Origin of the sequence: Pseudoselenomonas ruminantium (genome assembly GCF_900104055.1) — a bacterium.
Taxonomy (GTDB): domain Bacteria; phylum Bacillota; class Negativicutes; order Selenomonadales; family Selenomonadaceae; genus Selenomonas_A; species Selenomonas_A ruminantium_C.
Map to the genome: position 1 here is coordinate 1 of NZ_FNJQ01000016.1, position 57,671 is coordinate 57,671.

The 57,671-nt window shown below is 51.5% G+C and carries 47 protein-coding genes, 1 riboswitch and 2 other annotated features (1 of these 50 running past the window's edge); of the genes, 43 read left to right on the forward strand and 4 right to left on the reverse strand.

Annotated features, from left to right (window positions below):
- The 16 genes from BLQ59_RS07870 to BLQ59_RS07945 form a co-directional block, all read left to right on the forward strand.
- Positions 1-264, forward strand: a 264-nt coding sequence (locus BLQ59_RS07870) for an IS3 family transposase (RefSeq protein WP_143005318.1), incomplete at its 5' end; no start/stop codon positions are given.
- 146 nt (positions 265-410) lie between these two features.
- Positions 411-1,892, forward strand: coding sequence for a TIGR02677 family protein (locus tag BLQ59_RS07875; protein WP_074572322.1), 1,482 nt, complete (start codon positions 411-413; stop codon positions 1,890-1,892).
- Between the two features lie 3 nt (positions 1,893-1,895).
- Entirely contained in the window at positions 1,896-3,110 is a 1,215-nt protein-coding gene (locus BLQ59_RS07880) for a TIGR02678 family protein (RefSeq protein WP_074572323.1), read from the forward strand.
- Positions 3,107-7,270, forward strand: coding sequence for a TIGR02680 family protein (locus BLQ59_RS07885; protein ID WP_074572324.1), 4,164 nt, complete (start codon positions 3,107-3,109; stop codon positions 7,268-7,270). Before BLQ59_RS07880 ends, BLQ59_RS07885 begins: the two co-directional genes overlap by 4 nt.
- Entirely contained in the window at positions 7,260-8,522 is a 1,263-nt protein-coding gene (locus BLQ59_RS07890; protein ID WP_074572325.1) for a TIGR02679 family protein, read from the forward strand. The genes BLQ59_RS07885 and BLQ59_RS07890 overlap by 11 nt, the downstream gene beginning before the upstream one ends.
- 764 nt (positions 8,523-9,286) lie before the next feature.
- Positions 9,287-10,150 (forward strand): YDG domain-containing protein, encoded by an 864-nt coding sequence (locus BLQ59_RS07895; RefSeq protein ID WP_218122882.1) that lies wholly within the window; start codon positions 9,287-9,289, stop codon positions 10,148-10,150.
- A 234-nt stretch (positions 10,151-10,384) separates the two neighbouring features.
- Positions 10,385-11,410 carry an extracellular solute-binding protein gene (locus BLQ59_RS07900; protein ID WP_074572327.1) on the forward strand — a complete coding sequence of 342 codons (1,026 nt, stop codon included), beginning with the start codon at positions 10,385-10,387 and terminating at the stop codon, positions 11,408-11,410.
- Between the two features lies 1 nt (position 11,411).
- Positions 11,412-12,944, forward strand: coding sequence for a sensor histidine kinase (locus BLQ59_RS07905; protein WP_074572328.1), 1,533 nt, complete (start codon positions 11,412-11,414; stop codon positions 12,942-12,944).
- A complete protein-coding gene (locus BLQ59_RS07910) occupies positions 12,945-13,688 on the forward strand; it encodes a response regulator transcription factor (RefSeq protein ID WP_074572329.1) in 744 nt (247 codons plus the stop codon). It abuts the gene before it with no gap.
- A gap of 68 nt (positions 13,689-13,756) precedes the next feature.
- Positions 13,757-13,949: a binding site (T-box leader), on the forward strand.
- A gap of 67 nt (positions 13,950-14,016) precedes the next feature.
- Complete coding sequence (pheS, locus tag BLQ59_RS07915) at positions 14,017-15,042, forward strand: phenylalanine--tRNA ligase subunit alpha (protein ID WP_074572330.1); 1,026 nt, start codon at positions 14,017-14,019, stop codon at positions 15,040-15,042.
- 16 nt (positions 15,043-15,058) lie between these two features.
- Positions 15,059-17,488 carry a phenylalanine--tRNA ligase subunit beta gene (gene pheT / locus BLQ59_RS07920; RefSeq protein WP_074572331.1) on the forward strand — a complete coding sequence of 810 codons (2,430 nt, stop codon included), beginning with the start codon at positions 15,059-15,061 and terminating at the stop codon, positions 17,486-17,488.
- Positions 17,489-17,500: 12 nt separating this feature from the next.
- Entirely contained in the window at positions 17,501-17,764 is a 264-nt protein-coding gene (locus tag BLQ59_RS07925; RefSeq protein WP_074572332.1) for a cell division protein ZapA, read from the forward strand.
- A gap of 106 nt (positions 17,765-17,870) precedes the next feature.
- A complete protein-coding gene (locus tag BLQ59_RS07930; RefSeq protein ID WP_074572333.1) occupies positions 17,871-19,592 on the forward strand; it encodes a methyl-accepting chemotaxis protein in 1,722 nt (573 codons plus the stop codon).
- 131 nt (positions 19,593-19,723) lie between these two features.
- Complete coding sequence (locus BLQ59_RS07935) at positions 19,724-20,404, forward strand: response regulator transcription factor (RefSeq protein ID WP_074572334.1); 681 nt, start codon at positions 19,724-19,726, stop codon at positions 20,402-20,404.
- On the forward strand, positions 20,401-21,720 hold the full coding sequence (locus tag BLQ59_RS07940; RefSeq protein ID WP_256324637.1) for a sensor histidine kinase: 1,320 nt from the start codon (positions 20,401-20,403) through the stop codon (positions 21,718-21,720). The genes BLQ59_RS07935 and BLQ59_RS07940 overlap by 4 nt, the downstream gene beginning before the upstream one ends.
- A gap of 71 nt (positions 21,721-21,791) precedes the next feature.
- The gene (locus tag BLQ59_RS07945; RefSeq protein ID WP_143005320.1) at positions 21,792-22,232 is read left to right on the forward strand and encodes a hypothetical protein; all 441 of its coding nucleotides are present in this window, start codon (positions 21,792-21,794) and stop codon (positions 22,230-22,232) included.
- Between the two features lie 40 nt (positions 22,233-22,272).
- Here the strand turns inward: BLQ59_RS07945 and BLQ59_RS07950 are convergent, their stop codons facing one another.
- Positions 22,273-23,433 (reverse strand): FprA family A-type flavoprotein, encoded by a 1,161-nt coding sequence (locus tag BLQ59_RS07950; protein WP_074572336.1) that lies wholly within the window; start codon positions 23,431-23,433, stop codon positions 22,273-22,275.
- Positions 23,434-23,617: 184 nt separating this feature from the next.
- On the opposite strand from BLQ59_RS07950, the gene BLQ59_RS07955 reads away from it, so the two are divergent.
- From BLQ59_RS07955 to BLQ59_RS08070, 25 genes are all read left to right on the forward strand, one after another.
- The gene (locus BLQ59_RS07955) at positions 23,618-24,832 is read left to right on the forward strand and encodes an efflux RND transporter periplasmic adaptor subunit (protein WP_256324638.1); all 1,215 of its coding nucleotides are present in this window, start codon (positions 23,618-23,620) and stop codon (positions 24,830-24,832) included.
- On the forward strand, positions 24,829-27,921 hold the full coding sequence (locus tag BLQ59_RS07960) for an efflux RND transporter permease subunit (RefSeq protein WP_074572338.1): 3,093 nt from the start codon (positions 24,829-24,831) through the stop codon (positions 27,919-27,921). Before BLQ59_RS07955 ends, BLQ59_RS07960 begins: the two co-directional genes overlap by 4 nt.
- A gap of 61 nt (positions 27,922-27,982) precedes the next feature.
- Positions 27,983-28,203, forward strand: a binding site (T-box leader).
- 38 nt (positions 28,204-28,241) lie between these two features.
- Positions 28,242-30,161 (forward strand): threonine--tRNA ligase, encoded by a 1,920-nt coding sequence (gene thrS, locus BLQ59_RS07965; RefSeq protein WP_074572339.1) that lies wholly within the window; start codon positions 28,242-28,244, stop codon positions 30,159-30,161.
- A 73-nt stretch (positions 30,162-30,234) separates the two neighbouring features.
- A complete protein-coding gene (locus BLQ59_RS07970) occupies positions 30,235-30,870 on the forward strand; it encodes a precorrin-8X methylmutase (RefSeq protein ID WP_074572340.1) in 636 nt (211 codons plus the stop codon).
- 3 nt (positions 30,871-30,873) lie between these two features.
- A complete protein-coding gene (gene cobU / locus BLQ59_RS07975) occupies positions 30,874-31,464 on the forward strand; it encodes a bifunctional adenosylcobinamide kinase/adenosylcobinamide-phosphate guanylyltransferase (RefSeq protein WP_074572341.1) in 591 nt (196 codons plus the stop codon).
- A 1-nt stretch (position 31,465) separates the two neighbouring features.
- Positions 31,466-33,004, forward strand: coding sequence for a cobyric acid synthase (locus tag BLQ59_RS07980; protein WP_074572342.1), 1,539 nt, complete (start codon positions 31,466-31,468; stop codon positions 33,002-33,004).
- On the forward strand, positions 33,001-33,942 hold the full coding sequence (cbiB, locus tag BLQ59_RS07985) for an adenosylcobinamide-phosphate synthase CbiB (protein ID WP_074572343.1): 942 nt from the start codon (positions 33,001-33,003) through the stop codon (positions 33,940-33,942). The genes BLQ59_RS07980 and cbiB overlap by 4 nt, the downstream gene beginning before the upstream one ends.
- 44 nt (positions 33,943-33,986) lie before the next feature.
- Complete coding sequence (gene cobS / locus BLQ59_RS07990) at positions 33,987-34,754, forward strand: adenosylcobinamide-GDP ribazoletransferase (protein ID WP_074572344.1); 768 nt, start codon at positions 33,987-33,989, stop codon at positions 34,752-34,754.
- 51 nt (positions 34,755-34,805) lie between these two features.
- Positions 34,806-34,984, forward strand: a riboswitch (cobalamin riboswitch).
- 142 nt (positions 34,985-35,126) lie between these two features.
- Positions 35,127-36,101 carry an ABC transporter substrate-binding protein gene (locus BLQ59_RS07995; RefSeq protein ID WP_143005323.1) on the forward strand — a complete coding sequence of 325 codons (975 nt, stop codon included), beginning with the start codon at positions 35,127-35,129 and terminating at the stop codon, positions 36,099-36,101.
- Positions 36,102-36,114: 13 nt separating this feature from the next.
- Positions 36,115-37,971, forward strand: a complete 1,857-nt coding sequence (locus BLQ59_RS08000; protein ID WP_074572346.1) for a TonB-dependent receptor plug domain-containing protein — start codon at positions 36,115-36,117, stop codon at positions 37,969-37,971.
- Positions 37,971-38,795: an ABC transporter ATP-binding protein gene (locus BLQ59_RS08005; protein ID WP_074572347.1), complete on the forward strand. Its 825-nt coding sequence runs from the start codon at positions 37,971-37,973 to the stop codon at positions 38,793-38,795. Before BLQ59_RS08000 ends, BLQ59_RS08005 begins: the two co-directional genes overlap by 1 nt.
- Positions 38,792-39,811, forward strand: a complete 1,020-nt coding sequence (locus BLQ59_RS08010) for a FecCD family ABC transporter permease (protein WP_074572348.1) — start codon at positions 38,792-38,794, stop codon at positions 39,809-39,811. Before BLQ59_RS08005 ends, BLQ59_RS08010 begins: the two co-directional genes overlap by 4 nt.
- Before the next feature lie 6 nt (positions 39,812-39,817).
- A complete protein-coding gene (locus BLQ59_RS08015) occupies positions 39,818-40,459 on the forward strand; it encodes a MotA/TolQ/ExbB proton channel family protein (RefSeq protein ID WP_074572349.1) in 642 nt (213 codons plus the stop codon).
- Positions 40,446-40,859 (forward strand): ExbD/TolR family protein, encoded by a 414-nt coding sequence (locus BLQ59_RS08020; RefSeq protein WP_074572350.1) that lies wholly within the window; start codon positions 40,446-40,448, stop codon positions 40,857-40,859. The genes BLQ59_RS08015 and BLQ59_RS08020 overlap by 14 nt, the downstream gene beginning before the upstream one ends.
- Position 40,860: 1 nt before the next feature.
- Positions 40,861-41,664, forward strand: coding sequence for a TonB family protein (locus BLQ59_RS08025; RefSeq protein ID WP_074572351.1), 804 nt, complete (start codon positions 40,861-40,863; stop codon positions 41,662-41,664).
- A gap of 55 nt (positions 41,665-41,719) precedes the next feature.
- Positions 41,720-43,705 (forward strand): TonB-dependent receptor plug domain-containing protein, encoded by a 1,986-nt coding sequence (locus tag BLQ59_RS08030; protein ID WP_371118275.1) that lies wholly within the window; start codon positions 41,720-41,722, stop codon positions 43,703-43,705.
- Positions 43,706-43,791: 86 nt separating this feature from the next.
- Positions 43,792-44,781, forward strand: coding sequence for a type I-F CRISPR-associated endonuclease Cas1f (cas1f, locus tag BLQ59_RS08035; protein WP_074572352.1), 990 nt, complete (start codon positions 43,792-43,794; stop codon positions 44,779-44,781).
- Positions 44,753-48,031, forward strand: coding sequence for a type I-F CRISPR-associated helicase Cas3f (gene cas3f / locus BLQ59_RS08040; protein WP_074572353.1), 3,279 nt, complete (start codon positions 44,753-44,755; stop codon positions 48,029-48,031). Before cas1f ends, cas3f begins: the two co-directional genes overlap by 29 nt.
- Positions 48,032-48,445: 414 nt before the next feature.
- On the forward strand, positions 48,446-48,562 hold the full coding sequence (locus BLQ59_RS15775; RefSeq protein WP_256324639.1) for an RtcB family protein: 117 nt from the start codon (positions 48,446-48,448) through the stop codon (positions 48,560-48,562).
- 88 nt (positions 48,563-48,650) lie between these two features.
- Complete coding sequence (locus BLQ59_RS08045; RefSeq protein ID WP_074572354.1) at positions 48,651-49,784, forward strand: HipA domain-containing protein; 1,134 nt, start codon at positions 48,651-48,653, stop codon at positions 49,782-49,784.
- A 196-nt stretch (positions 49,785-49,980) separates the two neighbouring features.
- Positions 49,981-51,135: a type I-F CRISPR-associated protein Csy1 gene (locus tag BLQ59_RS08050; protein ID WP_074572355.1), complete on the forward strand. Its 1,155-nt coding sequence runs from the start codon at positions 49,981-49,983 to the stop codon at positions 51,133-51,135.
- Between the two features lie 11 nt (positions 51,136-51,146).
- Positions 51,147-52,079 (forward strand): type I-F CRISPR-associated protein Csy2, encoded by a 933-nt coding sequence (csy2, locus tag BLQ59_RS08055; protein WP_074572356.1) that lies wholly within the window; start codon positions 51,147-51,149, stop codon positions 52,077-52,079.
- Positions 52,080-52,081: 2 nt separating this feature from the next.
- Positions 52,082-53,092, forward strand: a complete 1,011-nt coding sequence (csy3, locus tag BLQ59_RS08060) for a type I-F CRISPR-associated protein Csy3 (protein WP_074572357.1) — start codon at positions 52,082-52,084, stop codon at positions 53,090-53,092.
- 5 nt (positions 53,093-53,097) lie between these two features.
- Positions 53,098-53,676 carry a type I-F CRISPR-associated endoribonuclease Cas6/Csy4 gene (gene cas6f / locus BLQ59_RS08065; RefSeq protein ID WP_074572358.1) on the forward strand — a complete coding sequence of 193 codons (579 nt, stop codon included), beginning with the start codon at positions 53,098-53,100 and terminating at the stop codon, positions 53,674-53,676.
- A 478-nt stretch (positions 53,677-54,154) separates the two neighbouring features.
- Complete coding sequence (locus tag BLQ59_RS08070) at positions 54,155-54,391, forward strand: hypothetical protein (protein ID WP_081342507.1); 237 nt, start codon at positions 54,155-54,157, stop codon at positions 54,389-54,391.
- Between the two features lie 175 nt (positions 54,392-54,566).
- On the opposite strand, the gene BLQ59_RS08075 is transcribed toward BLQ59_RS08070, so the two are convergent.
- The 3 genes from BLQ59_RS08075 to BLQ59_RS16200 form a co-directional block, all read right to left on the reverse strand.
- Positions 54,567-55,139, reverse strand: coding sequence for a nitroreductase family protein (locus BLQ59_RS08075; RefSeq protein WP_074572360.1), 573 nt, complete (start codon positions 55,137-55,139; stop codon positions 54,567-54,569).
- A gap of 328 nt (positions 55,140-55,467) precedes the next feature.
- Positions 55,468-55,986 carry a hypothetical protein gene (locus tag BLQ59_RS08080; protein WP_074572361.1) on the reverse strand — a complete coding sequence of 173 codons (519 nt, stop codon included), beginning with the start codon at positions 55,984-55,986 and terminating at the stop codon, positions 55,468-55,470.
- Between the two features lie 87 nt (positions 55,987-56,073).
- Positions 56,074-56,214 (reverse strand): hypothetical protein, encoded by a 141-nt coding sequence (locus BLQ59_RS16200; protein ID WP_256324640.1) that lies wholly within the window; start codon positions 56,212-56,214, stop codon positions 56,074-56,076.
- 227 nt (positions 56,215-56,441) lie between these two features.
- Between BLQ59_RS16200 and BLQ59_RS16205 the strand changes: the two genes are divergently transcribed.
- Positions 56,442-57,206: a hypothetical protein gene (locus tag BLQ59_RS16205; protein WP_218122883.1), complete on the forward strand. Its 765-nt coding sequence runs from the start codon at positions 56,442-56,444 to the stop codon at positions 57,204-57,206.
- Positions 57,207-57,439: 233 nt separating this feature from the next.
- A protein-coding gene (locus BLQ59_RS08090; RefSeq protein ID WP_074572362.1) for a CYTH domain-containing protein crosses the window boundary here: on the forward strand, positions 57,440-57,671 show its start. The gene runs 245 nt beyond the window's last position; only the first 232 of its 477 coding nucleotides appear in the window; its start codon is at positions 57,440-57,442; the stop codon falls past the right edge of the window.

Sequence of the window (57,671 nt, forward strand, 5' to 3'; positions counted from 1 at the left end):
AAGTTGTTCCGCGCCAAAATTGAACAGGCCGGTATGACACAAAGCATGTCCCGTGTAGCACATTGCCTAGACAATGGCCCCATGGAAGGCTTCTGGGGTATCTTGAAGCGCGAGATGTACTACAGGCGCAGATTTACTTCCCGGCAAGAGTTGGTTGAGTCAATAGAGGAATATATAAGATATTACACTTATGACAGACCACAGCGTCATTTAGGCATACGAACCCCAAGTGAGTACCACGAAAAACTGGTTGGAGCTGCATGAAAAAAGCTGCTCGCATTAGTTGCGAGCAGCAATGAATATTTTTATTTTTTTACCTGTCCACTTGACGGGGAGCACACCATCTTGTGCTGGGTGGGGGCTTTTGCTATACTGTCTTATGGTGGCATTATGAAGAGAGGGGGCTGTTTATGGAGGAGCAGGATTTTCGCCGTATTGCGGAAGTCAGTTATTTGAATACGGACAATACCTGGCGCTATCGCTCTATTTTGCATTTTTGCTTTAAGCGTCATGAACATATGCAGACCTATGTTTATCCTGAGGATATTTTTCACGAGCTGAAAAAGGATTCTCATTTTCAGGCGTATACTTTCGAGCAGTTGGAGCAGGATCTTGCTACGCTGGTTGGCTGGAAAAACCTTATTCCCCATCAGGAAACAGGACGTTCCAAGAGCATTGCGGACTTTAAGAAGAAACGCTATCGCTATCAATGCACGCCTTATACGGTGGAGATTGAGCGCATGGTGGAGAAATTGCAATCCCTGGGCACGGAGTTTAACGGTTCACTGGAAACCACTCAGTTTGACCGCATTCTGCGCGCCTTACGGGATTTTTTAGTGTCCGGGCAGGAACTTACATCGAAGGAACTGAATCAGACCTGGGGGGATCTGGAGCATTATTTCCATACACTGGTGCAGAATTCTTCCGATTATCTGGCCCATCTGAAGAGCGCCAAGGTGGAAGAACGGATGCAGACCATAGCCTTTGTAGTGTATAAGGATCGTTTTACCAAATATCTGCAGACTTTTGTCATTGGCCTGCAGCGGTCGGCCAAGCGGATGGAAAATCTCTTTCAGGGCAGCACACCTGAGCAGGAGGCAGCCTTATTTTCCCGGCTGACGGATTATCAGCTGTCCATTCCCCGGCTGGGGGAGGAGAAGAGCCGGGAAACCTACATGGAAGATTATCAGGAGAGTTTTCTGGTTATGCGGGAATGGTTTATGGGCAACAGTTATCGGGAAAGCGAGCTGTCAGCCCTGTCCAAGGAAACGGTGGACACCATCCGCCGCATTACGAAATTTGCCCAGCGGTTGGCGGAACAGCATCAGACCTTCCGCAACCGCAAGGCTGAGTATATCCAATTAGCGCGTTGGTTCTCCCATCTCTCCAGCAAGGAGGAGGCGGATTGCCTCAGTGCCGTGGCCTTTGGCCCTGCCGGCGGGCGGCATTTCTATGGGGAAAGCCGGGAAATGGAGGATATGAACAGCCATATCCAGGATGAAGCGCCGACGAGGATTGAGCTGAAGCCACGGGTGAGCACCTATCGGGAACGCCAGCGGCAGGTACCCATCCGGCAGTATGCTGCGGCTAAGGAAGAAGCCCGTCAGCAGCATCTGGCCCAGCAGGAAAAGCTGGCAGCGGTGATGAATGGCCTGGCCGCTGATGGCGTAATCGATTTTGCCTCGCTGCCTGTTATCAGCCGCGAGGCGCGGCAGATGCTGCTGAGCTGGGTGGACCGTGCTTTGCAGCGCAATCCTGTGCGCACGGAACTGGGCAGCACGGTGGAACTTATCTATGACCGGCAGGTGAAAGGGCGCATTACCCTGTACTGCGAGGATGGTGAATTCTCACTGCCTCCCATGAAGTTTCGGCTGCAGAAAGGAAACGGATAACAGATGGCAATTACAGACGGACAGGATGAACTTCGGCAGGCCGCCCAGCTGCTTGTGGAAAACCGCTGGGTAACCCGCAAGGACATGCCCGATGAATACTTACTGGTACGCCGTAACGAAAAAGCGCTGCGGCAATTTTTCCGTGACAAATGCGGCTGGCCTCTGCTGGTAACGCCGCAGTTTTACAAATTGGAGAAAATCCCCGCCAATCCCCGGCCTTTTATGGGCATAGAGGCCATGCAGAGCGTGGAGGATTATGTGCTGCTGGCCTGCGTCATGGCCTTTTTGGAAGAATATGAGGCCGGCGGGCAGTTCCTGCTGGGGGATTTGGCTGAGGCATTGCTTTCCTATTATCCGGAGGATGCTTATACTCCTAAGTTGAATTGGGAATCCTACAACTGGCGCAAGTCCCTGATCCGGGTGCTGAAATATCTGGCCGATGAGGGAATCCTGCAGATTGTGGATGATGAAAGCGTGGCCTTTTTGAGTCAGGGCTATGGCAGCGATGGCAATATTGCCGGCGAGGCACTCTATGAGGTGACGACATTGGCCCGGTACTTCCTGCGGAATTTCCCCCAGGAATTGGGGGCCTATGACAGCCTGGCAGAACTGGGGGCGGCGGATTTCATGCCGGAGATTGATGAGGAGGCCACGGCTCTGCGGCAGCGGCGGCACAGGCTATATCGGGAAGTGCTCTTAAGTCCTGTGTACTATCGGGATACAGAGTCGGAAGGGGATTTCCTCTATCTGCGCAAGCGCCATGGCCGGCTGGAAGAGGCGATGCTGGAATGGTTCGGCCTCCATGTGGAACTTTATCAGGATGCCGTGATGGCGGTTTCCCATGAGCAGTCATCCTGGGTCAAGGACAGTTTCCCGGTCCGGTTCCGGGGGCTTCATGATGTGTTGCTGCATTTTGCCCATTATTGGCGGGAGCTTTCGCCACAGGTGACTTCCCTGAGCAAAACGGAATGGCAGGTGCATATGGAGAAATTGCAGGCGGCTGTGGGCCACGGCTGGACCAAGGAATACCGGGAGATGAGCGTCAAGCGGCTGGCGGAGAATGTGCTGGCGGAAATGACGGCCTGGGGCATGACCAAAGTGGCAGAGGATGGCCTGATTACATTATTGCCGGCCCTGCTGCGCTATGATGGCAACTATCCCACGGATTATCAGCCAGGCAAGAGTGCCAAGCGGGGCAAAACGGAGGACAAGGAATGAGCGACAATCGTTGGCAGGCCTATCGGGCAGGCATTTTGAATTATTGGTATTATGATGAGGCGGAGTTTTACTTTGCCGATGGCAGGCTGCTTTTGCGGGGCAGCAACGGTTCTGGCAAGTCCGTTACTATGCAGAGCCTGATTACGGTGCTGCTGGATGGCGTGAAGCGGGCGGATCGTCTGGACAGCTTTGGCTCCAAATCCCGTACCATGGATGATTATCTGTTGGGGGAAAAGGAAATCAGCGAATACGAGGAACGTACTGGCTATCTTTATCTGGAATACAAGCGGGCAAATAGTGAGCAGTACATCACCACAGGCATTGGCCTCCATGCCCGCCGAGGCAATTCCAAGGTGGACTTTTGGGGCTTTGTGCTGCAGAATGGCCGCCGTATCGGCGAGGATCTGTCTCTCTATCATTTGACGAAGAATCCGGAAACGGGAGAAGAACAGAAGATTCCTTTGACCCGCCGGGAATTGGAAAATGCCATCGGCCAGGACGGCCGGGTGACCACGGAGCAGCGGGAATACATGGCCATGGTGAATCAGTATGTCTTTGGCTATGAGGATATCCGCAAATACGAGGAATTGATGAAGCTGCTCATTCAGCTTCGCAGTCCGAAATTATCCCGGGATTTCAAGCCCAGTGTTATCTATGAGATTTTGAATGCCTCTCTGCCCACCCTTTCGGATGAGGATTTGCGGCCTTTGGCGGAGACGCTGGAAAATATGGAAAAGACCAGGCTGGCAATCGAACAGCTCAAGCGGGAGCGGGGGGCCTTTCAGAATATCTGCCGAGCGTATACCGCCTATAATACGGCGGTGCTGGCAGAGCGGGCTTTGGCTGAGGCCGATTGCCAGAAGGCCCTCAACCGTCTGAACAAGCAGGCGGGGGCCCAGCAGGAGGAACTGCTGGCGGCAGAAAAACAGGCGGCAGAGGCCAGTGAGCGGTTGCAGAGCCTGACGGTGGAAGAAGAAGCCCTGCGGCAGGAACAGGCCAGCCTGCAGGAGCATGAAGCCTATAAGGCTGCCGAAAGGAAAAAGGAAGCAGAATTGCAGCTGGCTAAAGAGCAGGCAGAGAAACAGCGTAAGGATGACAGCCTGCTGGAAAAACGCCGGCGGGAACTGTCCCTGCAGGAGCAGATGCGGCAGGAAGAGGCTGATCTGGCCCAATTGGAAAAACAGGTGGCTGATATTCTGGAGGATTTGACGGATCTGGCGGAGCAGGCGGACTTTGACAGCCACGCCGCTTTTCAGGAGGGCTTCCAGCTGTCCTCGCCGGATTGTGAGGAGCATTTCCGTCTCTGGCGCCGGGAACGGCAGAATCAGCTGCAGAGCCTGCAGAAACTTCATAAGCAGATGCTGCAGTACGAGCAGTCGTTGGAAAAGCTGCAGCAATGGGAGCAGGAACTGGGCGAGGAAAACCGCCGGCTGGATCAGTACCGCCATGAAGAAGAACGGCTGACAGAAATGCTGGCCCAGGAACGGGAACATCTGGTCAAGGCCTTCTATGAATGGAAAGACCGCTGGCAGGCCCTGCTGCCAATGGACAAAGACGCAGAAATCCGCCTAGCTGGCAGTTTGCGGGAACTTTTGGGCACAACCTCCTGGCTGGATATCCAGAATCAGCTGGGAACCATTGTCAGCGAGAAGCAGCGCAGCCTGAATGCAGCTATCGGCAAGGTGGAGCTGAATAAGCAGGAACTGACCGGTCAGCTGGCCGAAGCGCAGGCAGAACTGGCAAGCCTGCGTCAGACAAAGGCGGCTGAACCGGAACTGCAGGAAGCCTGGGCAGCTGCCCGTCAGGAACTGACAGCCCAGGGCATCGCCTATGTGCCCTTATACGAAGCCACGGAGTACAGAAGCACGGTTTCCCCGGCCATGCGGGAACGGCTGGAATCGGCATTGCTGGAAGCTGGCTTGCTGAACTCTCTGCTGCTGGCTTCCAATGAGGCGGCGCAAAAACTGCCGGACTCCATGCGGGGCACGGTGCTCTTCAGCGGCGAGCCAGTGATGCTGGCTGAATCCTTGCTGGATTATCTGGAACCTGTGCCCGGAGAGAGCGGTATCGCCAGGGAACGCATTGCTGACGTTTTGGGCAGCATTGCCATCAGCAGTGAAGTATACGGCAAGGGCAATGGCATTGCCCTGAATGTGGTGGATGGAGCTTATCGGCTCGGTACACTGGCAGGACGGGCAGCCCAGCGCCCGGCAGCGCTCTTTATCGGCAAGCAGGCCCGGGAAAATTACCGCCGTCAGCAGATTGCCGCTAAGGAAGCGGAAATTGCCGGCTTGCAGGCAGAGCTTGCCCATGTGCAGGAGCAGGAAAGCAGCCTGCTGGCTGAAAATGACTGCCTGCTGAAGGCTCGGGAGGATTTCCCGAATCAGCAGGAGGTACAGTCGGTTTATGATGAACTGCGCAGCCGGGAACGGGATATTGAACGACAGCAGCACAGGCTGGGTGAACTGGCGGACAGGCAGAAGAAGCTGACCTTGGAACTGCGGGACGAACGGGCCGGAATCATTGCTGAGCGTGGCGATACGGGGCTGGCGTTTTCCGCCGCTGCCTATGAGGAAGCTTTAGCCGCCCTCCACGATTATGGCGAAGTCTGGCACAAGCTCACCCTTATGCAGGCTAACTATGCCCATAGTGCGGAGCTGTTCCGGCAGCAGAGTCAGGAGGCAGAATATGTCCGGGAGGAAGTGGATGCCCTCAAGGGAGAACTGCTGGACAAGGATATGAATATCGCCCGGCTGGAGAAGAATATCGCTGCCCTGCAGGAGCAGCTGGCCCGGATGGATGCGGCGGCCATTGAAGCCCGCATTGCCGAAGTGGTGGAACGCCTCAGGCATATCCCCCAGGAAATCCGGCAGGTATCCCAGCTGCTGGGACAGAATGAAAGCAGCCGGCAGACATTGGCTAGTCAGCTGGAGCAAAGCTGGCGCCGGCAGCAGGTCTATGGAAAGCTGCTGGTTTTATGGCAGAAACTTCTGCAGGCTGAGCAGAAGCGGGGCTTTGTGGATTTGGACAAGAAGAATCTGCGGGAGCTTATGCAGGCCCGGCAAAAGAGCCGTGACAACAAGACACTGCATTCTCTGGCCCAGGATGTGGAAAGCCAGTATGCCAGACAGCGGGATGAAATTGCCGAGTATCGCTTTTCCCTGCGGGAAAATGTGGATGAACTGGGCGATTTACCGGAAATTTCCCCGGAAGATGAGGAGATTTTCCTGCCTCGTTTGGATACTCTGCGGGATCATGCCGTGCGGCAGCTGGCCCTGACTGAGGCCGGTGGCAAACCGCTGAGTCCCTATGAGCAGCTACAGCAGCTCAAAGACCATCTGCTCGAACAGGAAAGCCTGCTGTCTGAGCAGGATAAGCGAATCTATCAGGAAATTATTCTCAACAGCATCGGCCGCACTATCAGTGAAAAAATCTATGGTGCAGAGGATTGGATCAGAAAGATGAACAAGCTTATGGCCCGAAGCGAAACTTCCAGTGCGCTGCGGTTCCGGCTGGAGTGGAAGCCCCTTACCGGGGAGGGCGACAACGAGCTGGATACGGCCGAACTGGTGGAACTCTTGCACAGCGATCCGGAATTGATGAAGGAAGCGGATATGAAGCGCCTGGAGAAGCATTTTTCTTCCCGCATACGGCGGGCAAGGGAAGAGGCTCAATTGCAGGAGAAAGATGCGGAGGCATTTCAGGCTTCCGTGCGGGAACAGCTGGATTACCGGCAGTGGTTCTGTTTCCGTCTTTACTATGATAAGGGTGAGCAGATTCAGCGGAGGGAACTTACGGATAGGGCATTCTTCCGCTTCAGTGGCGGTGAAAAGGCTATGGCCATGTATGTACCGCTATTCTCGGCTGCCTACTCCCGCTATCTGGATGCTGGCAAGGACGCGCCGCGCCTGATTACGCTGGATGAGGCCTTTGCCGGGGTGGATGAGCAGAATATGCGGGATATGTTCCGCTTGGTGGAGCAGATGGGCTTCAACTACATCATGAACTCCCAGGCTATCTGGGGCGATTATGATGTGGTGCCCAGCCTTAATATCTATGAGCTGCTGCGCCCATTGAATGCCAACTATGTATCGGTGCTGGGCTATCACTGGAATGGTCAAAGCCGTGATGTGATGCTGGAGGAGAGCCGTGAAGGATAAGCTGTTAGCGGAAGCGGCGGCGTATTTCCGGGAGCATGCCATATTGCTGAAGCTGGCCGGGGAATTTTGCCGCAAGTATCGCAGCCTGGGACATTTTGGCGGGCGGGTGCTCCTGTCCGTGCTTACCGTGGAGGAACAACGGGATTTATCAGCCTTTCTGCGCCGCAAGCCGGGAAAAGCGGATTTTGTTTCTTATAAGGATTTTTCCGCTGCGTGGGAGAAAACCCGCTTCGGAAGCATTGCTTTGCCGGATTTTCTGCTTTCCCTGATGCCGGGAAATTTCATGACTAAGCGGGAAGAGCGGCAACAGGAACAGGTGAAGCGACGGGCAATCATGGACCGTCTGCGGGCTGAATATCCGGCTGAACCTGTAAGGCATTGGTTGCGGGCATTGGCTCAGGGAGATTTGCGCCTGTTTGCCAAAGATCTGTATCAGCAGGAAGATGTCCTGGCGACTGTGGCCTGCGCCTTGGCGAGCCTGCCGGAAAAATATGAGCGCCTGCCCCTGTTTGCCAATCGGGTGGCGAAAAATCCCCATGCACTGGATTTTGACCGTACAGAAGGCCGGCTTTTCCTGCAGGCGTTGGCCTTTTTGCAGGGGGGACATGTTCCGGCAGCTGCTGATGAGCGTACGGAATTGCTGTATAAATACCGTCTGATTCGGGATGATATCCTGAACTTTGCTACGGTTTATGGACTGAAGGCTTATGCGGAAAATGGACGGGAGATTGCCTATTGGCGTACGGCGGCCGAAGTATGCGCCCCGTTGAATGTGCCCCTGCGGGAAATCGCGGCAGCCAGGCAGATCCTGCCAGTGTCAGAGAAAGCGGATGCGGTCTATATCGTGGAAAATTCCGGTGTGTTTTCTACATTGCTGGACGGTTTGCAGGCAAGGCAAAAGACTGTACCGCTGGTGGCCCTGCATGGCCAGCTGAAAGCTGCTTCCTGGGCCTTGCTGGATAGACTGGCTGCAGGCGGTTTTCGCCTGCTCTATGCCGGCGACTTCGATCCGGAAGGCCTGAGTATTGCCAGCCATATCCTGAATCGCTACGAAGGAGCCGCCCTTTGGCATATGTCTGTGAACGAGTACGCCCAGGCCAATCTGCCCTTGCCGGAAAACCGGCTGAAAAAACTGCCCACAAGCAATCACCCGCAGCTGACGCCTTTGGTGGCAGCCATGCGGCACGAACAAAAGGTGCTGTATCAGGAAAGTTTGCTCCAGAAACTGCAGGCTGATTTGTGGAACAAGTAAGGCGGGCGAATGGAAAATATTGGTTGATACTATAGTATGTTTATGCTATAATGAGAGTAATAAGAGAGGTCCTGCTTTAGTGGACGATTCAAAATAAGAGAGGTCCTGCTTCAGTGGACGATTCAAAATAAAGGGATTATCGTATTGGCGGTAATCCCTTCTTAAATTGTACGGAGATGCTTGGAGAATGGATTTAGGGTTATGCTGTATTTATAAACAAACTTAGCAATATATGTTAAATATCTTTATAAATTTTGTTGCTCATTAACTGCTCTCGACAAGCCGAGTGTCGGATTAGTCCGAACCAAGCAAGCGGTCTACGCAGCAACTACCACAACTGGACGCAGCACTACGCCCTCTACCTCATAGGCTTATGCTATTTGAGGTTACTTGTTTTTGCTATTTTCATGTAGGCGGCTTTGCCGCTGAACGAGGTGTCTACGTCAACCTTGGACATTTTTACAAGCCGTAAGGGCGATGTCTCCTCGAATACGTAGAAACGAGGCTCTTTTCTCGGCTCAACCTTTCTAAAGTGCAGTTCCCGTAGGTTCGTTACGTACATTATAACAAAATATTTAATATTTGAGAATAGTTTGTTTATTTTTGTTTACTATACCGCTCCGGTGTCAGGCAGTATAACGGCAAGTATGGTGATAGGCATGAACCAAGGGAGCCTTTACGCTGGCGGCATTACGGGGAATAACAGTGGCACGCTTGCCAAGGCGTATAGCACAGAAACAGGAAGTGTTGCGGCGACAGCAAATATGGTTGATTTGAGGAACCAGATCGGCGGCGCAATTACCGGCAACGGCACTTCCACCAACGCTTACAGCGAAAATCTTACAGCGGTGGCTACCTTCGCCGAATGGGGCGACTCCATTTCCCCAGATGGGCAAAGCCGCACTGCTGTATGGCGCATCTATGATGGAACCACCACGCCCCTGCTCACCGCCTTTATGACGCGGAAGGATAATATCGAGGCCAAAGAATATGACGGCACCGCCGATGTGGGCAACAACATCATTGCTTCCACCAAAACCTCTACCCAGGCAGAGGGCATCAACTGGGTTAATAATGTCAGCATGATTACCCCCAAGACCTTGACCATAAGCAATGTAACCAAGGTCTATGACGGCAATACTGCCGTCAGCCTTTCCCTGTCCAATGTGGAGGGCATTGTGGAGGCGGATAAAACCGCCCTGAGCCTGAGTTCTACTGCCACGGCTGCCTACGACAATAAGAACGTAGGCACCGGCAAGACCGTCCTTACAGCGGCCTCGCCCTCACCGGGGACAAGGCCAAGAACTACACCGTTGCCCCAGCAGGAAGCCTCAATACCGGCAGTATCACCGCCGCCCCGGTCACCTTTAAGGCCGATGATTACACCACATACGCCAGTCAAGGGCCTGACACTTTCCACCTACTTTGATGCCAGCTGGGTAAAGGCAGAGAAATCCGGCAGCAATGCCACCACCCTGAAAGGCTGGGGTTTTGGCCTGACCTACGCCCAGCCCAACGACTGGTTTGCCAGAATAGACTACGCACGGCGTATCGGCTTTGCGGACAACCTCTCCCGCGACGCCGAAAGCCGCAGCCGCATCTGGTTCATGGTCGGGAAGGTATTCTAACACAAAATAAAAAAGCTCCCGCAGTGCGGGGGCTTTTGTCATATATGAATCCAAGTTTGGGGAAGCCTGATAATGGGGAGTTATCGGGGGATTCAAACACTTATTAATTATAGGAACAGTAAAGCAGAGAAACAACCGTTAAAAACGGATAATTATCGCTGATTTTGAACAATGGATGGATTGCTATATCGTTGTGGCGGCCTTTATGGTAGGATAGGAGTAGGGGGGGTATCTATGCAAAGATATTGGCAGCTGGTCTGCCAGGGCTTGCTGCTATGGCTGGTGGCGCTGGTTTGCAGTGGGTGTGGTAATACGGTGCAGGAGCATGGAAAGGAGGACCTGATTGTCTATAGTTCCCATCCACAGCGTTTTGTGCAGCCGCTGGTGGATGAGTTTGAACGTCAGACGGGAATCACGGTTCGGGTGGTGCATGGCAGCACGGGTGAGCTTTTGGATCGTGTGGCAAAGGAGCAGCCTGCAAGAGCAGATGTGTTTTGGGGCGGCGCCATTTCCAAGGTGGAGGATCAGCGGGCGCTGTTTACTGCGTATGTGTCATCGCAGGACGATAAGATGCGGCCGCAGTTCCGGAATACGGATGGTATCATGACGCGCTTCACCGATGTGCCCAGCGTCCTGTTGGTCAATACGAATTTGCTGGGGGACCGGGAAATCACAGGCTACAAGGATTTGCTGGCGCCTTGGCTCAAGGGGCGGATTGCCTTTGCCGATCCGGCGGTATCGTCATCGGCATATGCACACCTGCTCAATATGGTGGATGTGATGGGGAAAGGCAATACCGTAGCTGGCTGGGATTATGTCCAGGCTTTTGGGGCGAATTTGGCGGGGCAGCTGCTGCCGGATTCGCAAGCCGTATGTGCAGGTGTAGCCCAGGGGAAATATGCAGTCGGCTGCACCTTTGAAGAGGCCGCAATCCTTGAGGCGGCCAAAGGCAGTCCTGTGAAGATAATCTATATGGAGGAAGGCGTCCACAGTGTTCCCGATGGGGTATGCATTGTCAGGGATACAGTACATCAGGAAGCCGCGCAGGCTTTTGTGGAATTTTTGGTGAGTAGGGAGGCGCAGGCGTATATCGTGCGCGAGCTGCATCGCCGCAGCGTGCGCCAGGATGTTCTGCCACCGGATGACCGGACATTGCTTCCGCCATTGCTGGAAGCGGCCAGTTGGGAAAAGGCGCATGATACGGTGTCACAGGCGGATTTGTTGGCGAAGTTTTATCGATTCTGCGGGCGGGAGGATTAGTATGTATGATTTTCAGCGGGCCTTTCGCCGGGCACTGCTCAAATATGCCCTGTTGCCGGCGCTGTTGTTTGGCGGCATCAGCCTGATCTTTACCATCTATGCCTGGAATCATTATGTTGTGGCGAATAATCTGGCGGTACGAAGTGAGCTGGTTCACCGGCTGGAAGGCGGGCTGCAGGATGGGGCGTCTGTCCTGCAACAGATGGAGCATCGGATACAGGCGGGATCGGGAGCACTGGCGCCGCAAAGTAATCAGGACCGGTCAGCACTTTATGGCGACCTTTATGCGGTGGCGAATCAAAGTGCGGTTCCCCTGGACTTTTACCTGCTGGATGAGCAGGGGCAGCTGCTTTTAGGGAGTCAGCCGGTTCTGCCTTCAGGCTTGCAGCATGGGGATTGGGGCATCCTGCGGCGCCTGCACCAGAGCAGCCGGCCGTGCTGGGAGTTCATCCGCAAGGATATGGCCAGACAGGATCTGGCACTTGGCAAGGCCGTGGCAGCAGGGGACGGTGGCAAGGGCGTTCTGGTCATCATCATTTCCGGTGATAAGATTTTTGCGGGCAAGGAGAATCCGGAAGTCCTGCTGGCGGTGACGGATTCCTTCGATAATGTAACGGCAGCGGCAGAGGCGATGCCTGTGGATGAGCAGGGAAAGCTGCTGCCGATACTCTGCGCGACGGATGGTGGTTTGGCAGAAGCAGGACGGGAGATTTACTATGTGACGCAGAGCCGTTTGCCACAAGGGCTGCAGGTGGTGGCGCTTACGCCGGTACGCAGCCTGCTGGATCGTTATCTTATGGGCAGTGCCTTGTCCCTGCTGTTTTTCCTGCTGTTGATACCGCTGATCTTCCGCGGTGTGCAGCGAGAAAGCCAGTTGCGGGCTCAGGCCGTAGAACGCCTGACTGCCAAAGCTGAGATGCGCCAGCTGGAATCCCAGTTCAATCCGCATTTCCTGTTCAATACCTTGGAAAATATCAAATACATGGTCAAACTCGATCCCGCCGCTGCGATACGGATGCTGATTGCATTATCGGCGCTTTTGCGCTACAGCATCAACAATTCCCTGCAGCAGGTAACGCTGGCCGATGATCTGGACTACGTGCACCGTTATATGGAAATTCAGCAATACCGGTTTGGAAAAAGGTTGGATTTTACCGAGAACATCGATTCGGCAGCACTGGCTTGTGAGATTCCCAAGCTGCTATTTCAGCCTTTGTTGGAAAATGCCATAAAGTACGGCGCCGATAAAAGCGGTTTGAGAAGCGTGCGTTTGGAAATAAAATGTTTGGACGATGAATTGCAGGTGGATGTCGTGGATCAGGGCAGGGGCTTTTCTGCTGAGACACTGCAGGCTTGGCATTTGCTGCAGGAAAATGAGGAGAATGATACGGCGCATACAGGGCTGTACAATATCCATCGCCGTATCCAGCTGTTTTATGGCCGGCAGTTCGGTGTGGAAATCCGGTCCGGAGCAGGGGAGAACTGTGTGAGATTGCGCCTGCCACGGCGGGTGGCAGAGGAGGGGTTGATATAGATGCTGAGAATTGTATTGGTAGAAGATGAAGATATCATCCGGCGTGGGCTGGTGGAGACCGTGGATTGGGAGGCTATGGGAGCAGAAATTGCAGGTGAGGCAGCAGACGGGGAGGAAGCTTTGCCCTTGATACGGGAGCTCCGGCCAGATGTGCTGATTACGGATATCCGCATGAATAATATGGATGGGTTGGAACTGGCCCGCAGGCTGCGGGCGGAAAACATCCTGCCCAGGCTGGTCTTTTTGACGAGTTATACGGATTTTGAATACGTCCGGGAAGCACTGCGACTGCAGGCGGCTGATTATCTGTTGAAGCCGGTTGACGATGCGGATTTGGCAAGGCTGATGTGTAAATTGGGGGCTGTGCAGCAGGAAAAACTGCCCTTTGAACAGGAAATGACCGGGGCGGCAGACAGCAAAAATCCCTACGTGCGGGCCGTTTGGCAGGCCATCACGGCGAACTATCAGAACCATATCAGCCTCGAACAGGTAGCGGAAGAACAGCTGGTATCCGTCAGCTATCTGTCGCGCAAGCTCAAGGAGGAAACAGGCGATACCTTCGGCACGTTGTTGGCCAAGTATCGCCTGCAGCAGGCCGTGCGGCTGCTGCGGACAGGCAGATTGCGTGTCTATGAAGTGGCCGGGCAGACAGGCTTTGGCGATTATAAGAACTTCTGTCAGGTGTTCCGGCGTTATCTCGACACGACACCCAGCGCCATCATTCAGGAAAGCATTGGCAAATAGAAACAGATGGTTCAGGCGGAGGAATAAAAACATTGCAATCCCCCTGTCTTTATGCTACAATTCTATGTATTGTGGCGATGAACAAGAAGAGTAAATCTTGCAGGCCTTCTAAGAGAGTCTTCGTTGGTGGGAGAAGACAGGGCCGGGGATGGAAAGTTCGCTTGGGAGCTTTCCGGAGGAAATGCCGGACGCATCTCTGCGTTATGGAGATTCAAGTGATAAATCAGGGTGGTACCGCGAAATTCAGCCTTCGCCCCTCGTGTATGCTTATGACATACGAGGGCGAGGGCTTTTTAGATTTTACAGATAAAACATCAGGAGGTAAATAATGGAAGAAAAGATTGCTGAACTTCAGGCTGCTGCTGTAGCTGAAGTCAAAGCCGCCAGCGATATGACGGCACTTAACGATATCCGTGTGAAGTATCTGGGCAAGAAGGGCGAGTTCACCGCTATCCTGCGTGGCATGGGGAATCTCTCCGCTGAGGAACGTCCGAAAGTGGGCAAGATCGTCAATGTGGCCAAGGCCGCAGTGGAAGAGGCCATCAACGCGCAGGCTGGCGAGCTTAAAGCGAAAGAACTTTCTGCCCGTCTGGCTAGTGAGAAAATCGATGTTACCCTGCCGGGCCGCAATGTTCCCCAGGGCCATCTGCATCCGCTGACGCTGACCATGCAGCGCATCAAGGACATCTTCGTGCACATGGGCTTCAGCGTGGAAGAAGGCCCGGAAATCGAGCGCGACTATTTCAACTTTGAAGCACTGAACCTGCCCAAAGATCATCCGGCCCGCGATATGCAGGATTCCTTCTACATCACGGATGAAATCCTCATGCGTTCCCAGACTTCCCCGGTACAGGCTCGCACGATGCAGGCTAACGAACCCAACAAGCCGATTCGCATGATTGCGCCGGGCCGCGTTTACCGCCGCGATGAATACGATGCCACCCATTCCCCGATGTTCACGCAGGTGGAAGGCCTCGTGATTGACAGGGGCATCAGCTTTGCCGACCTCAAGGGTACGCTGGAGCTCTTCCTCCATCAGATTTTCAACGAGAATGTAGGCGTGCGTTTCCGTCCCAGCTTCTTCCCGTTCACGGAACCTTCCGCCGAAGTGGATATCTCCTGCGTGATGTGCCATGGCGAAGGCTGCAAGGTCTGCAAGGGCACGGGCTGGCTGGAAATCCTCGGCGCCGGTATGGTTCATCCCCATGTGCTCGAAATGAGCGGTTATGATCCGAAAGAGGTCAGTGGCTTTGCTTTCGGTCTGGGCGTAGAGCGTATCGCCATGCTGTCCTATGGCATTGACGACTTGCGTTTGTTCTACGACAATGACGTGCGTTTCTTGCAGCAGTTCTGATTAGGGAGGTTACACCATGCAGGTTTCCATTAAATGGTTGAACGATTACATAAAATTTAACGAAACGGCCGAAGAACTGGCCGACAAATACACCATGTCCGGCGTTCCCGTGGAAAATGTTATCCGCGCGGACGAAGGTCTCGATAAAGTGGTGACGGGCCGTATCGAAAAGCTCGAAGCTCATCCGGATTCCGACCATCTGCAGATTTGTCAGATGAATGTCGGTGAGCCGGAACTCATTCAGATTATCACGGGTGCTCAGAATGTGGCCGAAGGCCAGGTTGTGCCGGTGGCGATGGTTGGTGCACATCTGCCCAATGGCCTGCATATCAAGAAGGGCAAGCTGCGCGGCCTGCCTTCTAATGGTATGCTTTGCTCCGCTGAAGAACTCAAGATGGACCTTACCAAGCTGACGGAAGAAGAAAAGAACGGCATTTACATCCTGCCTGCCGATACGCCGGTTGGTGTACCCGCCAAAGATGTGCTGGGCCTCGATGATGTCGTGCTGGAATTCGAGCTCACCGCTAACCGCGCCGATTGCTTTAGCGTTGTCGGACTCGTGCGTGAAGCAGCAGTGCTTACGGGCAACGAGCCGCACTATCCGGAAATCACGGTCAAAGAAGATGACGAAGCTAAGGCTGCGGACATGATCAAGATAGGCATCGACAGCGATCTCTGCGATCGCTTTGCTGCCCGCGTGATCAAGAACGTCAAGGTTGGCCCGTCTCCGGAATGGATGCAGCAGCGTCTCGAAGGTGCAGGCATCCGCGCCATCAATAATGTAGTGGACGTGACCAACTTCGTCATGGTGGAACTGGGCCAGCCCATGCATGCCTATGACTATGATGAAATCGCCGGCCACAGCCTGACGGCCCGTCTGGCCAAAGAGGGCGAAAACCTCCATACGCTGGATGACAGCTCCCGTATTGCCAAGGGTACGGAGCTCGTTATCGCAGATAGCGAAAAGCCAGCTGGTCTTGCCGGTGTGATGGGCGGCCTCGAATCCGAAGTGACGGAAAAGACCACGACGATTGTCCTTGAAGCGGCATCCTTCAATGGCGCCAGCATCCGTCGCACATCCCGCGCCTGCGGCCTGCACTCCGAGGCTTCGGGACGTTTCGAACGCGGCGTGGATGTGACAGCTATTCCCCGCGCCCTCGACCGCGCCTGCCAGATGCTGCAGGAAATGGGTGCCTGCACGGTAACCCAGGGCATGGTGGATGTATATCCGAAGCAGAAAGAGCAGACGGAGATCCATTACACCGCCGAGCAGATCAATGCCCGTCTGGGGACGCAGCTCAGCGCTGCCAAGATGATGGAAATCCTCACGAGCCTGGGTTTCTCTGTTCAGACGGAAGGCGAAGGCTTTGTGGCCCAGGTTCCTTCCTGGCGCAATGACTGCACCTGCATGGAAGACCTGTCCGAGGAAATCTCCCGTATCTATGGTTTTGACAATATCGCACCGAGCCTGCCTTGGGGGGCAGTGATGCAGGGTAAGCAGAGCCCGCGCCAGAACTTCATCGACAAGGTCAAGGAAATCCTTGTAGGCCTCGGCATGACGGAGGAGCTGTCCTTCAGCTTCACCAACACCGACCTGCTGGACAAGATGTTGGTGCCCGCTGACAGTGAACTGCGTCAGGCAGTGCCCATCATGAACCCGCTGACGGATGATTATCCACTCGTGCGCACGAGCCTTCTGACCTCCATCATGGAAAACGCTGTGCGCAACTTCTCTCGCAAGAATATGGATCTGCGTCTCTTTGATGTAGCTCCCGTATTCTTCCCGAAACAGCTGCCCGTAACGGAACAGCCGGAAGAAGTCGTAAAACTTGTCGGTCTGATGACGGGCCGCCGCAATACTGTAGGCTGGAATCAGGCAAATGACATGATTGACTTCTACGATATGAAGGGCCTGGTGGAAGAACTGCTCGCAAGCCTCTCCATCTCCAAGTACACCGTGGAAGCCGGCGAGCATTTCGCCCTGCATCCGGGCAAGACGGCGCTCTTCAAGAAGGGCCGCGAGGTCATCGCCACCCTTGGCGAACTCCATCCGCAGGCTGCCGAGAACTTCGGCATCAAGCAGAAGGTTTACCTCTTCGAGATGGATGTGGAAGTGCTCATGAAGTACACCGCCAAGAATTTCCATTTCGACAGCCTGCCCAAGTTCCCGGCAACCTCCCGCGACCTGGCCATCGTGGTGGACAAAGATGCCGAAGCCGGCAGGATCGAACAGGTCATCACGAAGAATGGCGGCAAGCACTTTAAGTCTGTAACGCTCTTTGACGTCTACACGGGCGAGCATGTGGCTGAAGGCAAGAAGAGCCTGGCCTTCAACCTGCAGTTCCAGTCCAAGGACAAGACGCTGACCGATGAAGAAGCCGATACGGCGTTCAATAATATCCTCAAGGCTGTGGAAAAACAGTTTGGTGCGCAGCTGCGTGCATAAGCAGGTGATATTATGGCAGAAGAAAAGAACAGTCCCTCCGCTCAGCGCGTGGTCGTGGATATCTATGGCACGAGCTATCCGCTGAAGACGGACAATCCCCAGCATATGAAGCAGCTGGCTGCGGCGCTGGACAAGCGAATGAAAATCATGAGCCGTGCCGTGCGTACCTTTGACGAGCGCAAGATTGCCGTCCTGACTGCGCTGGAGATTGCGGAGGATTATTACAAGCTCAAGAAAGATTACGATGAACTAGTGGATCTTTTGGACGAAAAATAATCAAATAATAGCAGGATTTTTTATCCAGCCCACGAATATAACTCGTAAAGGAGAAGGAAGTACGACTTTACGGGTTATTTCTATAGGACAAAGGAGTGGGTAATCAATGGGGTGGATTAAAAATCTGCGGGTAGCCTATAAGATGCTGATACTGGCGGTTTTTGCCGTAATTGGCATGCTGGTTATCGGCTTTGCCGGGTATTCGTCGCTGAAAAAAGCTCAGGTAGACATGGAATTCATGTATGAGAAATGCGTAAAATCCTTGGGCTATCTCAGCGATATGCGCTATGGCATCCGTTATTCCCAGGGCATGATGGTGGTCATGACCACGGTAAAGGATGATCCGGCCCGCATGCAGACTTTGCAGAAAAAGTACGAGGATGGCGTGAAACTCGTGGAGGCTGGTGTCAGCAGCTATGAAGCCGTCACGGGCAAGCCCGAGGAAATGAAAAAGGAATTTGAAGAATTCAAAAAGGGATGGGGTGAGCTCCATACCCTGATGAATAAGGTTACCGCTTTGGCGCAGCAGGGGCAGCAGGAGGAGGCGCTGGCGCTGTATAACCAGAATGGTGCCAAGATGGTGGATAAGCTTCGTCCTCATATCAACAAGATGACGGAACTGGAAAATGCCCATGCCGAAGCACTGAACAAGGAAAATGATGAAGATACGGAAGCAACCATTCGCAACATGGTTATCCTGCTGCTATTGGGCTTGATTATCATGGTCGCAGTGGCGATGTTCATCACCCGGGAAATCGTCAATCCGGTGGAAGCTATGATGCGTTCCTTGGATCGCCTGCGTGGCGGTGACTTCAGCGACCATCCCCGTACGATCATCCGTGGCGACGAATTTGGTGCGATGGCAGATATGGTAGCAGAAGTACGTACGACGCTTAATAAACTCATGCGCAGTTCCAGCACCACAGCGGAACAGCTGGCTGCATCCTCCGAAGAACTCACCGCCAGCTCCCATCAGTCGGCACAGGCTTCCGAGCAGGTGGCGCAGTCCGTTACCAATGCCGCCGGTGCTGTGGCCGAACAGCAACAGGATGTGGGCGATGTCATCGATTCCATCGATAATGCAGTTGAGGCAATCGGACGTCTGAGCAAGACGGCCAATATGGTTTCAGAACATGCCAATACCAGCAACAAAGCTGCTGTAGAAGGTAATGAAGCCGTGAAACAGGCAGTCAGCCAGATCAACAGCGTGGCCCAGGTGGTCAACAGCTCAGCTGAAACCGTGGATAAACTTGGGCAGAGCTCGCAGGAAATCGGCCAGATTGTCGAGACGATTTCCTCGATTGCCGAACAGACCAATTTGCTGGCACTCAATGCGGCAATCGAAGCTGCTCGTGCCGGTGAGCATGGCCGCGGCTTTGCCGTTGTAGCCGATGAAGTAAGAAAGCTTGCTGAAGCCTCCCAGGAAGCGGCCAAGCAGATTACAAGCCTCATCAGTGGTATCCAGTCGGAAACGGCAGCAGCGGTTACCTCCATGCAGAAGGGCAGTGCCGCCGTCAAGGAAGGCACCGCATCGGTGGAACAGCTTCGTGACACCTTCAAGAGCATCTATGATGCAGCTTTGGGGGTTGCCAAACAGGCTGAGGAAATGACCAGGGAACTCAAGGCTGTTGAGAATGATACGCAGGTCATCAAGAGCAAATCTGACGGCATCCTGCAAAAGGGTGGTATGGTGGCATCGGAAATGGAAAGCGTTTCTGCCGCCTCCGAAGAACAGTCTGCCTCGGCAGCCGAAATTGCTGATGCCAGCACGGCTCTGGCCAATCTGGCCCAGGGACTCCAGAATTCCTTGCAGAAATTTAAATTCTAAAAACCAAGAAGTGACCGGTATCTTTGGCGGATATCGGTCACTTTTGTGATGAATGGGAATAGATTTTTCATTGGATTTTCAAAAAAACATGTTTATAATAGATATGAAGAAAATATTTTGGAGGTGCGGTTATGCGTGTTTTACTAGCAGAAGACGATCGCCGCTTAGGTAAGCTGATTCAGTATATGCTGGAACAGAATAAGATAAAGGCTGATTGGGTGACCAATGGCAGTGAGGTCTATGAATATGCCATGTTCACCGATTATGATATATTGATTCTCGACTGGATGATGCCGGGAGAAAATGGCATTGACGTATGCAAACGTCTGCGTACGGATGGCTACGCCAAGGCCATCCTGATGCTGACGGCCCGCGATTCCGTGGAAGACAGGGTTTCGGGGCTCGATGCTGGTGCTGACGACTATCTGGTCAAGCCCTTTGAGTTCGCCGAACTCATGGCCAGGCTCCGGGCTTTGGGGCGCCGCAGCACCCAGCAGATTCAGCAGGACAAGGTGGAAGTCGGCGATTTCACGCTGAACCGCACGACGAAGGTACTGAAGAAGAAAGATGAAGTTATCCAGCTCTCACCGCGTGAGTTCCAGATCTTTGACCTGCTGGTGCAGAATTTGGGCATTGTGGTGCCCCGCGACATCCTGCTCGATCGGATATGGGGCATGGAGGCGGATGTGAGCTCTAACAATATCGATTCCTATATCAAGATTTTGCGGAAAAAACTCGATGTAGGGGATGGGGAAACGATTATTAAGACCGTCCGCGGCATTGGCTATAAGCTGGAGGTCGGCGGACAGTGACAGAGAATCTCTTTGGCAAAAGCCGCAAACGGCTGACCATGCTCTATTCGCTGGTCATGATCATCTTCCTGGCCATCTTGATTTTCGCCATGCATCAGTCCATGGACTGGTCCATCCGTTCCGAGCAGGCAAGGGAACTTTGGGATACGGCTGATAATGTGGCCGAGGCCCAGAAGTATCTGAACCAGCATCCGGAACTCGTGATTGACGATACCCTGGCTTACAAGAATACCAATGACCGCCTGTTCTTCTATGTATTCGATGCCGATGGGAGGCTGCTGAACTTTTCCCGGGCCTCCTTCCGCATTGAGCCGTTTATCCTCGATGTGATGAGCCAATGGACAGCCCCAGAGGGGGACGTGGTGGTCGTGACCAAGCCCAAGGAGAACGGGCATAAGTCGGAAATCATGATGACCACCCAGAAAATCACCGAAAGCAATGGCCGGGTGCAGATGGTCTATGTAGGCAAGGATGTCACGGCGCTCTACAATGGTATGGAAAAGGCTACCTCCATAATGGCTGGTCTGGGACTGCTGGCCCTGCTCATTGCGACCATGGTCGGGCATATCCTGTCTGGCAAGGCCATGGTGCCGCTGAAGGCTGCCTATGAAAAGCAACGCCAGTTTGCCGCGGATGCTTCTCATGAATTGCGTACGCCATTAGCGGTGGTCATGGCTTCGGCTGAGATCCTGCAGAACGATCCGGAAATCAAATCGCCGTTCCTGAAGCAGATCGTGGAAGATGTCCATGATGAGGTCAAGAAGATGACCAAACTGGTCAGCGATCTGCTGGTGGTGGCCCGCAGCGATAACAAGGCGCTGAAGCTGAAGCCATCCAAATTCGATCTGGGCGCGGTGGCGGCGCAGACTGCCCGCATGATGCAGCCTTTGGCTGAGCAGAAGCACATCAGCATCCTGTCGGATAACCTGCCGAAAACCATCATTCATGCGGATGAACAGAAGATTCGCCAATTGGTGCTGATCCTCGTGGATAATGCGGTGAAGTATACGCAGGATGGCGGCGAGGTCAAGGTGGAATTCCGTTCCGCCGAAAAAGGCAAGGTCACTCTGGCCGTGCAGGATAATGGCATCGGCATTGCCAAGGAGGATCAGGAAAAGATCTTTGACCGCTTCTACCGTGTGGATAAGGCTCGTTCCCGCGAGATGGGTGGAAACGGCTTAGGACTGGCCATCGCCCAGGAAATCGTGGAGCTTCATCACGGCAATATTGCCATTGAAAGCGAACTGGGCAAGGGAACGACATTCCTGGTTACTTTGAAAAGCAAGATCAAGGGAAAAAATTTACATATGTTTTGATTGAAAGGCAGGAAATTTATCATTGGTAACGAATTTTATTCGTAATGAAGGAAATTTCCGGGGTGATGTGTATGAAACACTCGGGCCTAGATGATCGGCTGGATTCTATCTTGGTGCGGGCGGCTATGCGGCTGGAAGAGCGTATGCGATTAGCCTATTTTCGCGGGAATCTGACCAAGTATTTAGACCGGATTGGTCTGGCCAAGTATATTGATGATGAAAAACTATTGAAAGGCAGCCTGCTGGATCTGCAGGATGATGCGGCAGTGGCCATGGCTTACTGTCTGCGCAAAGCACGTAAGCGGGGCTACCTCAAGGAAGCGTTGGATGAGCTGAATATGTCAGAGCTCCTGCAGAGGGAAACGCGGATCAAGACCGTGGTGCCGACCATGAAACGGCAGCCGGAACTGAACAAGGTACAGCTGCAGATGGTCAAAGGCGAGAATAAGTCTTCGGCATTGACCGAGGAAGAAAAGAAGAAACTGCTCAAAAACTTCAAAGTGATAAAATGAAAAAACGCTGATGGGGGTAAATCCATCAGCGTTTCGTTTTTTAGAGGTCTGTGATTTGATTGGTGATTTTTGCCAACTGTTCTGCCGTGGGCACATTGGCCAGGCGGATCTTGTCGAGGACGATCTCACAGCCGCAGGCCTTCAGTTCTTCTTCTACCAGGCCGATGCTCTGTCCGCCCCAGCCGTAGGAGCCGAAGGCGAAGGCTTTCTTGTTCTTGGGGGCCAGTCCCTTGAGGTAGCAGAGGAAGCTGGCGATGGTGGGCATCATCTGGTTGTTGATGGTGGGGGAACCTACGGCCAGGTATTTGGCGGTCAGGATGTCGGTGAGGATATCGGACAGATGGTTTTCCTTGATATCATAGAAGCCGACGGGAATATTCTTCTGGGCAAAGCCCTCGGCGATGGCGCGGGCCATCTTTTCCGTGGAATGCCACATGCTATCGAAGACGATGACAGCCCGTTCTTCATTTTCAGAGCTGGACCATTGTTGATATTTGGCCATGATTTCCGGGATATGGGAGCGCCAGATGACGCCATGGCCCGTGGCAATCAGTTTGATTTCCAGCCCGCTCAGCGCTTTGAGGGCGGTCTGGGCCTGACGGCCATAGAGCATCAGGATGTTGGCATAGTATTTCTGGCATTCATACATCAGTGTGGGGGAATCCACTTCATCATCAAAGCGCTGGCTCGAAGCGAGGTGCTCGCCAAAGGCATCGTTGGAGAAAAGGATCTTCTCCTCGGGGCAGTAGGTCACCATGCTGTCCGGCCAATGGAGCATGGGGGTGGGGACGAACTGCAGGGTGCGCTGACCGATGCTCAAGGTATCGCCGGCTTTGACACCCTGATAGGGAAGGATGCCATAATGCCCCTTGAGACCTTTTTCACCATTAGGCAGGGTGGTGATAATCTTAGCATTGGGGCAGTGTTTCAGCATGAAGGGCAGGGCCCCGGAATGATCCGGTTCCACATGGCTGGAGATGATGTAATCGATCTTTGCTGGATCGATCACAGACTGGATGCGTGCCAGAAGTTCATCGGCAAAGAGCTCCTTCACCGTATCAATCAGGGTGATTTTCTCGTCTATGATAAGATAGGCGTTGTAGGTGGTGCCTCGCCCGGTTTGGTAGCCATGGAAACTGCGCATGGACCAGTCGATGGCGCCCACCCAGTAAATGCCCTTTTGGATTTCTAATGCCTGCATAGTATGATCCTCGCTTTCTGCTATAAATTTTTCAATCTATCTCGTTATTTCGTCAGTTAGCAGTTTTTTCCTGCCTGGTAAAGGATTTTCCCGCAGTGAAGACGAATTTAATCAGAACAAATAGTATTGAAAAACATATAGCTGAATGAAATGAGGAAGAAGAATGCGCCATAAATTTACCAATATGACAAGAAAAAAGATGCTGATTGCCGGTGGTGTGTGTCTGCTGCTGCTGGCAGTAGCGCTTTATTTTTATATGGGCACCAATAAGGATACAGCCAGGCGGGTGCGTCGCAATATGCCGGAGGTCAGGGTGCAGGAAGTGGTGCGGCAGGACATGCAGCGTCATATTGTGCTGTCTGGTCAAACTGTTGCAGATGCCAGCATCAATCTGGCACCCAAATATAATGGCCGCATCACGGCCGTATATGCAGATCTGGGCGACCATGTAGAGGAAGGTCAGGTGCTCATGGTGCAGGATCTCGGGGATCTGGATATTTCCATTGCGCAGAATTCGGCGGCGGCAGGTGCGGCCTGGGCTGATGCCCGGGAGGCAAGCGCTGCTTACAATGCTAATATCATCAGCAAGCGGAATGCCTATGAACTGGCCAAAGCAAAATATGAACGGCAGAAGTATCTTTTTTCCATCGGGGCCATTTCCCAGGATACGCTGGACAGCATGGAACAGGAATTCAGTGCCAGCCGGGCAGCTTATGAGGTGCTGGCCAATCAGGTAGCGGATGGCGGTGCGGCAGCTGTCCAGTCCAAGGAACTGACGGCCCAAAAGCAGGAACATGCGACAGAAGCGCTGAAAAAGCAGCGGGAGGATATGATCCTGCGCGCGCCGCGTGCAGGTGTCATCGTCTATCGCAGTGCCGAAGTCGGCGCGCTGGCGGCAGCAGGAACAAAGACCTTTGTGCTGGTGGATAACAGCCATATCAATATTGACTGCAGCATTGCGGAAAATGATGCAGCCATCCTGCAGCCAGGGATGGCCGTGAAGGTTACGATTGACGCCTTGGGGCGTGACTTTACGGGGAAGATCATCTTTGTAAGCCCGGCCATGGAAGAGGGGGCCAAGAGCTATCAGGTGCGCATCTCGCTCGAAGAGGCGGATGAGACGGTCAAGGCCGGCCTTTTTGCCCATACCGCGGTGGATATCATGCAGAAGCCGCAGGCCTTGTTCGTGCCGAAGGAGGCTGTGCTGACGCGCAACGGGCAGCAGTATGTCTTTGTCCTGCTGGAAGAGGATAAAGTGGAGCAGCGTTCGGTGAAAATCGGCCTGCTCAACGATGAGAGCGAGGAGATCATCGAAGGCCTGAACGAGGGGGAAAAGGTCGTTCTCACCAATCAGGATAAACTGCGCAGCGGTATGAAAGTCAAGGTGGCAGAGTCATGAATATCACGCGTTTATCCATCCTGCGCCCTGTGGGGATTTCCATGATCGTGGCGTTCTTCGTAGTGCTGGGGCTCTACAGTTACTATCGCATCGGCGTGGAACTGTTGCCGGCACTGAATACTCCCTTTGTCACGGTGACGGTGAAATATCCTGGTGCCAGCGCGGAATCGGTGGAGCAGGAAATCATCAAGCCGGTCGAAGATGCGGTGTCCTCCGTGTCCAACGTGAAGACCATCACTTCGATGGCCGGTTATGAGCGGGGACGGGTGATGCTGGAACTGAATTTTGATGCCGATGCAGATATGGCAGCAATCGAGGCCACGAAAAAGGTGGAGGCCATCAAGAACCGCCTGCCGGATGAGGCTGACGCTCCCGTGGTCATCAAGCGGGATATGAACGCCAAGCCCATCATGGAACTGGCGGTTATGAGCCAGCATAGCCTTGGTGATGCTTATTCCATGACGGAAAATGTCTTCCAGGATGTCCTGCAGCAGGCGGGCGGCGTATCGGAAATCGAGCTGCATGGCGGCCGGGACAAGGAAGTGGCCGTCGAGGTGGACCGGGAAAAGCTCGCTGCTTACAAGCTGACACTGCCCAAGATTGCCAGCGCCATCCGCAGCGAAAACCAGCTTTTGCCTTCTGGCCCGGTTTATACGGAAAGCACCAAAGCGGATGTGCGTGTGGTGGCAGAGTATAAGCAGGCGGCAGATATCGAAAAGATTCGTGTGAACAATACCGCTGGTGAATCGATTCCCCTGACGGCCGTGGCCACGGTCCGGGAACAGGATGCCCGGCAGCAGCGCTATGGCCGGCTCAATGGGGAACCAGCCATCAATGTGCTGATCTACAAGAACAGTGATGCCAATGTGGTGGAAACGGCAGAGAACATCAAGGCCGCCGTGGAAAAATTGCGCCGGGATTATCCGGATTATCAATTCATAGAGGTATCCAACGATGCTGACTATGTGGAAACCTCCCTGCATAACACATTGGGCACATTGGTGGAGGGCCTGATTACCACGGGACTGGTGCTCTTCTTGTTCCTGCGGGGCTGGCGTTCTACGGCGGCAGTCATGATTGCCATTCCGACTTCGCTGATTTCCACATTCTTTGTCATGTACCTGGCGGGGTTCACCTTCAACATGATGTCCCTGATGGGCATGACACTCTGCGTGGGAATCCTGGTGGATGACAGCATCGTCGTGCTGGAAAACATCATCCGTTATCTGAAAAAAGGAACTGAGCCGGATCTGGCTGCGGAAAGAGGGCGCATGGAAATCGGCATGGCCGCGATTGCCATCACCCTTTGTGACGCGGCGGTATTTATGCCCATTGCCTTTATGGAAGGTATGACTGGTCAGTTCTTCCGTCAGTTCGGCCTGACCATTGTGTTTGCCGGGGGCTTTTCACTCTTCGTGTCTTTTACCCTGACACCGATGTTGGCCTCAAAACTCTATAAAAAGGGCTATCAGGTGACCGACCATCCGCTTTGGGGCTTTATGGACCGATTGGAAAACGGGGCCGTGGACTTTTATCGGAAAACCCTTTACTGGAGCCTAAATCATAAGAAGAAACTCCTGCTGGGCATCCTGGCCGTATTCATAGGTGTCATCGCCCTGATTCCGCTGGGTGTTGTGGGAACGGAGTATATGCCGCGTACGGATGAGTCGAGTTTTACCATCAATATCCAATGTCCGGTCAGCGCAGCTTCGGAGGAAACCAATAAGATTGCTTTGCAGCTGGAACAGAAGCTGGCGGAAATCCCAGAGGTCAAATACTATATGACGCAGGCTGGTGGTGTGACCTCTGCGAATGAAGGACGCATCAAGGTGGAACTGGTGGGGCGTCGGGAGCGCAGCCGTTCCATCTGGGAGATTACTCAGGAGGTGCGTGAATACGCACGGGGCATCAAGAATGCGGATATCCGCGTTACGGAAACCCAGTCCAACGTGGCCGGGATTTCTGACGGTGGTGGCGGCCGTGGCGGCGGTGGAGCATTGCAGGTTGAACTGCGGGGCAACAATATGCAGGAACTGACGGCTGCCGCATCGAAGGTGGAACGCATCCTGCGCCGGGAGGTCAAGGGCGTCAGCGACGTGAACAGCTCCTATACCGAGGGGATGCCGGAACTGCAGCTGACAGTCAACCGGGAAAAGCTCAAAGCCTTTGACGTCAGTCTGGCCGATATCGATACGGCTTTTTCTTCCGCCATATCCGGTCTGTCAGCCGGACAGCTCAAAAATGATGCCTTAAACGGCGGTCAGGATACGAGCATCAAAGTGCGGCTTAAGAATGCTGACGCCTATAAGGCATCGGATGTGGCCCGGGTCCCGGTCTGGGCCAATGGCAAGCTGGCCTATTTGGGCGATGTGGCTGACATCAAAGATGGTCAGGGTCCGGTCAGCATCCGCCGGGTGGACAAGCAGCGTTCCATCCAGCTGGGGGCAAACCTGCGGGATCGTCCGGTGGGCGATGTGATCCGGGATGTCAATAAGGCCTTGCAGGATGCGGATTTAGGCGAAGGCATCACCTATCGGTTCAAGGGACAGGCCAGCCGCATGAATGAGACTTTCAGCGAGCTGCTGAGTGCCCTGTTCCTGGCGTTGGTACTGATCTACATGCTGCTGGCTGTGCTCTACGAATCCGTGCTTACGCCGTTCATCCGCATGTTCTCCCTGCCGCTGGGGTTGATCGGTTCGGTGCTGCTGCTGCTCTTGACGCATAATACGCTGAACCTTTATTCCATGATTGGCATCCTGGTCATGGATGGTATCGTGGCCAAGAATGGCACCCTGCTGATTGACTATACCCTGACCTTGATGGATCGGGGGCATACGGCCTTGGAGGCCATCGTGGAGGCTGGTTGCGTGCGCCTAAAGCCGATCTTCATGACCACGATCACCATGATGGTGGGGATGATGCCCATGGCGCTGGCATTGACCGATGGGGCCGAAACCCGCGTATCCATGGCCTGGGTGATCATCGGCGGCCTGCTGACTTCTACGGTGTTTACGCTGCTGATCATTCCCATTATCTTCCTGTATTTCTATCAGGGAAAGGAACGGCGGCGCGGGGCGGTGGAAAATTAGCTGCAATCAGCAGAATTATCCTTGACAAGTCGCGATGATAAAACTATAATGAACACATCAGTTAAAGGCAATGACAAAGACATGACAGTGAAAGAGCGTTTCCAAGAGAGGGATATGTTTGGTGTGATTATCCTGAAGCAGCGTTGACTGTTACCACTTTGGAGCTGCTGTCCGGAATTTCAGTATGGACAGACGGTCACACTATCGTTACAAGTGCTGAGTGGTCATGGCATAGCTATGGCAATCAGGGTGGAACCACGATGTTACAGCTTCGTCCCTACTTAGGGGCGGAGCTTTTTAGTTTTTTAGGAGGGTTTTGCATGTTGAAGATTACCATGAAAGACGGCTCTGTCCGCGAAGTGGAAGCGGGCGTAAGCGTTTTGGATTTTGTGAAACAGGTCAGCAACAGCCTGGCCAAGAAGGTGCTGGCTGCCAAGATCGATGGCGAAACGAAAGACCTCACGACGGTTCTCGACAAGGACTGTGCGGTTGAGTTCCTGACGTTTGAAGAAGCAGACGGCCGCTGGGCACTGCGCCATACGGCTTCCCATATCCTCGCACAGGCTGTGAAGCGCCTTTATAAGGAAGACAATGTTAAGCTGGCTATCGGTCCGGCCATCGACAACGGCTTCTACTACGATATCGATATGGACCGTCAGCTTAGCGAAGCGGACCTCAAGGATATCGAAAAGGAAATGAAGAAGATCGTCAAGGAAAACCTCAAGCTTGAACGCAAAGAGGTCAGCCGTGCCGATGCGCTTAAGATGTTTGAGGAGATGGGCGAAAGCTACAAGGTAGAACTCATCAATGACCTGCCGGAAGATGCGCTGATCACGCTCTACAGCCAGGGCGAATTCACAGACCTCTGCGCCGGCCCCCATGTGCTTTCTACGGGCAAGGTCAAGGCTGTCAAGCTGCAGAGCGTAGCCGGTGCTTACTGGCGCGGCAGCGAAAAGAACAAGATGCTGCAGCGCATCTATGGCACGGCTTTCGAAAAGCAGGCTGACCTCGATGAATACCTGCATATGCTCGAAGAAGCGGCTAAGCGCGACCATCGCAAGCTGGGCAAGGAACTTGACCTGTTCAGCCTGCACGAAGAAGGCCCGGGCTTCCCGTTCTTCCATCCGAACGGCATGGTTGTACGCAACGAACTGATCAACTACTGGCGCGAAGTGCATCGCCGCTATGGCTATCAGGAAATCAAGACGCCGATGATCATGAATCGCAAGCTTTGGGAGACTTCCGGACACTGGGATCATTACAAAGAGAATATGTACTTCACGAAGATTGACGATGAAGACTATGCTGTAAAACCCATGAACTGCCCGGGCGGCATGCTGGTGTATAAATCCCATCAGCACAGTTATCGTGACCTGCCTCTGCGTCTGGGTGAATTGGGTATCGTACATCGTCATGAGCTGTCCGGTGCGCTCCACGGTCTGTTCCGTGTCCGCAACTTCACGCAGGACGATGCGCATCTCTTCATTACGCCGGCACAGATTGAAGAGGAAATCCAGCATACGATTGACCTCTTTGACGAAGTGTACAGCACGTTCGGCCTGACTTATACGGCAGAGCTTTCCACGCGTCCGGAAGATTCCATGGGTTCCGATGAAATCTGGGAGAACGCTACGAATGCCCTGCGCAATGCGCTCGAGCATCGCGGTCTCAAGTACATCATCAACGAAGGTGATGGTGCGTTCTACGGCCCGAAGATCGACTTCCATCTGCGCGACTCCATCGGCCGTACCTGGCAGTGTGGTACGATTCAGCTCGATATGCTGATGCCGGAGAAATTCGACCTGACCTATGTGGGCGAAGATGGTGAGAAACATCGTCCGGTCATGCTGCATCGCGTGGTTTACGGTTCCATCGAGCGCTTCATCGGCATCCTGATCGAAAACTACGCCGGTGCTTTCCCGACGTGGCTGGCTCCGGTACAGGTTCGCATCCTGCCGATCACGGACAAGCATGCTGACTATGCTTACGAACTCAAGAAGAAGATGTTCGATCTCGGCCTGCGCGTCGAAGTCGATGACCGCAACGAAAAGACGGGCTACAAGATCCGTGAAAGCCAGGTCAAGAAGACGCCGTACACGCTGGTGGTCGGCGATCAGGAAATGGCAGATGGCACGGCAGCCGTTCGCAAACGCGGCGTGAAGGACAGCGAGACCATGAAGGTTGACGACTTCATTGCCTATGTTCAGGAAAAGATCGCAAGCAAGAGCGAAGAATTCTAATTTTATAAAGTAGAAGTAAGGAAGGGACTGATGGAAGGTCCCTTCTTTATAGTACGAAAATGAGGTGAATCGTATGGAATTTATCAAGCAGCCCATGGAAATCGAAAACCGCAGTATGGAAATCATCGCCCCGCATCTCGAGGGGTTGAATCTTACGCCGGAGCAGGTCAAGGTTTATTCGCGTCTGATCCATGCCGCCGGGGATGTGGAATATGCGCCGATTATCCGAATGTCGGATGATGCTATCGAGAGGGCAATGGCGGCATTGCGCGGTGGCTGTGATATCTACACCGATGTGGAAATGGTACGCACGGGCATCAACAAGCGCAAGCTTACGTCCTTTGGCGGGCAGGTACATTGCCTGATTGCCGATGAGGAAATCGCCAAAACTGCCAAGGAGCAGGGCATTACCCGTTCCATGGCGGCCATGCGCAAGTTCGGTGCGCAGATGAATGGCGCAATCATCGCGATTGGCAATGCGCCGACGGCACTGTTTGAAGTGCTGCGACAGGTCGAGGAAGAAGGCCTGCGTCCGGCCTGTATCGTGGGCATTCCGGTAGGTTTCGTGGGTGCGGCTGATTCCAAGGCCGAGTTGGCCAAGCAGACGACGGTCCCTTATATCACTGTGGAAGGCACCAAGGGCGGCAGCCCCATTGCGGCCGCGGCAGTCAATGCCATGATGTATCTCATCAATAATGACCGGGGCTAAGCTATGGCAGGAAAAATCGTACTCGTGACCGGTGGCGCCCGCTCGGGTAAATCCGCTTTCGCCGAGCGTCTTGCAGCAAAGGCGGGGGAATCTGTGGGCTATATCGCCACGGCTCAGATTTATGATGAGGAAATGCGCTACCGGGTAAAGCTCCATCAGGAGCGACGGCCGGATAATTGGCAGACTTATGAAGCGCCCTTTGGCGCAGAAAAGGCACTGGCTGAAGCGGCGGCCAGTCATACGGTTATATTGTTTGACTGCATCACCCTGTACCTCAGTAATCTGCTCTGCGCGATTCCTGAGGCAGATTTGACTGAGGAACGGGCTTATGCGGATATGACGGTACAGATTGACCGTTTGCTGCAGGCGGCACAGACGGCGGCCGAGCAGGGCGTGACCGTGATTTTTGTCAGCAATGAGGTGGGGGCAGGCATTGTGCCGGAAAACCGGCTGGCCCGCTTTTACCGCGATCTCAGCGGGTTGGCCAATCAGCGGATCGCGGCGGCGGCCGAAGATGTTTATGCCGTGCTGGCGGGGATTCCCGTCAATATCAAGCGATTGAACACCCTGCTGGTGCAGGAAGGGGACAGATAATATGGCAAATTCCATTATGCTGATGGGAACAAGCTCCCATGTGGGCAAAAGCATCATCACGACGGCGCTCTGCCGTATCTTTCATCAGGAGGGGCGCAAGGTCGTGCCGTTCAAGGCGCAGAATATGGCGCTCAATTCCTATGTGACCAAAGACGGCAAGGAAATGGGCCGGGCGCAGGTGGCGCAGGCCGAGGCGGCCGGCCTGGAGCCGATGGTGGATATGAATCCCGTGCTCCTGAAGCCGACAGGCAACAGCTGTTCGCAGGTCATCATCAACGGCAAGGCCGTGGGCAATATGAGCGCCCGGGAATATCACAAGGGCTATTCCCTCAAAGCATTTGGTGCGGTGACGGAAGCCTTGGCACGTTTGCAGGCAGATTTTGACACCTTGGTGATCGAAGGGGCAGGCAGCCCGGCAGAAGTCAACCTCAAGGCCAACGATATCGTCAATATGCGGGTAGCCAAGCATCTCAATGCTCCGGTTCTGCTGATTGCCGATATTGACCGGGGCGGTGCGCTGGCCTCGCTCGTGGGCACCTTGGAATTGCTCGACGAGGAAGAACGGGCTTTGGTCAAAGGTTTGATCATCAACAAGTTCCGCGGCGATGTGACGCTCTTGACACCGGCCGTTGACTTTTTGGAGGAAAAGACCGGCAAGCCCGTGCTGGGCATAGTGCCGCATATCGAAGATATGGGCATTGACGATGAGGACTCCGTATCGCTTGACGATAAAGCCGTGGAGCAGGATCTGCCGAAGGCGGATTTGCATATCGCGGTCATCCAGACGCCGAAGATTTCCAATTTCACGGATTTTGACAGTTTGGCGGCGGAACCGGATGTATCCCTCTACTATGTGAAGCGGGCGGAAGATTTGGGGAATCCTGACCTGATCATCCTGCCCGGCTCAAAAAATACCACCGAAGATCTGTTGCATCTGCGGGAATGCGGACTCGAAGCGGCTATCCGCGCGCAGGTAAAAGCAGGCACGCCGCTTTGGGGTATCTGCGGCGGTTATCAGATGCTGGGAAAGAAGATTGCTGATCCTTTGCATACAGAATCGGCTAATGATGAGGTGACAGGCTTAGGGTATCTGCCCATGGAAACCACCTTTGCGGCAGAGAAATTGACCAGTCAGGTTCAGGCTGACGGTCGGCTGAATTTCCTGGGGCGGGATATCGTAATCAAAGGGCTTTATGGCTATGAGATTCATACGGGCGAAACAAGATTTGACGGTCAGATTCAGCATCCCTTTACGATCATTGACCGGTCAAATGAAGCAGTTAATATTGCCGAAGGATTGACCAGTCAGATTGACGGTCAGGGACAGGTGACGGGCACCTATATCCATGGCATCTTTGACCATGACGATTTCCGGCGGCAGGTGCTCAACGCCCTGCGTGCCCGCAAGGGGCTCGCGTCTCTGCCCATCCAGCGCAGTGTGCGGCAGGAAAAGGAACGGGCCTATAATCGTCTGGCAAGTGTCGTGCGCAACAGCCTCGATATGGAAAAGTTGGCCGAAATCATGGGTGAGTGCCCATGATGACGGGAATACTGGCTTTTCTGGTGGACTGCATTATCGGCGATCCCAAGAGCCGCTGGCATCCGGTGGTGCTGATGGGAAATCTGATCTCCCTGCTGGAGAGGCTGTTCTATCATCCGACGGATAAAGGCACGCGCAAATTTGCCTGGGGGGCCGCACTGGTGCTCGTGGTGCTTTTGCTTACCTATGCTGTGGCCGAAGGCATTATGCTGCTTTCCTATAAGATTCCTTGGAGCTGGGGCAGTACGGCGGTGGGAGCGCTTATGCTTTCCTTTGCCATTTCGCCCAAAAGCCTGGCCAAGGCCGGCAAGGAACTCTATGGCTTGCTGCTGGCCGGCGATATGGCCGAAGCCCGGCGCAAGGTGGGCTGGATCGTAGGCCGCGATACGGATAAGCTCGATGAGCCGGAAATCGCCCGGGCCACGGTGGAGACTATTGCGGAAAATACCACCGACGGCATCATTGCCCCCTTGTTCTTCTTCGTGCTCGGCGGCGTGCCGCTGGCTATGGCCTATCGGGCGGCCAATACCATGGACTCCATGATTGGCTACAAGAATGACAAATACCTCTACTTCGGTCGGGCGGCGGCAAGGCTGGATGATGTGCTTAACTATATTCCCGCGCGGATTACGGGCGTGCTCTTTATCTTTGCCGCCTGGATTCTGGGCTATGACTATAAATTTGCCTACCGCATGATGCTGCGGGATGCAAAGAAACATCCGAGCCCCAATGGCGGCTATGCCGAAGCCACGGTGGCCGGTGCTCTGCATATCCGCTTGGGCGGCTATAATTCCTATTTTGGCCAGCAGCATTTTCGGGCCTATATGGGTGAGCCGCTGGAAACCTTGGGCATCAAGCATATCATGGGCTCCATCCGCCTGATGTATACGGCGACTGTGATGTTTATCATTATCTGTTATGCCATGTTTGGGTTATGATATGGATGTAGAAGTGATAAAAATCACAAGAGAGGATGGAAATCATGAAATCATTTATTACCGCTTTGCAGTTCCTGACGAGAATCCATGTCAAGAATCAGACGGATCTGACCGCTGAAGATTTTGGGCGCAGTACGAAATTTTTCCCGCTGGTGGGGCTTATCCTGGGGATTATCTATATGCTGGCCTCCTGGTGCCTGATTGCCGTCTTTGGCTGGGCCAATTTCGTGACGACCTTGCTCGTCATCCTGCCCATCCTGCTGACCGGCGGCCTGATGCTCGACGGCTTTATGGACACTGTGGATGGTGTCTTCTCGGGCCGGGAGCGGGAACGGGTGCTGGAAATCATGAAGGACAGCCGGGTGGGCTCCTTCGGCGTGATTGCGCTGGCCTGCCTGCTGTTGGTCAACTGGTCGGCCATGCGGGATGTCAAACTCGTGCTGATCATGACGGCGCTCTTCGTCATGCCGATTATCGGCCGCATGGCCATGGTCATGGCCATTGCCTTTTTCCCCTACGCCCGCAAAGAGGGCATGGGCAAGATCTTTGCTGAGATGGCTGATAAGGAAACCGTGGTGCTCGCAGCAGCCGTTACGTTGGTTTTCGTTGTGCCCTGGGGACAAGCGGCCGTTGCCGCGCTGGTGGTTGGACTGGCCTTTGCCTGGCTCGCGGCTAAATGGCTCAGCCATAAACTCGGCGGTCTGACTGGCGATACTTACGGTGCAATCGAAACTTTGACTGAAACCGTGGTGCTTTTGGTGTTCTGGGTGACATCCTGGATTCCTGGCGGATTGCATATTTTATGGCGTTAAATACATTGACAATAAATAATCATAATGGTATGATGAAAAACATGTTAGATAATTGAATCAAAGGGATCAGGTGTCGTAAGACTCAATAGAAAAGCCGGTTGAAGGCCGGCGCGGTCACGCCACTGTAGCGGGGAGCGAATCTGCACAAGGTAAGTCACTGGGGAAACCTGGGAAGGCGCAGACGAGCAATGATCCGGAGCCAGGAGAACTGCCTGATTGACAATCACCGCCAGACTCACGAGCGATGGGGAGGGGATTAGCCATTTTTCTGTACCATTAGGTAGTTTTATCGTGCAGTTTTCAGCTGTCCTTTTACAAGGACAGCTTTTTTGTTTGCATGTGGAGGGAATATGTGTGCGAAAATTTCTTAGATTGCAATTAGTGCTTGTCCTCTTATTGTTCGTTATATGCCTGGCTGGCTGTAAAAATGATACGGCTGGGCAGGATGAATCAGCCGCCTATACGGTGACGGATGCGCAGGGAACGCAGGTCAATATGCCGGCCAAGCCGAAGAGGATACTCACCATGTCCATGAGTACGGATGAAGTGATGTTAGGGCTGGTGGAACCGGAGCGCATGGCTGCAGTCAATGCCATGCTGGATGATCCGGCCAGCTCCAATGTGGTAGAGCTCGGGAAAAAAGTGGAGACCAAAATCCGCTATCCATCTGTGGAAGAAATCGCTAGCCTGCAGCCGGATCTGGTAATCATCCCCGATTGGGGAGACCTGTCAAGGGTGGCGGCCCTGCGGGATTTGGGCATCCCTGTGGTGGTCTGCAAGGGCCCGCGCAGTCTGCAGGAGGTAAAGGAAACCATCAAATTGCTGGCACAGGCGGCAGGCGAACCGCAGCGGGGCGAGGTGCTGCTGCAGAAGATGGATGAGAAACTGGCAGAGATTGCCGCTGAGACAGCGAAGATTCCCGCTGAAGAGCGCCGCAGCGTGGTGCTGATTTCCCTGATGAAGGGTTACGGCGGTGCAGGCTGCTGTTTTGATGAAGCCTGCCAGCTGGCTGGTGTTGTGAATGGCCGGGCGGCTGCCGGCATCCAAAACGGTGAGGAAATGAGCAAGGAAAAACTCGTGGAAATCAATCCCGATATCTTGTTCCTGCCCACCTATAACAATCATGGCAAATTTGATATTGACCGCTTCCGGGATGAATATATGAATGATCCGTCCTTGCAGAATATGCGGGCCATCCAGCAGGGCAACCTGTTGGAACCGGATGAAGGTTATATATATAACTGTTCGCAGGATTTTGTCTTCGCGGTACAGGAGATTGCCTATCGTGTCTATGGCGACAGGTTCAAGCTGGAACCGCAGCAGCATCTGACGGCAGTGGAGAACTAAGGGGGACTTTTTGATGCAGAAGGATTTGACAAGAAATGTTTTGGCTGCATTGGCTTTGGGGACACTGTGCTTTGGCACGGCAGTCTGTCAGGCTGAAACGGTGAACGAGGACTTGGGGGATGTGGTTGTTACGGCGGAACGTATGCCATCCTCGCGCATGAGTACACCGGCAGATGTGACCGTGATTACGAGTGAGCAGATGGAATCCAACCACTATCAGACCGTGGGCGAGGCGCTGGCCAACGTCAATGGTGTTGTGGTGACCAACGGCAATGCTAACGGCGATTCTGAAGTCATCATCAATGGTGACCAGCGTGTTGTGGTGTTGGTGGATGGGCAGCGGCTCAATAATGATCAGGGTTCAATGTCCCGTGCTACGGTGAATTTAGGTATGATTCCATCGGTCAAAAATATCGAGCGAATAGAAGTGGTGAAGGGAGCAGGTTCAGCCCTCTATGGCAGTGACGCTGTTGGTGGTGTGGTCAATATCATTACGCGTAAGGGTACGAAGAACGAAACCACAGTAGATTTAAATACAGGATCCTTTAAGGCACATAATTATGAACTGACCAATCAGGGTTCGGCTCAGGATTGGAGTTGGTTTATAACGGCAGGCCTGCAGAAGCGCGGCTATTTTAACTATAAATCAGATCATAATTCCAGCACACGCATGCAGAACAGCGATTACAACAATAAGAGTTTTTCATTGCGTTTGGATAAACAATTGTCTGCAAACGAATCTTTGCGGTTGAACTTTGCACATCATTTGACGAATAACGGCATCACGACTGATGCCAATGCAAAGCAAAAGCATAATTATAACTATGGTTCCTTAACGTGGAATTTTAAGGAAAAACAGCCGGTACATGGTTTCCTGCGATACTTTGCCAATTATAAATCTACTGATTATATGGGCAAGTTTGATACGCATACGCAGGGGGTGGATTATCAGAATGGCTGGAAGCTGGGGAAGAACAACAAACTGGTGGCCGGAGCAGAATGGCATCAGAGTAAATCCAGCAATAAGCAGAGCGGCTATGAAAATAAAAAGATCACTACGCAGGCATTATTCCTGCAGGATACCATGCGATTGACGAATAAGTGGTTCTTTGTGCCAGGGGTGCGCGTAGACCATCATGATTCTTTTGGTACACATTGGACACCAAAAGCGGCTGTGAATTATCGGGCTGATAAACGTACTAAGGTATATGCATCCTGGGGCCGGGTATTTAAAGCACCAACGGCAGACGATTTGTTTTATACGGTTGAAGGGGAATATATGGGATATCCCTATGCCTATTATGGAAATCCCAATTTGAAACCTGAATCTGGGCATGTGGAAACTGTTGGTTTTACCCATGAATTTTCCCGTAAGGCGATTTTGGATGCAAGTTACTTTTGGAGCAATTTGCATGATGCTATTCGCTGGGTTCCTGAGCCAACTACTGGATTTAATTATGCTACCAATATTGACCTTGAAAAGAAACATGGTATACAGGTATCCTTTACGGGAAAACCTTCTGAACATTGGTCCTATGATGTTGGTTATTCTTATATTGATGTCGATGCAAAAGATATTTATAACAATAAATTGTATTATAGTCAGCCCAATGGTTATCGCTTAGGCTTGCATTATAATTATGGACGTTGGGCGGCAAATATTTTAGGCCGTATGGGCAGTGGGTTGGAAAAGAGCAAGTATAATTGCAATAGCTATGCAATATGGGATTTCAATACCACTTATGCAGCTACAGATAACGTGAAAGTTTACTTTAAGGCTAATAATATAACCAATAAAATGTATTATCTTGGCTCTAAATATCCTTTGCAGGGCCGTTCCTTCCAACTGGGTGTGAAGGTGTCGTTTTAATGGCAGATATTTTGCTTGATGTGCAGGGCTTGCAGGCTGGCTATGGCGGGCGGCAGGTCTTGCGGGAAGTTTCCTTCCGGGCTGGAAGTGGAGAGCTTATCGGTCTGATCGGCCCCAATGGGGCAGGCAAGAGTACCCTCTTGAAATCCTTGCGGGGGCTTTTGCCTGCTGAGGGGCACATAAAAATCAAAGGGAAAAGTCTTGGCGATTATATTCCGCAGGATATGGCTAGAGTGGTGGCTTATCTGCCCCAGCATAGTCATGTACCCTTTGCCTTTTCGGTAAGAGAAGTGGTGCTGATGGGGCGCGCCCCGCATTTGCGCTGGTGGCAGCGGGAAGGTAAGCAGGATGTGAGGATTGCGGACGCGGCCATGGAATACATGGCGGTGACAGACCTTGCGGATAAGCCGGTCAATGCCTTGTCCGGCGGGCAGCGCCAGCGGGTGCTGCTGGCCAAGATCCTGGCGCAGCAGACGCCGTTGCTGTTCTTGGATGAACCAGCCAGCGGCCTCGATATCTTCTATCAGGAGGAACTCTTCCGCTTTTGCCGGGAGCTTTGTCAGGCGGGGCGAACAATCTTGCTGGTGGTGCATGACCTGGCGCTGGCGGCGAGGTTCTGTTCCCGGCTGTTACTGCTGGGGGGCGGTAGGCTTCTGGCTGATGGCAAGCCGCAGGAGGTCTTGCAGACGCAGCTCCTGAGTCAGGCCTATGGCGTACCGGTTTTTGTGGATTTTCATCCTGTGACGGGACATGCCGATATCTATACACGGCAGCCGGCTAGCGAACAGCGGCTTTTGCCTTTGTTGCTGGGAGGTGCGGGATGAGAAAGCATTTTATCGGCGTATTGGCGGGGATGCTGGTACTCCTATGCCTGTTGATTGTTCTGTCCCTTAGCTGGGGGCAGATGGCGATTCCCTTTTCTCATGTAATCGATGCGTTAGGCAGTGTTGTCGGCATCGCGCCCGCGCATGGACTGACACCCAATGAGGAGGCCGTAATCTGGCATATCCGCCTGCCCCGTACATTGGTGGGCCTGCTCACTGGTGCGGCTTTGGCGGCGGCTGGGGCCGCCCTGCAGGGGCTCTTTGCTAATCCGTTGGCTGATCCCGCGATTATCGGCGTGTCCAGTGGAGCTTCAGTGGGCGCAATCGTGGCGATTGCCACGGGACTTTCGGCGGCGACCATGTTTGCCCTGCCGGTCTGTGCCCTGCTGGGGGCTTTGCTGGCGGTCAGTCTGACCATCGCACTGGCCTTTCGCCGGGGAAGGATTCCCGTGCTGACGCTTTTGCTGGCCGGTGTGGTGGTCGGCATGTTCTTGGCGGCGGTATCGGCGATGCTATTGACGGCAGTCAGCGAGAACAAATTACAGGAATACCTGTTCTGGACCATCGGCGGCCTTGACTATCGCCGCTGGGAACATGTATGGCTGGGGCTTTTCCCGATTGTCATCAGTGTGGGCTCTATCTGCCTGCTGGCACGGCAGCTCAATATCCTGTCCTTGGGTGAAACGGAGGCCAGGGCCGTAGGTTTGCCGGTAATCCGGTTCCGCCTGATTCTCCTGTTCCTCGCGGCGCTTGCCACAGCAACGGGCGTCTGCATCAGCGGCAATATCGGCTTCGTCGGGCTGGTCGTGCCGCATATGCTGCGCATGCTGATTGGTCCCGACCATCGACGCCTGTTGCCGGCAAGTGTTTTGGCCGGTGGCATCTTCCTGCTTTTCTGTGATATTGTGGGCCGGGTGCTTCTGTCCGGCACGGAGATTCGCGTGGGTATCATGACAGCCTTTATCGGCACGCCGTATTTTTTGTATCTGTTGCGCAAGCAGCAGCGAATGGAGTAGATGTGAATGGAAAATATCGTTGCAGGGCTGGAACTCTTTCAAAAGGGCGGCCTGGTTATGTATGTACTGCTCTTATGCTCTTTATTTGTTATGGCTATCGGTTTGGAACGCTTCCAATATTTCCGCCGTATGGATTCAGGACGTGGCTTTGCCCGGTCATTTGCGGAGCTTATGGGCGCGGATGATTATGCGGGGGCGATGCGGCTGGCACAGGAATCTTCCGGCAATATGGCAGAAATCGTAGTGCAGGCCGCAGAGCGGGCCACTGGAGGGCAGGAAGTCAGCAGCTTCATGGAGATTCAGTCCGGTGTGGCGCTGGCACGTTTTAGGCGGCGCCTGTATTACCTCAATGTCATTGTGACCATGGCACCACTGTTGGGGCTTTTGGGAACCATCAGCGGCATGATTTCGGCTTTCAGTGTCTTCAATGTGCAGTCGGCACAGGCTGCAGCCATTACCGGCGGTGTTGGTGAAGCTTTGATTGCCACGGCCTTTGGCCTCTGTGTTGCCATCATGGCTTTGGCCGTACATGCCTTTTTCGTGCAATGGGTGGAAAATATCGTCACGGATATGGAGCAGGTTTTTTCTCTGGTCGAGGCCAGACAGGCTGAACTGATAAAGGCGGGTGCCGCTTATGCGTTTGCGTGACCGCCGCCATATGGAAAAGCCGGATATCATCATCATTCCGATGATCGATATCATGTTTTTCCTGCTCGTGTTCTTCATGCTCAGCACGCTCTACATGGTGAATCTCAAGACTGTGGATATCCATATGCCGCAGGCAGCGCATGCAGAGACGCAGCTCAAGGTGACCTATGTGGTCACGATGAAGGACGACGGCAGTCTGTGGCTTGAGGATAAGCCCATTGCCGAGCAGGAATTATTGCAAAGAGTGGCACAGCAGCAGGCAAATAACCCACAGTTTGCCGTGGTAGTGCGGGCTGATCAGAAGCTGGATTACGGCATGGTCATGGGCCTGCTGGACAAGATAAAAGGTGCTGGTGTGACCAAGGTTGGCTTGGCTGCGGCCAGTGCCGGAGGGCAGTGAGATGCGGCAGGAACAAAAGGCAGAACTAAAAGCCTGGGCCTTTTCGCTGGGCCTGCATGGTGTCCTATTTGTGCTGGTGGCGTTGAGCGGCTTGTTCCTGCTGGTCAAACCGGTACAGGAGGCAGAACCGGTAGAGGTGGCGCTGTTAGAAGATGATGGTGCTGCTGGTGGCGGCAATGCAGGCGGAGGCAGTCCGGCACCAGCGCAAATTCCTGCTGTCCCGCCTATGGAAGTTACCATGCCCACGCAGAACCTGCCGCAGATTCAGGAAAGCTACACGCAGGAGCCACAGAAACAGCAGGAGTATCGCCGGCAGCATCAACAGGCTGCAGAGAACGTTGCAACGGCCACTGCCGCCAATATAGGGAACACGGCAGGGGCCAATAAGACGGATGCCGGTGGAGCGGGCAATGGCAAAGGTACGGCGGCTGGTGCTGGCCAAGCCGGCCAGGGAACAGGCAGTGGGGCCGGTTCAGGCTCCAGTACCGGCAATGGCAGTGGAACTGGTGCAGGAAATCACCCTGCCAGCAGTGAGCGTGTGGCAGCACGCTGTACCTACCGCCCGAGTCCTGCCTATCCGGAAAGCCTGCGTCAGCAGGGTGTGGAAGGCTCGGTGCGGGTGCTGATCCTGGTGGCCGAGGACGATTCCATCGAAGCGGTGGAAGTGGTGAAATCCTCCGGTTATCCCGCTATGGATGCTGCGGCGGTCAGTGCCGCCCGCGGCTGCCGCTTCCAGATGAATGGCCGTCGGGGCCGCTATACCACAACTTATGGCTTCCAGCTCACCGATGGTGATGATTGGTAATATATTTAGAGAATTTAGGGAAGGGTGTTATTTTTTGAAAAAGGATGCAAAACATTTGTCGAAGCAGATAGCTTTAGCTTTGACTGCTATGGTGCTGGCCAGTGGCTATTCAGTGACGGAAGCCGCTGACAACCAGACCGTGGAGGAAAACTTAGGCGATGTGGTGGTCACGGCCACCCGCAGCCATAAGCGGGAGGTCGATACTCCGGCGGCTACAGAGGTTATTACAGCACAGGAAATCAAAGAATCTGGCGCTCAGACGGCAGGAGATGCCTTGGCGAAAGTAGACGGCATTGCTTATGGTGCTTTTGGTCAGAATGGTGCGGCCATGGGAACGATGGCTAACGACGTCAATATCCGTGGCGTTGATAATGGCACTTTGGTACTCGTGAATGGAAATCCGATTTCCTGGCGTGGCAAATATGACCTGTCCGCGATTCCAGCGGATACGATAGAACGCATCGAGGTGGTCAAGGGCAGCGGTTCCGTGCTCTATGGCAGCGAGGCGATGGCCGGTGTGGTCAATATCATTACGAAGAAAAAAGCGGCTAACACAGTGACGGCTGGTATTGGTAATTCCGGGCAGCAACATTATGCATTAAATGTCGGTGATGATCGTTTGGCGGTCCATTATAATTTTAGCAATTGGAAGCATGGTGTGGATGTCAGCAAGACGAATATTTTATTAGGGCAAACGCGCACCAATGTGAACCATGTGAAAAAACAGGGAGCAGGAATCAGCTATAGCCTGACTAAGAATCTGGATTTCTTGTATAATTATTATGAAACCGAATCAAAATATGATCGTTGGGTAACGGATGTAACTCGTGCTGAAGCTGTAGCCAAGGTGGGAGATTTATTTAATAGCCGCAAGTATGAAACCAAGCGTCATATAACCCAGCTCAATTATCATGACAAGAATTGGAAAGCCAGCCTCTATTGGAACGATGGTACGGTAGAATCCCATGGGCCAACAAATTATAAAAAAGATGGGACTTTGACTGAGGCAGGGGCTGTTCAACGAAATCCAAAGCAAACAGATTATGATGTTTTTTATAATACGAGAGAAAAAAATATAACTTATGGTCTTGATTTTCAGCGCCGTTGGAAAGTTTCACCTCGTACAGCCTGGATCGGCGGCATGAGTCTGCAAAAAGAGCGTTATCAAAAATTAGCTGCTTATAGTACGCCGAAAGCTGAAAAATATACACGCAACAATTGGGCTGCTTTTGCGCAACTGGAGCAGAAATTTGATGATAAGAATACTGGCATTTTTGGTGTGCGAGAAACATGGACTACGGGTGCATGGCGTTCGCAGAATTATAATAATCTCAGCGCATCAGGGCAGTGGCTGCATAAAATGGATAAAGCCAACAATCTTTATGTAAGCGTTGCACAGTCTTTTATTATGCCGACATTTTCTGAAATGTATTGTGCGACAGGCGCAGGAAATCCTAATCCGGATCTAAAACCGCAGAAGGGCATCAACTATGAAACGGGTTGGAAACAGAATCATCATAACCATCATTGGAAGGCGGCTGTTTTCCATATGGATATCGAGGACAACATTGATGCAAGTTGGGATGATAAAAAAAGCCGATACACATACAAAAATGAGGATTTTCGTAATACGGGGATTGAATTGGCCTGTGATATCAAGAGCCAGCGTCCGCTATCCTATCATTGGGGCGCAACCTGGCAGAATCCCGAATCCAAGAATGCCAAGAAAGGCTATTGGGATAGGAAGTTTGGCAAAGTACAGCTGACTGGCGGCATTACCTATAAAAAGAGCAAGCTGACCTCGAACCTGTCTGGTTCCTATCTCTGCAACCGAGTGCAGACGCCATCGGCAGAGCATTCCTTCAAAGCAAAACCTTATTTCCTTACCACCTGGCACACCAGTTACAAGCCGGATGCCGCGCAGGAAATCACTTTAACGATTAAAAATGTCCTGAATCGTCACGACGTGATTTCCCATTCGTCATCCACATATTATGATGCACCCGCCAGCTATATGCTGAACTACACATACAAATTCTAAGCGGAACAGAATAAACAAGAAACCGCACATGGCAGCAGGCTGTGTGCGGTTTTTGTCGAACATAATAGAAAAAGGGGGCAGGAAAGATGCAGGGATTGACACCAACGGAGCTGAAGGCCATCTTGTTTTCCAAGCGGGCCAATGTGTATTATCTGGAAAAATGCCGCGTCATGCAGAAAGATGGGCGTGTGCTCTATCTGACGGAAGGGAAAAAGGCCAATCAATATTGGAATATCCCCATTGCCAATACGACGGTAATCCTTTTGGGAACAGGTACGTCCATAACGCAGGCGGCCGTGCGGATGCTGGCCGGTGCAGGTGTGCTGGTCGGTTTTTGCGGTGGCGGAGGTACGCCTTTATTGGCCGGGACAGAGATTGAATGGCTGAACCCACAAAGCGAGTATCGGCCCACACAGTATGTACAGGGCTGGATGGCCTTCTGGTTTGAGGAAGATAAGCGCCTGCAGGCGGCCAAGAATTTTCAGCATAAACGCTGCGATTTCTTGGCAAAGGTCTGGGGGAAAGACCGGGATTTGCAGGGAGAAGGTTTCTTTGCGGATGACAGGGAGATAGAAGGCGCATTGAAGGGCTTTCGCCAGCGCATTGAGAGTGCAGGAAATGTGACAGAATTATTGGCGGCAGAAGCTAACTTTGCCAAGCAATTATATAAATATGCTGTGCAGCGGACAGAGTATGGAGAATTCACCCGCGACGCAGACGCAACGGATATCGCAAATGTTTTCCTGAATCACGGCAATTATCTGGCGTATGGAATGGCGGCCTCGGCTTTGTGGGTGTTGGGGATTCCCCATGGTTTTGCCGTCATGCATGGCAAGACGCGGCGGGGAGCGCTGGTCTTTGATGTGGCGGATTTGATAAAGGATGCGATTGTTTTGCCGGGAGCGTTTATCTGTGCAAGGAATGGCTTGGAAAATCAGGAGTTTCGGGAGTATTGCCTGCAAAAGTTCACCGAGCATAAGGTTTTGGAATTTATGTATGACACCATAGAGAAGCAGAGCTTGCAATGGTATAAGGGGGCTGGAAGCAATGATGGTGATATTTACCAGTCAGAGTGATAAGAATGCCCTGAAGACCACACGTTGGATACTAGATGCCTTTGCCAACCGCATTGGCACGGATACATGGCAGACGGTGATTACCGAGGACGGCCTGCAGATGGTTAAACGCTTGTTGCGCCGCCATGCGACCAAGAGTATGTCCGTATCCTGCCGCTGGATTCGGTCGCGTACCCGCAGTCAGCTGCTTTGGATTGTCGGTGACAGGAGTCGTTTCAATGAAGAGGGCTATGTGCCGGTGAACAGCACGCAGAAGGATATTGCCCATCAGGCATGGGAAAATGATTGGATCTATCTGCCGGAAATAAAGTCCTTGGCGGCAATGGCTGGTGCGCTGCATGACTGGGGAAAGGCGGATGCGGCGTTTCAAAAGATGCTGAAGAAAGCAAGTCATGGGAAGCGGGAGAGCGATGAATCCTGCCGTCATGAATGGTTAAGCTGCAAGCTATTGGAAGGATTGGTCTATCAGACGGAAAAACAGTCGGATGAAGAATGGCTGGAAATCCTGCACAGCGGGAAAATCCCGGAGAAAAAATTGGAGGATTGGCTGATAGAAAGTGCCGGGAAAAAACTGGCGAACTTGCCGCCGGTGGCCAGTATGTTATGCTGGCTTATCCTGTCCCATCACCGTCTGCCTGTATTAGATAAGGATAGTGCAAAAGGTTATGGAAATGATGAAGCCAAAGCGTTCTCCCAGCTTTTATCCGAGCTGGATGTTGACTGGGGCTATCGGAAGCTGGGGGATGCTGCGGTCAAATTGTCCAAAGGGTTATTGAAATCGGATAAATGGAGGAAACAGGTAAAGAAGTGGTCGGGAAGGCTGCTGGAGCAAATTCCTGTGTTGCATGACTTATGGGAGCGGGAGAATATCCGGCTGCTGCTATTGTATGCCCGCAACAGTTTGATGCTCAGTGATTACACGGTTTCAGCCGCAAAGGCAGATAGAGCATGGCCGCAGGATTGTGCTTTATTTGCCAATACGGATAAGCAGGGATTGAAGCAGCGCTTGGACGAACATCTGGTGCGGGTAAGCACACAGGCTGCGCAGGCCGCACATTGCCTGCCGCATTTTGTCCATGGTATGGATCGGATTGAAGATGTTTCCGGCCTGCGCAAAAAAAGCCCGCCAGCTTTTAGCTGGCAGGATAAGGCTGTGGACAAGATTGGCGATTGGCGTAAGGCAGAAGAAAAAGCAGGCCGCCATCATGAAGGCTGGTTCGTAATCAATATGGCAGGCACGGGCTGTGGCAAAACGATGGGCAATGCCAAAATCATGCAGGCTTTGTCAGATGATGGAAAATCCCTGCGGTATAGCCTGCTATTAGGTTTGCGCAGCCTGACTTTGCAGACCGGCCGCGAGTATCGGGGGCGAATCGGGCTGGATGATAGTGAAATGGCGGTGCTGGTCGGTTCAGCTGCGGCCAAAGAACTGTATGGAGATGATGCCTGGGAGGAGTCTGCTGATACCGAATGCATGAACGGCTTGCTTTCCGGAGAGCTCAAAGCGGATTTTGCCGTAGAAGACAAGATGCTGGAGGTCTTATTTTCCTCGTCTGTGCAAATGGCGCAGAAGCATAAGGAATTGTTGTATGCGCCAGTGTTGGTTGCGACCATAGACCACATGATGCCCGCGACAGAAACCGTGCGTGGTGGACGGCATATCCTGCCCTTATTGCGCATGATGTCAGCTGACATTGTGATTGATGAAATCGACGATTTCGCGGGGGCGGATTTAGTGGCAATCGCCCGGCTGGTGCATACCGCAGGAATGCTGGGAAGGAATGTCATTCTTTCATCGGCGACGATTCCGCCAGATTTGGCAGAAGGCTTGTTTTCTTCTTATGAGAGCGGGCGGCGGTTATATACCCGTTTCTTTGGTTATCCCTTGCGTGTGAATTGCGTCTGGTGCGATGAATTTCAGACTAAGGTGCAGTTGGCGGAAGGGACGGAACAGGCAGAGATGCTATTCGCTTATCGGCAGCAGCATAAATCCTTTGCTGTGCGTCATGGGGAAAAACTTGCCCAGCAGCCAGTGAAACGCCGGGGCTGGGTGGTGGAATGTGCAGATGTGTTGGCTCTGCCAGAGGAAGACCGGAAAAATGCTTATTTCCAGCTCATGCAGGAGGCGATACTGAAACTGCATCAGCAATATGCCGTGACCGATAAAAAGACGGGAAAGCGGGTGTCCTTTGGACTCGTGCGGCTGGCCAATATAAGGCCCTGCGTGCAGGCTGCAAAATTCTTGTTGGAAGCGGCATGGCCGGAAGATTTTGCACCACGCCTGCTCGTGTATCATAGCCGTCAGACGGCGTTGCTGCGCAGTCAGGAGGAAAAATATCTGGATAAGGTGTTGAAACGTAAAGGAGAGGAGACAGCTGAAATTGATTTTCAGGACGTAGTGGTACGCAGGCATATTGAGCAGGCAGAAGCGCAGAATATTGTCTTTATCCTTGTGGCAACCCCCGTAGAGGAATTGGGGCGTGACCATGATTTTGATTGGGCCGTGGTAGAACCTTCCTCCTATCGTTCGATTATCCAGCTGACGGGCCGCATTCGCCGGCATAGGAGTGCGCTGGAAAATAGAGAGGCAGGAAATATCGCAATCATGCAGTATAATCTGCTGACAATAACTTCAAACAATAAAGTGGTATTTTGCAGGCCGGGTTTCGAGTCGGGAAAATATGCGCTGGAAACACATGATATGAAAAAGCTGGTGGATGTTGAGGCAATAGCAAAGGTCATCAATGCGTCGCCGCGTACCGTGCGCCCGGAAAAATTATATCCACGCAGGTCATTGATTGACTTGGAACATCAGGTGGTGACCGATTTCCGTGACCTGTCAAATTGCGGCCCAGGGGTGATTCATGGCTGGCAGGAAGAGTATTGGTGGCTTACAGGCCTGCCCCAGCAATTCAATAGATTCCGTGAAGGCGCGCAGGATATAGAATTATGCCTTAAAGCACAAGATGATGGTACTGTACGTTTTTGTGAACAGAGTGAAAAGACAGGAGAGTGGATAGAACGCGAGGAGTGGTATCATATCCATAAGCAAACAGATGAAGTCAATGAACGGTTTTGGCTGCAACGCGATTATCAGCAGTCATTAGCAGCAATTCAAGGAACAACGGGAAGCGATAAAATCAAAATCCAGGCAGGTCTTTTGCATCTGCCAGCTAATCGTGAAAAGGCAGTATGGCTGTATTCGGATCAGTTCGGTATGTATGATGAGGAAGAGGACTTTCAAACGTAATGCAGAATAACAACCATAGGAAGATTTACCCAAAATTTTGCCAGCCTTCGCGAGTCCTTATAGAATAAGGACTGGGCGAGAGAAGAAAAATTAGGGTAAAATGTTGCAAAAACGGCATTAGAGCTGTGCTCTGTAGGGCTGATCAGTGGAATTTTGCAGTGCTCCGCCGAATAGGCGGCTTAGAAAGCCACGGCAAAAACAAAGCCAATAATCTTAATGTGCTCCGCCGAATAGGCGGCTTAGAAATTGTCCGTAGTGTCAATTATTAATTTCATTTGGTGCTCCGCCGAATAGGCGGCTTAGAAACTAAAGGGACATATCTATTAGCAACTGGTTCTGTGCTCCGCCGAATAGGCGGCTTAGAAAAGCTGGTGGCGTAGGTGGGGGTATACGACATCTATCAACCAGGAGACTTTGGATGAAGCCCCCATAGCCTATAAATCCCTGTCGGATATATTAGATGTAATTGGCGATACGGTGGAGATTATCGATGTGATGAAGCCGGTGTATAACTTTAAGGCTGCGGAGTGAAGCGCGGCGTTCTGTTGACAGATTAGTTGGACAGGAGAGATAGTCTTTGCTATAATGCAAAGAAGATTGTATAGAAGGGCGGGATGTGATGAATTTTCAACTGATGTGCAAGGATATTCCTGTGGCTGGTTTTACCATAAATGAAGCAACAGGGCGAATTGTCAGCGATTTGGATATTGATAATCGTGAATACCTGCCTTTGTCCGTGTTGTTTAGTGACAGCTATCGCATTGCTTTGCAGAACTGGATAGACAATCGCAGCGTGTCAGCTCATCGAAAAGATGTGGCAGCTATGTTGGCGGCTTACCATGTGGAAACGCCGAGTGCTTTGTCCTTTAAGAGTTTGGGGCTGAATCTATCGGACCAATATTGGTTCAAGCCAGAGGGCGCTGATTTTTGCTGGCATGATGTAAACCTTTTTGAGAATGAGTTTGCGGAGCAGTCCTTTCGATCTGTTGCAGGTGGGGATAGTTCAAGTTATACTCCTGACAGCAGTTCCAATGGTGACTTGCCAAAGTTTTGGAAAATTGAACAGGGGAAACGTGTTCTCTATAAGGAAGGTTCGGCTCCTTTTGATCAGCAGCCATATAATGAAGTGTTTGCATCCAAGCTATTGGATGTGCTGAATCTGCCCCATGTTAGTTATTCCTTGGAACAGGATGATGCGGGCGAAAAAGCTTATAGTGTATGCGAAACCTTTGTTACATCGGAGACTGAGTATGTGCCTGCGTTGGAGATTTTAGGCGTAGTTCCCAGATTGAACCATGAAAATAGCTATCAGCATTTTGGCCGTTGTATTGAAGAACTATCGATTCCGGTCTCCAGGCGTGAAATAGATGAGATGCTGATGTTTGATTATCTCATTAACAATGCCGATCGGCACTATGGTAACTTTGGCTTTATCCGTGAGGTGAGTACTAGAAAGTTTTTGGGGTTGGCACCGATTTTTGACAATGGTAATAGTCTTTGGTACCTGCAACTCAATAAGCGGATGAAATTTAAAGACCAGCCAGCTAAACCTTTTCGAGATATCCAGACGGAGCAGCTGAAGCTCTTAGGACAGACGAAACTTCTAGTGGAAAAATTGACCGAGGAGTTGCTGCAGCGGCTGATTGTTGATATATATAGCAAAAATGATTTATTTGATGCAGAGCGCATGGACAATCTGCTATATAATGTTACAGTAGCATCGCGGAGAATTGCTGATAGGCAGCATGATTAGAAAAGGCAATCTTCCATCGCATAGATGGCTTAGAAATTTATAATCTTTTTAGATGATGAACCGCCGTATAGGCGGCAAATGAAATAAAACCTTTATAATCTTTTTATAGTTGATTTATTGAGCCTGAAGTAATATAATATAGAACAAGGATAAATGACAGATAATATTGAAGAATATGATAAGTGGGGTGATGTTGATGAGTGTGTTGACAGATTATGTGCAGGTAGAATCTGAAAAGAAAGGCGTGCCGCTTAGGCAGTGGCTAATGGATATGGCGAAGAATGCCAGCAAGTGTCAGTTTGCCACGCATATAGGCCGGTTTGTCAATCCGGATGTGACGGTCAATTGGCAGGCAAAGGTCCAAGATAAGCCGGATGAACCATATGTATCGACAGCTTCGGTGAAGTGTTTACCGGATATTTTTGTAGCGGCTAATTATCTGGCAACGGCCAGCTTGCTGCAATTACGTTTAGAGGCTGGGAAGACGTTCTATGAGCACTTGCAGTCTGCTGATGATGGCTTGCGGGAAGATTTCCAATACATGCAGGTTGACTATGATCAACTGCGTGAAGATTTGCTGGCTATAAAGTCGGATGTAGTGCCGGATGCAACAGATAAGCGGTTGCGGCAGGTATATTTTCCTGTGGGGGATGATGGATACCATTTGTTGACCGTTTTGCCGCCTGCGAGTCTGATGCAGGAAGTGCGCTTACGTATCCGGGCAATGGAAGAGACGGCGCGGCTGGCCTGTACTAAGAAATCGGAGAGCTATGGCAGTGATCATAGGCGAATCTATGATCTGGTACAGACCAAATTCGGCGGCACCAAGCCGCAGAACATATCCTATGGGAATAATCGGCAGGGCGGACGCAGTTATATGCTTCCGGCATTGCCGCCGGTTTTGGAAAAGCGTAATTTGATTTATCCGAGGCGGGATTTTTTCAGGGAAACGTTGCGGCGGAAGGATTTTATTGGTCTGTTCCATCGTCTGCATAAGCGTTATGTTGATACGCGAAATAATCTGGAAATCCGGCGGGCTGTTCGCAGTATAGAGCAGCAGATAATGGAAATGGTATTGCAACGAGTATATGTGCTGCGAGAGAAGCATGGCTGGACAGAAAATCGCAGTTTGAGCAGAGCACAGATGATTTGGCTGGACGATAAGTATATCGATGAACGATACAATGATGAGGAGTGGCAAAAACAGCTGGCGATTGAGTTTGCCGATTGGATGATGAGCGCCTATGAAAAAATCCTAAAGAGGGAAAAAGTCGAGTTGGGCGATGGAGAACTGACGGCATTGCGAAAAGAAGCCATCAATTTCATTCGCAGTGATTTGCAGAAGCAGTAGGGGGTAGGTTGATGATCACAAAATATCTGATGATTCCCCACTTACAGATACAGAATGCCAATGCAGCCAGCAGTCCTTATACGGTAGGTTTTCCGGCAATGACTGCCTGGCTGGGGATGGTTCATGCTCTGCAACGGCGGATTCAGTGCAGGGAGGAATTGAAAAAAATCTCTATGACGCGGGCGGCAGTAATATGTCATACCTGTGATTTACAGGTGTTCCATGATGAGGGGAATTTTTACAGTTCGCTGATTGGCACGGCGAATCCGCTGAAGAAGAGCAGGAAAACCGGCGAATTTGAGCGGCCGCCTTTTGTTGAAGAAGCACGCTGCCATTTGGAGGTCAGCCTGTTGGTGGAATTGGAAGAAGTGTCAGGCAGTATCGAGCAGATTTTTGAGGAAACTGTTCGGCAAGAGTTGCCACGCTTAAAGGCGGCAGGGGGAGACATTGTCCTGCGGCACGGCGAGCAACAGGATTGGCGGGTAATAGCTGTTGATAATGATGAAGAAAAGGACGTGCGCAGGTTGAAAGCGCGTCTTATGCCTGGTTATGCAATCATTGAACGACAGGACTTGCTTCGGCATGAAGAGGGCAAGGATGCTTTGGACTGTTTATTGAACGCTATGCAGGTACAGTATACGGCCAATCGCGATGCTGATGGCAATTTTACTGGTTGGCAGAGAACAAAGGTATCTGCAAATGGCTGGTTGGTGCCATTGGCAGTTGGTTTCCGGGACTTATCCGGCAGCTTGCAGGTGAAGGAACAGCGTTCCTATGAGTATGAGCATCATTTTGTGGAGCCCTTGGTAACTGTGGGCGAATTTGTTATGCCTTATCGTCTGGCGTCGATTCAGGAAATGATGTGGGAATATGATTATGATGAAGCAGATGGCTTATACTTGTGCCGGAATATGGGTGAAAAAGATTTGCGTGGGGAGGAATAATCATGGCTAAGAAAGCTGCAGATATTGCATCAGTGTTAGCATTTGAAAAGAAATTGGTCGTTTCAGATGGTTATATGTATGGTACTTGCTGGGACGATGAGCATAAGTCAAAGGCTGAACCTTTGAAGTTGGTGGAAAAATCAGTTCGGGGAACGATATCCAACCGGTTGAAACCAGCTGTGCAGAATGATCCGGCAAAATTGAATGCAGAAGTAGAAAAACCAAACTTACAGCAGGTCGATGCCTGCGCATTGGGAATGGAAGAGGATACCTTGAAACTATCCTTTACCATCAAGGTGTTAAGTGGCGTAGAGAAGCCGTCAGCTTGCAACAATGCGGCTTTTGCCCAGAGCTATGCTGAGGCGGCTAAAGGTTATGTGGAAAAGACTGGTTTTAGAGAACTGGCTTATCGGTATGCCTATAATATTGCCAATGCCCGTTTCCTTTGGCGGAATCGTCTAGGGGCGGAGAAAATTGATGTTTGTGTCAAGGTTGGTGATTGGGAGCAGAAATTTGATGCATATACTTATTCGTTGCGTGATTTTGCCGAGCATGAGGAAATCAAGGCTTTAGCAGGAAAGATTGCGGCAGCCCTGTCTGGCGAGGAAGCGTATCAATTTATTGAAGTAGAAGCTTATGCAAAGCTGGGAATGGGGCAGGAAGTGTACCCCAGTGAAGAATTGGTGTTTGATAAGGGCAACAGCCGCAAGAGCAAGATTTTGTATCATGTGGATGGTGTAGCGGCAATGCATTCCCAGAAATTGGGCAACGCTTTGCGGACGATTGATACATGGTATCCAGAGTTTGCAAGTGAAGAAGGAACTGGACCGATTGCCATCGAGCCGTATGGTGCAGTGACAAACTTGGGAAAAGCATTTCGGAATCCTAAAGATAAGGTAGATTTTTACACATTGTTTGATAAGTTTGCCTTGGGCGAACCGCTGGCCAGTGTGGAAGAAGAGCATTATGTTATGGCAGTTCTGGTGCGTGGCGGTGTATTTGGCAAGGGGTGAGCAGCGTGAAGTTTTATCAGGAACTCACCTTGTTGCCGGATGCGGAGATTAGCGAGAACCATATCTGGAGCAAACTGTATCAGCAGCTTCACTTGGCTTTGGCAACGCAGATGGAAGACGGCAGTAAGGGGAATATTGGTGTCTCGTTTCCGCAATATGAAGATGGCAGAAAGGTTCGGCTGGGCAGTAAACTGCGGATATTTGCGGAATCAGAAGATGAATTGAAAGCGTTAGCGATAAGGAAATGGCTGCAACGGTATGAAGATTACATTCATATGACCAGCATCCGTCCTGTGCCGAAGCGGGTGAATGGCTATGCAGTTTATCGTCGTTATCATCCGGAAGCAAGTTCTATGCAGAAGGCCAGACGCTACGCCAAGCGGCATAATGTATCTTATGATGAAGCCTTGAAATTATTTCCGCAAGAATGCAGGGATAAGAAAGTTCCCTTTGTGCAGATGCATAGTGAAACGAATCAGCAAAAATATCGCCTTTGTATAGAACGCATTGTACAGGATTCGGATCAGGACGTTGGTTTTGGCAGTTATGGTCTGGATAACCAGTCAACTGTGCCGGAATTTTGACCAAAATTTCAGCATGGTACGGGAACCCGCATAAAATAAGCGTGTGGGAGAAGGGGTAAAATTAGGGTGAAATGCTATAAATCTGCGGTAAGAGCTTATTTTACGGGGATCTTTAGCGATTGAATGCAGTGTTCCGCCGTATAGGCGGCTTAGAAAATCTATGAACCGAAAGGAAAGGCGCGAGAATAGTGTTCCGCCGTATAGGCGGCTTAGAAAAAAACCACACCTACTACTTCGGCCAGCATGGTGTGTTCCGCCGTATAGGCGGCTTAGAAAGGAGGACATGGCAAAGTACAAGCAAGCCGCAGGTGTTCCGCCGTATAGGTGGCTTAGAAACCACTGCACAATCAGTCCCGAAGCATACTTGACATGTTCCGCCGCATAGGAGGTTTAGATGCACAAGACGTTGACTTTTGTTGCTGTATAGGGTAAATTCATAAGTATGATTAAGAAAAGCAAACACCAAGGAAGTATCGAAATGGAGAAGTTTTGCCGGGATATCTGGCGTACCATTGAAGATACGATTTTTGAACAACATGGCTGTCTGCTGCCGGCTGGCGATATAACAGTAGATGTGATTCTGCACTGGAACAAGGAGGAAGTGTTGGGATCGTTGAAACGCCGGGGCAAGATTGCCAGTTGGGTACAGGACAGAGAATTTGAAGATGGCAACATGCGCAGATACAAAATTATCGTAGATAGCGAGAAGATATGAAGGTATTTTTTAGATGGTTGTTGCACACAAAAAATTCGTATTTGTTTGATCAAGCTATGAAATATGGTATTTTGTGAAGGCAGAACTGCTTCAGCATATGCCCATTCATAATACATAAAGCCGCTCCGCTGATGGGTTGTCAGCAGGAGCGGCTTTTGTGGTGGTAGTCTATTTTTCAGTCAAAAACCTTGACGCGGGTTGTAATGTCTTCAGGCTCTTTGGCATCAGGTTCGGCAGCAATGCCGCCAAACGGCATTTGCGCAACGAGTTTCCATGAATCCGGGAGATTGAATAGCTTTTTTACAGCATCGTCAATGACTGGATTGTAGTGCTGGATATTGGCACCAACATTCAGGTCACGCAGAGCTGTCCAGATGGTGAACTGCAGCATGCCATTCGCTTGTTGTGACCAGATGGGAAAATTAGGGGCATAAGCAGGGTATTGTTCCTGTAAATTTTTTACGACATCTTCATCATAGAAGTACAGCACCGTGCCAGCTCCGGCCTTGAAACTGTCGATTTTCTCGCGAGCGACTTTTCCGCCAAATGCATCGTAAATCGCATCCCATAGCTCATCATGTTTGCTGTTCATGGCTAGGACGACGCGGGCTGACTTCATGTTAAAAGCATCAGGAACCAGCTCTGTGGCCTGTTGGACAATTTCCTTGATCTTGATTGCATCAACCGGCAGCTCCTTTAAAAGCTGATAGTAGCTGCGGCGCTTGTGGATGGACTCAAGCATACTCATGGTGTTTCCCTCCGTATTCATTTAAAAGATTCATGGTCTTTCAACTATAGGCTCTATTCGTCAAAGGATGTTTATATCCTGCTGGAATGATGCTGGCAGCAGAAATATTTGGACAATTAGACTTCTTCATGTTAGAATAAGATTAGGAGAGCGTTATATACGTGACGGAGTCCCCAAGGTTTTGTGTATTGACTTGGGGACTCTTTTCGTTGTATAAATAATTTTTAATTATCTATTGATTTTCATTCTCAATAGTGCTATATTATATACAGGCTTTCGTTAAAGCTCTCCTAAAATATAATACACAGCAAAGAACCGGACGTACTGCTCATGCGTCCGGTTCTTTGTCTTCGGCATTATCGTTTGTATCGCAGTTGTCAAAATCACTGCAGCTGCTGTCATCACGACGGTCGTGGTCATAGTACGAGCTGGAATGATTATGAGAAAAGTGGTCGTCGTCATCGCAGAAGGCATGAGCACCGAAAATGCTGAAATTGTAAATGGTTCTGTTGCTGCTATTGGATTGATGAGTGCGGCCATCTGAATATCGATCATATTCGGCCAGTTCATCTAGCGCATCCTGAAGGCTATAGCCGTTGTCCAGCAGGTACTCGATATCATTTACAGCGAAATATTGACCATTGGGCGCTTTATATTGGGAAAGGTATTTGGGGCAGCGTGAAAGTGCATCCTTGGCATCTTGGAGACTGTAGCCGTTATTTACCAGGTATTCGATATCGTTGCGTTCAAAGAACTGGCCGCTGGGGGCACAGTAGGGGGAAAGCCTATTCAATTCGTCATAGACTTTTTGTGCTTCGGGACTGGTCGTAATATTGTTGGATGACATAGAAAGTTCCCTCCGTATAAACGATGATATGTGTGACAAGTTTTTACGGATTTACCTTATCATAAATTTATTAAATTTTTCTTAGTTTCAGGGAAGTTTTTTCTCGAAGCGGAACATTCCTTCGGGGTATACCCTGGCCCCATAGTTGAAGGCCTCCTGATTGTCTCGGATAAACTGCTCTCTGTCATCAACTTGCAGGGGGAGAAGCGTTATCTTCATATTTTTCATGGTACTCACCTTGCTTTCATATTCATTTTGCATCAAGTATATTATAACGCTGGGGGAAATAGGCTGTCCATAAAAGGATAGGGAATGCAGGCAATAAAATATCCGAGGTTTTATGCCTTGAAGTTTTTGGGTTACTTAAAAATTTAATCATGGTCTAATATTATAGTGATATAATTTATTGAAATTGACATGAAAAAACTATACTTTAATATATCATAGATGCTATAGTGGAGAAGGAGATTATTATGTACGCAATTATCAATAAAGGGGATGGCCAGTACTATACATCAACTGTCTTTGCCTATTATGAGGATAATAATAATGATGATGGTGAGATAGATTGCTGGGACTGGTATTATATTGTGTTGAATGAGAGTAGGACGGCATTAGTTAAGCACTATGTGTTCGATGCTACAGCTAATCCGTATCTGCATAAGATGGTTATTGTTACAGATAGAGATAAGAGTAATTGGAATGTTGATGGCGAAACAGGAATCGGTGAAATAAATCTTGTAAAGAAGAATGACTTATTAAAAATGGTAGAGCAGGGAACGGTGTCTGATGAACTGTTAGCGATAGATGAAATTTATAAATTTAATGAATACCCTGAAATACAAGACTTCAAAGATATTGATAATTTAATGACCGTATCTGGATATTTTCATGATGCTTATATTGACCATTATGAAGAAAAAGATGGTACACTTTATGTATTATTCGATGGTATCTGGGGAGGAAAGGTAGAAGTTTGGTTTAGTGGCGATGTGAAATATGATGTTAGCAGGGGAAATTTAGACGAAAGATATGATCCTACTTGGTATGGTGCGACGATGCTAATAGAAAACGGATTTATATATTTGGTTAATGGCGATAACGTAACTGCGGAAAAGATAGGGGATGATTACTGTTGGTTCAAGGCACGGAAAGTCAAATATCATGTTATACCTAATCTGGAACATACTGGTGTAAGAGGAGAAGCACAAGTTTTGTGAAAACGATTGTTGATTTTGAAGGATGGATAGAGAAAAATGACTGCTGATGATTTTGTAAAACTATGCTACGAAGAAAAAGAAGCTATGTTAAATCTTACTTTGAAGAAGATACGAATCTTTCAGTAGGAATAATGATAAAAAAATTAATACAATCAGGCACGGATAAGGAAGAACTTTATAGATTGATAGATGCTATATTAGCAGAAAGTTATTAAGAATATAAGGGTGCGATAATGGAAATAGAACGTCAATTCTTGGTGGATGAGTTGCCTGAATTACCTGCAAAATATGAGGTATTGCGTCAGGGATATGTGTCATTAGAGCCTGAAATTCGTATCCGGCAGATAGGTAATGATCGTTTCATGTTGACTGTGAAGCGTGGTGCAGGACTGGTACGGGAAGAATGGGAGACGGATATAAATAGGCATGAATTTGAAAATCTGGCATCAAGGCTGTGGCCGGGAA

Coding starts and splice junctions, on each gene's coding strand:
- cas1f (WP_074572352.1), top strand. CDS start 43,792: ATGCAGGGATTGACACCAACGGAGCTGAAGGCCATCTTGTTTTCCAAG.
- BLQ59_RS07950 (WP_074572336.1), bottom strand. CDS start 23,433: ATGCAGGCATTAGAAATCCAAAAGGGCATTTACTGGGTGGGCGCCATC.
- BLQ59_RS07900 (WP_074572327.1), top strand. CDS start 10,385: ATGCAAAGATATTGGCAGCTGGTCTGCCAGGGCTTGCTGCTATGGCTG.
- BLQ59_RS07905 (WP_074572328.1), top strand. CDS start 11,412: ATGTATGATTTTCAGCGGGCCTTTCGCCGGGCACTGCTCAAATATGCC.
- pheT (WP_074572331.1), top strand. CDS start 15,059: ATGCAGGTTTCCATTAAATGGTTGAACGATTACATAAAATTTAACGAA.
- BLQ59_RS07980 (WP_074572342.1), top strand. CDS start 31,466: ATGGCAAATTCCATTATGCTGATGGGAACAAGCTCCCATGTGGGCAAA.
- BLQ59_RS08020 (WP_074572350.1), top strand. CDS start 40,446: ATGCGTTTGCGTGACCGCCGCCATATGGAAAAGCCGGATATCATCATC.
- cas3f (WP_074572353.1), top strand. CDS start 44,753: ATGATGGTGATATTTACCAGTCAGAGTGATAAGAATGCCCTGAAGACC.
- BLQ59_RS08050 (WP_074572355.1), top strand. CDS start 49,981: ATGAGTGTGTTGACAGATTATGTGCAGGTAGAATCTGAAAAGAAAGGC.
- BLQ59_RS08015 (WP_074572349.1), top strand. CDS start 39,818: ATGGAAAATATCGTTGCAGGGCTGGAACTCTTTCAAAAGGGCGGCCTG.
- BLQ59_RS08045 (WP_074572354.1), top strand. CDS start 48,651: ATGAATTTTCAACTGATGTGCAAGGATATTCCTGTGGCTGGTTTTACC.
- csy2 (WP_074572356.1), top strand. CDS start 51,147: ATGATCACAAAATATCTGATGATTCCCCACTTACAGATACAGAATGCC.
- BLQ59_RS07955 (WP_256324638.1), top strand. CDS start 23,618: ATGACAAGAAAAAAGATGCTGATTGCCGGTGGTGTGTGTCTGCTGCTG.
- BLQ59_RS08005 (WP_074572347.1), top strand. CDS start 37,971: ATGGCAGATATTTTGCTTGATGTGCAGGGCTTGCAGGCTGGCTATGGC.
- BLQ59_RS08070 (WP_081342507.1), top strand. CDS start 54,155: ATGGAGAAGTTTTGCCGGGATATCTGGCGTACCATTGAAGATACGATT.
- BLQ59_RS08010 (WP_074572348.1), top strand. CDS start 38,792: ATGAGAAAGCATTTTATCGGCGTATTGGCGGGGATGCTGGTACTCCTA.
- BLQ59_RS08075 (WP_074572360.1), bottom strand. CDS start 55,139: ATGAGTATGCTTGAGTCCATCCACAAGCGCCGCAGCTACTATCAGCTT.
- thrS (WP_074572339.1), top strand. CDS start 28,242: ATGTTGAAGATTACCATGAAAGACGGCTCTGTCCGCGAAGTGGAAGCG.
- BLQ59_RS07875 (WP_074572322.1), top strand. CDS start 411: ATGGAGGAGCAGGATTTTCGCCGTATTGCGGAAGTCAGTTATTTGAAT.
- BLQ59_RS07880 (WP_074572323.1), top strand. CDS start 1,896: ATGGCAATTACAGACGGACAGGATGAACTTCGGCAGGCCGCCCAGCTG.
- BLQ59_RS08025 (WP_074572351.1), top strand. CDS start 40,861: ATGCGGCAGGAACAAAAGGCAGAACTAAAAGCCTGGGCCTTTTCGCTG.
- BLQ59_RS08000 (WP_074572346.1), top strand. CDS start 36,115: ATGCAGAAGGATTTGACAAGAAATGTTTTGGCTGCATTGGCTTTGGGG.
- BLQ59_RS07945 (WP_143005320.1), top strand. CDS start 21,792: ATGAAACACTCGGGCCTAGATGATCGGCTGGATTCTATCTTGGTGCGG.
- BLQ59_RS07960 (WP_074572338.1), top strand. CDS start 24,829: ATGAATATCACGCGTTTATCCATCCTGCGCCCTGTGGGGATTTCCATG.
- BLQ59_RS07925 (WP_074572332.1), top strand. CDS start 17,501: ATGGCAGAAGAAAAGAACAGTCCCTCCGCTCAGCGCGTGGTCGTGGAT.
- csy3 (WP_074572357.1), top strand. CDS start 52,082: ATGGCTAAGAAAGCTGCAGATATTGCATCAGTGTTAGCATTTGAAAAG.
- BLQ59_RS07910 (WP_074572329.1), top strand. CDS start 12,945: ATGCTGAGAATTGTATTGGTAGAAGATGAAGATATCATCCGGCGTGGG.
- BLQ59_RS07935 (WP_074572334.1), top strand. CDS start 19,724: ATGCGTGTTTTACTAGCAGAAGACGATCGCCGCTTAGGTAAGCTGATT.
- BLQ59_RS07895 (WP_218122882.1), top strand. CDS start 9,287: ATGGTTGATTTGAGGAACCAGATCGGCGGCGCAATTACCGGCAACGGC.
- BLQ59_RS07930 (WP_074572333.1), top strand. CDS start 17,871: ATGGGGTGGATTAAAAATCTGCGGGTAGCCTATAAGATGCTGATACTG.
- cbiB (WP_074572343.1), top strand. CDS start 33,001: ATGATGACGGGAATACTGGCTTTTCTGGTGGACTGCATTATCGGCGAT.
- cobU (WP_074572341.1), top strand. CDS start 30,874: ATGGCAGGAAAAATCGTACTCGTGACCGGTGGCGCCCGCTCGGGTAAA.
- BLQ59_RS16200 (WP_256324640.1), bottom strand. CDS start 56,214: ATGAAAAATATGAAGATAACGCTTCTCCCCCTGCAAGTTGATGACAGA.
- pheS (WP_074572330.1), top strand. CDS start 14,017: ATGGAAGAAAAGATTGCTGAACTTCAGGCTGCTGCTGTAGCTGAAGTC.
- BLQ59_RS07970 (WP_074572340.1), top strand. CDS start 30,235: ATGGAATTTATCAAGCAGCCCATGGAAATCGAAAACCGCAGTATGGAA.
- cobS (WP_074572344.1), top strand. CDS start 33,987: ATGAAATCATTTATTACCGCTTTGCAGTTCCTGACGAGAATCCATGTC.
- BLQ59_RS07885 (WP_074572324.1), top strand. CDS start 3,107: ATGAGCGACAATCGTTGGCAGGCCTATCGGGCAGGCATTTTGAATTAT.
- BLQ59_RS08080 (WP_074572361.1), bottom strand. CDS start 55,986: ATGTCATCCAACAATATTACGACCAGTCCCGAAGCACAAAAAGTCTAT.